The organism is Sphaerisporangium sp. NPDC051011 (assembly GCF_040653595.1).
In the GTDB taxonomy this organism is placed as follows: domain Bacteria; phylum Actinomycetota; class Actinomycetes; order Streptosporangiales; family Streptosporangiaceae; genus Sphaerisporangium.
This window is the reverse complement of sequence record NZ_JBFAGG010000030.1, coordinates 1-55,842: the sequence shown is the minus strand read 5'-3', so window position 1 is coordinate 55,842 and position 55,842 is coordinate 1. Positions and strand designations below refer to the sequence as shown.

General features: G+C 71.0%; 42 protein-coding genes, 1 tRNA gene and 1 pseudogene. 25 read left to right on the top strand and 19 right to left on the bottom strand.

The window, feature by feature from the left end; all coding sequences use genetic code 11:
* Together AB0H21_RS39595 and AB0H21_RS39590 are read left to right on the top strand one after the other, a co-directional pair.
* Positions 1–555, top strand: a pseudogene (locus AB0H21_RS39595) (hypothetical protein); the annotation flags it as partial.
* On the top strand, positions 552–1,886 hold the full coding sequence (locus AB0H21_RS39590) for a GAF domain-containing sensor histidine kinase (RefSeq protein WP_358526992.1): 1,335 nt from the start codon (positions 552–554) through the stop codon (positions 1,884–1,886). The pseudogene AB0H21_RS39595 and the gene AB0H21_RS39590, both read left to right, overlap by 4 nt.
* Here AB0H21_RS39590 and AB0H21_RS39585 read toward each other — a convergent pair.
* The 8 genes from AB0H21_RS39585 to AB0H21_RS39550 form a co-directional block, all read right to left on the bottom strand.
* Entirely contained in the window at positions 1,867–2,802 is a 936-nt protein-coding gene (locus tag AB0H21_RS39585; RefSeq protein ID WP_358526990.1) for a hydroxymethylglutaryl-CoA lyase, read from the bottom strand. The two genes, AB0H21_RS39590 and AB0H21_RS39585, sit on opposite strands and share 20 nt — an antisense overlap.
* On the bottom strand, positions 2,799–3,581 hold the full coding sequence (locus tag AB0H21_RS39580) for an enoyl-CoA hydratase-related protein (protein WP_358526989.1): 783 nt from the start codon (positions 3,579–3,581) through the stop codon (positions 2,799–2,801). The genes AB0H21_RS39585 and AB0H21_RS39580 overlap by 4 nt, the downstream gene beginning before the upstream one ends.
* Complete coding sequence (locus AB0H21_RS39575) at positions 3,582–4,832, bottom strand: CoA transferase (RefSeq protein ID WP_358526987.1); 1,251 nt, start codon at positions 4,830–4,832, stop codon at positions 3,582–3,584.
* Positions 4,829–7,003 (bottom strand): hydantoinase B/oxoprolinase family protein, encoded by a 2,175-nt coding sequence (locus AB0H21_RS39570; protein WP_358526985.1) that lies wholly within the window; start codon positions 7,001–7,003, stop codon positions 4,829–4,831. Before AB0H21_RS39570 ends, AB0H21_RS39575 begins: the two co-directional genes overlap by 4 nt.
* Positions 7,004–7,018: 15 nt before the next feature.
* A complete protein-coding gene (locus tag AB0H21_RS39565) occupies positions 7,019–9,082 on the bottom strand; it encodes a hydantoinase/oxoprolinase family protein (RefSeq protein ID WP_358526984.1) in 2,064 nt (687 codons plus the stop codon).
* Between the two features lie 6 nt (positions 9,083–9,088).
* A complete protein-coding gene (locus AB0H21_RS39560) occupies positions 9,089–10,381 on the bottom strand; it encodes a hydroxymethylglutaryl-CoA reductase, degradative (protein WP_358526983.1) in 1,293 nt (430 codons plus the stop codon).
* Positions 10,382–10,527: 146 nt separating this feature from the next.
* Complete coding sequence (locus tag AB0H21_RS39555; protein ID WP_358526981.1) at positions 10,528–12,447, bottom strand: GAF domain-containing protein; 1,920 nt, start codon at positions 12,445–12,447, stop codon at positions 10,528–10,530.
* Between the two features lie 136 nt (positions 12,448–12,583).
* Positions 12,584–12,991, bottom strand: coding sequence for a RidA family protein (locus tag AB0H21_RS39550; RefSeq protein ID WP_358526979.1), 408 nt, complete (start codon positions 12,989–12,991; stop codon positions 12,584–12,586).
* A 142-nt stretch (positions 12,992–13,133) separates the two neighbouring features.
* On the opposite strand from AB0H21_RS39550, the gene AB0H21_RS39545 reads away from it, so the two are divergent.
* Together AB0H21_RS39545 and AB0H21_RS39540 are read left to right on the top strand one after the other, a co-directional pair.
* Positions 13,134–13,514: a helix-turn-helix domain-containing protein gene (locus tag AB0H21_RS39545; RefSeq protein ID WP_358526978.1), complete on the top strand. Its 381-nt coding sequence runs from the start codon at positions 13,134–13,136 to the stop codon at positions 13,512–13,514.
* A gap of 152 nt (positions 13,515–13,666) precedes the next feature.
* A complete protein-coding gene (locus AB0H21_RS39540; protein WP_358526977.1) occupies positions 13,667–14,629 on the top strand; it encodes a hypothetical protein in 963 nt (320 codons plus the stop codon).
* 1 nt (position 14,630) lies between these two features.
* On the opposite strand, the gene AB0H21_RS39535 is transcribed toward AB0H21_RS39540, so the two are convergent.
* From AB0H21_RS39535 to AB0H21_RS39520, 4 genes are all read right to left on the bottom strand, one after another.
* Positions 14,631–15,806, bottom strand: coding sequence for an endonuclease Q family protein (locus AB0H21_RS39535; protein WP_358526975.1), 1,176 nt, complete (start codon positions 15,804–15,806; stop codon positions 14,631–14,633).
* Between the two features lie 530 nt (positions 15,807–16,336).
* Complete coding sequence (locus AB0H21_RS39530) at positions 16,337–16,954, bottom strand: hypothetical protein (protein ID WP_358526973.1); 618 nt, start codon at positions 16,952–16,954, stop codon at positions 16,337–16,339.
* 923 nt (positions 16,955–17,877) lie between these two features.
* Positions 17,878–19,242, bottom strand: a complete 1,365-nt coding sequence (locus tag AB0H21_RS39525; protein ID WP_358526971.1) for a hypothetical protein — start codon at positions 19,240–19,242, stop codon at positions 17,878–17,880.
* A 153-nt stretch (positions 19,243–19,395) separates the two neighbouring features.
* Positions 19,396–21,006 carry a phospholipid carrier-dependent glycosyltransferase gene (locus tag AB0H21_RS39520; protein WP_358526969.1) on the bottom strand — a complete coding sequence of 537 codons (1,611 nt, stop codon included), beginning with the start codon at positions 21,004–21,006 and terminating at the stop codon, positions 19,396–19,398.
* A 109-nt stretch (positions 21,007–21,115) separates the two neighbouring features.
* Here AB0H21_RS39520 and rsmI point away from each other — a divergent pair, with 109 nt between their 5' ends.
* Positions 21,116–21,970, top strand: coding sequence for a 16S rRNA (cytidine(1402)-2'-O)-methyltransferase (rsmI, locus tag AB0H21_RS39515; RefSeq protein WP_358526999.1), 855 nt, complete (start codon positions 21,116–21,118; stop codon positions 21,968–21,970).
* Between the two features lie 105 nt (positions 21,971–22,075).
* The gene (locus AB0H21_RS39510; protein ID WP_358526967.1) at positions 22,076–23,728 is read left to right on the top strand and encodes a phospholipid carrier-dependent glycosyltransferase; all 1,653 of its coding nucleotides are present in this window, start codon (positions 22,076–22,078) and stop codon (positions 23,726–23,728) included.
* Positions 23,729–23,733: 5 nt separating this feature from the next.
* Here the strand turns inward: AB0H21_RS39510 and AB0H21_RS39505 are convergent, their stop codons facing one another.
* Positions 23,734–25,263 (bottom strand): hypothetical protein, encoded by a 1,530-nt coding sequence (locus AB0H21_RS39505; RefSeq protein WP_358526965.1) that lies wholly within the window; start codon positions 25,261–25,263, stop codon positions 23,734–23,736.
* A 111-nt stretch (positions 25,264–25,374) separates the two neighbouring features.
* On the opposite strand from AB0H21_RS39505, the gene AB0H21_RS39500 reads away from it, so the two are divergent.
* From AB0H21_RS39500 to AB0H21_RS39470, 7 genes are all read left to right on the top strand, one after another.
* Positions 25,375–26,616 (top strand): glycosyltransferase family 2 protein, encoded by a 1,242-nt coding sequence (locus AB0H21_RS39500; RefSeq protein WP_358526963.1) that lies wholly within the window; start codon positions 25,375–25,377, stop codon positions 26,614–26,616.
* Between the two features lie 61 nt (positions 26,617–26,677).
* Positions 26,678–28,459, top strand: coding sequence for a methionine--tRNA ligase (metG, locus tag AB0H21_RS39495; RefSeq protein WP_358526962.1), 1,782 nt, complete (start codon positions 26,678–26,680; stop codon positions 28,457–28,459).
* A 63-nt stretch (positions 28,460–28,522) separates the two neighbouring features.
* The gene (locus AB0H21_RS39490; protein ID WP_358526961.1) at positions 28,523–29,386 is read left to right on the top strand and encodes a TatD family hydrolase; all 864 of its coding nucleotides are present in this window, start codon (positions 28,523–28,525) and stop codon (positions 29,384–29,386) included.
* A gap of 195 nt (positions 29,387–29,581) precedes the next feature.
* Positions 29,582–30,571 carry a ubiquitin-like domain-containing protein gene (locus AB0H21_RS39485; protein ID WP_358526959.1) on the top strand — a complete coding sequence of 330 codons (990 nt, stop codon included), beginning with the start codon at positions 29,582–29,584 and terminating at the stop codon, positions 30,569–30,571.
* Positions 30,572–30,677: 106 nt separating this feature from the next.
* Positions 30,678–31,535, top strand: a complete 858-nt coding sequence (gene rsmA, locus AB0H21_RS39480) for a 16S rRNA (adenine(1518)-N(6)/adenine(1519)-N(6))-dimethyltransferase RsmA (RefSeq protein ID WP_358526957.1) — start codon at positions 30,678–30,680, stop codon at positions 31,533–31,535.
* Between the two features lie 111 nt (positions 31,536–31,646).
* A complete protein-coding gene (locus AB0H21_RS39475; RefSeq protein WP_358526997.1) occupies positions 31,647–32,621 on the top strand; it encodes a 4-(cytidine 5'-diphospho)-2-C-methyl-D-erythritol kinase in 975 nt (324 codons plus the stop codon).
* 63 nt (positions 32,622–32,684) lie between these two features.
* On the top strand, positions 32,685–34,478 hold the full coding sequence (locus AB0H21_RS39470; protein WP_358526955.1) for an ABC-F family ATP-binding cassette domain-containing protein: 1,794 nt from the start codon (positions 32,685–32,687) through the stop codon (positions 34,476–34,478).
* A gap of 36 nt (positions 34,479–34,514) precedes the next feature.
* Here AB0H21_RS39470 and AB0H21_RS39465 read toward each other — a convergent pair whose 3' ends face one another.
* Entirely contained in the window at positions 34,515–35,075 is a 561-nt protein-coding gene (locus tag AB0H21_RS39465; RefSeq protein ID WP_358526996.1) for a MarR family transcriptional regulator, read from the bottom strand.
* Positions 35,076–35,165: 90 nt separating this feature from the next.
* Here AB0H21_RS39465 and AB0H21_RS39460 point away from each other — a divergent pair, with 90 nt between their 5' ends.
* Entirely contained in the window at positions 35,166–35,951 is a 786-nt protein-coding gene (locus AB0H21_RS39460; protein ID WP_358526953.1) for a trans-aconitate 2-methyltransferase, read from the top strand.
* A 168-nt stretch (positions 35,952–36,119) separates the two neighbouring features.
* Entirely contained in the window at positions 36,120–37,610 is a 1,491-nt protein-coding gene (locus AB0H21_RS39455) for a CYTH and CHAD domain-containing protein (RefSeq protein ID WP_358526951.1), read from the top strand.
* Positions 37,611–37,687: 77 nt separating this feature from the next.
* Here the strand turns inward: AB0H21_RS39455 and AB0H21_RS39450 are convergent, their stop codons facing one another.
* The 4 genes from AB0H21_RS39450 to AB0H21_RS39435 form a co-directional block, all read right to left on the bottom strand.
* Complete coding sequence (locus AB0H21_RS39450) at positions 37,688–38,617, bottom strand: NUDIX hydrolase (RefSeq protein WP_358526950.1); 930 nt, start codon at positions 38,615–38,617, stop codon at positions 37,688–37,690.
* Positions 38,610–40,700, bottom strand: a complete 2,091-nt coding sequence (locus AB0H21_RS39445) for an RNA degradosome polyphosphate kinase (protein WP_358526948.1) — start codon at positions 40,698–40,700, stop codon at positions 38,610–38,612. Before AB0H21_RS39445 ends, AB0H21_RS39450 begins: the two co-directional genes overlap by 8 nt.
* A 77-nt stretch (positions 40,701–40,777) precedes the next feature.
* Complete coding sequence (locus AB0H21_RS39440) at positions 40,778–41,911, bottom strand: TetR family transcriptional regulator (RefSeq protein ID WP_358526946.1); 1,134 nt, start codon at positions 41,909–41,911, stop codon at positions 40,778–40,780.
* Positions 41,912–42,050: 139 nt separating this feature from the next.
* The gene (locus tag AB0H21_RS39435) at positions 42,051–42,989 is read right to left on the bottom strand and encodes an acyl-CoA desaturase (RefSeq protein ID WP_358526945.1); all 939 of its coding nucleotides are present in this window, start codon (positions 42,987–42,989) and stop codon (positions 42,051–42,053) included.
* A 377-nt stretch (positions 42,990–43,366) separates the two neighbouring features.
* Here AB0H21_RS39435 and AB0H21_RS39430 point away from each other — a divergent pair.
* The 6 genes from AB0H21_RS39430 to AB0H21_RS39405 all read left to right on the top strand — a co-directional run bounded on the left by AB0H21_RS39430 (position 43,367) and on the right by AB0H21_RS39405 (position 48,603).
* Positions 43,367–43,439, top strand: a tRNA-Gln gene (locus AB0H21_RS39430).
* Positions 43,440–43,642: 203 nt separating this feature from the next.
* Complete coding sequence (gene glmU, locus AB0H21_RS39425) at positions 43,643–45,154, top strand: bifunctional UDP-N-acetylglucosamine diphosphorylase/glucosamine-1-phosphate N-acetyltransferase GlmU (RefSeq protein WP_358526943.1); 1,512 nt, start codon at positions 43,643–43,645, stop codon at positions 45,152–45,154.
* A 79-nt stretch (positions 45,155–45,233) separates the two neighbouring features.
* Positions 45,234–46,226: a ribose-phosphate diphosphokinase gene (locus tag AB0H21_RS39420; protein ID WP_358526942.1), complete on the top strand. Its 993-nt coding sequence runs from the start codon at positions 45,234–45,236 to the stop codon at positions 46,224–46,226.
* A gap of 289 nt (positions 46,227–46,515) precedes the next feature.
* Positions 46,516–47,118 carry a 50S ribosomal protein L25/general stress protein Ctc gene (locus AB0H21_RS39415; protein ID WP_358526940.1) on the top strand — a complete coding sequence of 201 codons (603 nt, stop codon included), beginning with the start codon at positions 46,516–46,518 and terminating at the stop codon, positions 47,116–47,118.
* A gap of 97 nt (positions 47,119–47,215) precedes the next feature.
* Positions 47,216–47,812 carry an aminoacyl-tRNA hydrolase gene (gene pth / locus AB0H21_RS39410; RefSeq protein ID WP_358526938.1) on the top strand — a complete coding sequence of 199 codons (597 nt, stop codon included), beginning with the start codon at positions 47,216–47,218 and terminating at the stop codon, positions 47,810–47,812.
* A 179-nt stretch (positions 47,813–47,991) separates the two neighbouring features.
* Positions 47,992–48,603 (top strand): hypothetical protein, encoded by a 612-nt coding sequence (locus AB0H21_RS39405; protein WP_358526936.1) that lies wholly within the window; start codon positions 47,992–47,994, stop codon positions 48,601–48,603.
* Positions 48,604–48,693: 90 nt separating this feature from the next.
* On the opposite strand, the gene AB0H21_RS39400 is transcribed toward AB0H21_RS39405, so the two are convergent.
* Positions 48,694–50,805, bottom strand: a complete 2,112-nt coding sequence (locus AB0H21_RS39400; RefSeq protein WP_358526935.1) for a BTAD domain-containing putative transcriptional regulator — start codon at positions 50,803–50,805, stop codon at positions 48,694–48,696.
* A gap of 375 nt (positions 50,806–51,180) precedes the next feature.
* On the opposite strand from AB0H21_RS39400, the gene AB0H21_RS39395 reads away from it, so the two are divergent.
* From AB0H21_RS39395 to cysN, 4 genes are all read left to right on the top strand, one after another.
* A complete protein-coding gene (locus AB0H21_RS39395) occupies positions 51,181–52,533 on the top strand; it encodes a sugar transferase (protein ID WP_358526994.1) in 1,353 nt (450 codons plus the stop codon).
* Between the two features lie 79 nt (positions 52,534–52,612).
* The gene (locus AB0H21_RS39390; RefSeq protein ID WP_358526933.1) at positions 52,613–53,410 is read left to right on the top strand and encodes a 3'(2'),5'-bisphosphate nucleotidase CysQ; all 798 of its coding nucleotides are present in this window, start codon (positions 52,613–52,615) and stop codon (positions 53,408–53,410) included.
* 18 nt (positions 53,411–53,428) lie between these two features.
* Entirely contained in the window at positions 53,429–54,343 is a 915-nt protein-coding gene (cysD, locus tag AB0H21_RS39385; protein WP_358526931.1) for a sulfate adenylyltransferase subunit CysD, read from the top strand.
* Between the two features lie 151 nt (positions 54,344–54,494).
* Complete coding sequence (gene cysN, locus AB0H21_RS39380; RefSeq protein WP_358526930.1) at positions 54,495–55,757, top strand: sulfate adenylyltransferase subunit CysN; 1,263 nt, start codon at positions 54,495–54,497, stop codon at positions 55,755–55,757.
* Positions 55,758–55,842: the final 85 nt, after the last annotated feature.

Below are 55,842 nucleotides of genomic sequence, written 5' to 3'. Positions count from 1 at the left end.
CCCGGGTTCCGTTACGCCGAGGCGGACATGGGCACCAACGCCTTCGGCTCGGCGCTGGTGGAACGGCGGATCTGCCAGGTCACCGGCAATGAGCATTTCGCGGAGGAACTGCGCGGCCTCACCGGCGTGGGCGCGCCGATACGCCACCCGCTCAGCGGGCGGGTGGACGGGGTGATCAGCGTCGTGGGCCCGAACGACACGGCGAACGCGGAGATGATGGTCCTGGCCCGGCGATCGGCCGCCGCGGTCGAGCGGCGATTGTTCGAGATGGCGGCCGAACGCGAGCGGGCCCTGATGGAGGAGTTCCTCCGGGCGCCGGATGGTGGCGCCGCGACGGGTTCCGCGCCTCTGGATTTGTGCCGCCGTGATCGGCTCGCCTTGGAGGACGCCGCGGTGAGGCTGGTGGCGCAGGGCCGGGCGGCGGTGGTGAGGATGGCCCTCACGGACGGCCGCACGGCCACGCTGGTGGCGCAGCCGATCATCGGTTCCACCGCCATCGCGGTGAAGGCGTGGCTCACCGACGGCCAGGAGGCTCGGCTGAACGGGAGAAGATGAACGGAACCGAGGGGTGGCTGCTCGCCGTGAGCGAGCCGGGCATCGGCCGGCTCGCTCTGCGGGCGCGCGAGCGACTCAGCCTGCTGTGCGACGCGGGCTCTCGCATCGGCACCACCCTGGAGGTCACCCAGACCGCCGAGGAACTGACCCAGGTCGCCGTCCCCCGGTTCGCGGACTACGCCGCCGTCGACCTGACCGACCCCGTCCTGCGGGGGGACGAGCCCGGCAGCACGGACGCGGGGCTGCGCCGGGTAGCCTTCGCGGGCATCAAGGAGGGGGCCGCTCTGTACCAGCTCGGCGCGCTCATTCACCCGCTCCCGTTCACGCCGGTGGGGCGCAGCCTCGCCACCGAGCAGCCGGTGCTCGGCCCGGTGTTGTCCAGCACCTTCGGGTGGCTGGGACAGGATCCCGAGCGCGGCCAGAGAATCTGTGAGCAGGGCATCCACTCGCTCATCACGGTGCCGATGCGGGCCCGGGGCGTCATGCTCGGGGTGGTGAGCTTCTATCGCGCCACGGGCAAGGACGCGTTCGAGGAGGACGACCTCGCCCTGGCCGAGGAACTGGTCGGCCGCGCCGCGGTATGCGTCGACAACGCCCGCCGCTACACCCGCGAGCACACGATATCCGAGGAACTGGAGCGCGTCACCGCGTCGTTGCAGCTGGCGCTCGACCGCCAGCGGCGCTTCACCACCGACGCCTCGCACGAACTGCGCACCCCGCTGGCCGGGCTACGGGCCACGTTGGAGGAGGCGCAACTTCACCCCGGCGAGACCGACCTCGCCGAGCTGCTGGAACACACCCTGGGCGACGTGGACCGGCTGCAGGCCATCATCAGCGACCTCCTCTTGCTGACCCGGATCGGAGCGACACCGCCCGCCGCCCTGGAGCCCGTGGACCTGGCCGCACTGGCCGAGGCCGAAACCGCGCGCCGCACCGGTGATCCGCACCCGGTACGGCTCGACCTCACCACCGGCGTGACGACCGACGCCGTCCCGGAACAGATCCGCCGGGTGCTGGACAACCTGCTGGACAACGCGCAACGGCACGCGGCGCGCGACGTGGTGGTCACGGTGCGCCGCGCCGGGGACATGGCCGAGCTCAGCGTCACCGACGACGGCCCGGGTGTGCCCGCGGCGGAGCGCGAGCACATCTTCCAGCGCTTCACCCGGTTGGACACCGCCCGCAGCCGCGACCGCGGCGGCACCGGGCTCGGCCTGGCCATCGCCCGTGACATCGCCCACGCGCACCACGGCACCCTCCACGCCGAGGACGCGTCCTCGGGCGGAGCACGCTTCGTCCTCCGTCTCCCGCTCAACCCGCGGACGGCGTGAGGGCCTGGACCGTACGCGAAGGGCTCGGACGGTTCAGACGCGCGGCGAGCCAGGCGCTTGTCTCGACTAGTTTGCCCAGGTCCACGCCGGTGTCGATGCCGAGTCCGGCCAGTTGCCAGAGCAGGTCCTCGGTGGCGAGGTTGCCGGTGGCGCTCTTGGCGTAGGGGCAGCCGCCGAGGCCGCCGGCGGACGCGTCGACCGTGGTGACCCCGCGGCCGAGCGCGACGAGGGTGTTCGCCAGGGCCTGGCCGTAGGTGTCGTGGAAGTGCACGCCGATCCGTCCGACCGGCACCCCGGCGCCCACCAGGGCGTCGAGCAGCGCCGCGACCCGGCCGGGGGTCGCGACGCCGATCGTGTCGCCGAGGCCGAGCTCGGTGCAGCCGAGCGCGAGTAGCCGCGTCGCGACCGCGACGACCTGGGGGAGCGGCACCTCGCCCTCCCACGGGTCGCCGAAGCACATCGACAGGTAGCCGCGTACGCCAAGGCCCGCCTCGCGGGCGCGGGCGACCACGGGGGCGAACATCTCCAGCGACTGGGCGACGGTCCGGTTCAGGTTGGCCCTGGCGAAGGACTCGGTGGCGCTGGCGAAGACGGCGATGTCGGTGAGTCCGAGGCCGATCGCCCGGTCCAGGCCGCGTTCGTTCGGGACGAGCACCGGGTAGCGCACGCCGTCGCGCCGTTTCAGCCGTCGCAGCACCTCTTCGGCGTCGGCGAGCTGCGGCACCCATTTCGGGTGCACCAGCGAGGTGGTCTCCACGACGGTGTGCCCGGCGTCGGCGAGCCGCTCGACGAGCTCGACCTTCACCTCGACGGGCAGGATCGCGGCCTCGTTCTGCAGGCCGTCCCGTGGCCCTACCTCCCAGATCGTTATCCGGCCGGGCAGGCTGGGCAACGGGTCGACTCCGTAGCGGTTCACCCTTGCCCCTTGCGTGAGGGGAACTCGGGTGGTCGGCGGGCGGCGAAGGCCGCCAGGCCTTCCCGGGCGTCGGGTGAGGTGAACGCCCGCTGCCCGTAGAGCGCCTCGGCGTGGAACGCCTGGTGGAGCGGGAGGTCGCCCAGGCGCAGGACGGCCTGCTTGATCGTCGCGACCGCGGTGCCGGACAGCCCGCCGATCCGGCGGGCCCACGCGAGCGCCGTCGGCATCACCTCCTGCGCCGGGACGACGGCGTTGAGCAGGCCCATTCGCAGCGCTTCGGCGGCCGGGACGCGCTCGCCGAGCAGCAGCAGCCGCATGGCCCAGGCGTACGGGATCTGCCGGGTCAGCCGGGCGAGTGTGCCCCCGGCCGGTACCACTCCGACGCCCGGCTCGGGAAGGCCGAACTCGGCGTCCTCGCTCGCGACCCGCAGGTCGGTGGAGAGCATGATCTCGAACCCGCCGCCCAGGCACAGGCCGTTGACCGCGGCGATCACCGGCTTGAACAGGCTGGTGTGCTTCTGGTGCGCGCCGTCCCAGCGGGAGATGTCGAACCGCCCCTCGGCCAGCGCGGGGATCGACTCGCCCAGGTCCGCGCCGACGCAGAACGCGCGTTCTCCCTCGCCGGTGAGGACGGCCGCGGCGATCGTGTCGTCGTCCCGCACCCGGGCGAAGGCGTCGGCGAGCTCGTCGTACATGGCCAGGGTCAGCGCGTTGAGCTTGGCGGGACGGGCGAAGGAGATGATGGCCGTGGACCCGTCCCGCTCGAAGCCGATGGTCAATCAGATCACCCCCGCGGCGCGGAGCTCGGCGATCCGCTGCGGGGAGAGGTCCAGCAGGCCCCGCAGTACGGCGTCGGTGTGCTCGCCGGGGCGCGGGGCGAGCGTACGCGGGCGGGCGGGGGTGACGTCGAGCTTGATCGGCTGGCCGAACATCCGCAACGGCCCGAAGTCCGGGTACTCGACGTCGACGATCATGTCGCGCGCGGCGATCTGTGGATCGTCCACCACTTCCGCGATGGTCTTGACCGCGCTCAGCGGCACCTGGTCGCCGGCCAGTTCTTCGAGTTCGGCGCGGGTGCGTGACGCGAACCAGTCGAGCAGAAGCGGACGAACCCGGTTGGAGTAGACATCGGGGTCGAACCGCTTGGCCATGGTGTCGATCTCCGGGTCACCGGCGAGCTCGGGACGGTCGAACATCGCGCACGTCAGCCGCCAGAACTTGTCGGTGTAGCCACCGAAGAAGACGTACCCGTCCCTGCACGGGTACAGCTCGTACGGGCGGACGAACGGGTGCTGGTTGCCCAGCGGCCTGGGCACCTCGCCGTTCACCGTGTACGACACGACCGCGTTCTCGGTCAGCGACAGCACCGAGTCCTGTTGCGACACGTCGACGAGCTGGCCCTCGCCGGTGCGTTCGGCGTGCCGCAGGGCGGCCAGGGTGCCGATGACGGCGTACAGGGTGGCCGACAGGTCGCCGATGATCGTGCCGACCCGGACGGGGGGCCGGTCGGCGTAGCCGTTCATCGACCACAGGCCGCCGGTGGCCTGCGCGGAGTTGTCGTAGGCCGGCCTGCTCCGGTACGGCCCGGTCTGGCCGAAGCCGGAGATGGCGGTGTAGACCAGGCGGGGGTTCTCCGCGCGCAGGACGGCGGGCCCGGCGCCGAGCTTGTCCATGGTGCCCGGCCGGAAGTTCTCCACCAGCACGTCGGCCCGGCGCACGAGCTGCTTGAGCAGGTCTCGCCCGTCCGGCGTCGCCAGGTCGAGGGTGAGCCCGAGCTTGCCGCGGTTGTACTGCGCGAAGAACGCGCTGAACGTGCTCCCGTCGGCGGCCGGCAGATGAGGGGGGAAGTCGCGGGCGTAGTCCGGGTCGGTCGGCCGCTCGACCTTGATCACCGTCGCGCCGAGATCGGCGAGGATCATCGAGCAGAACGGGCCCGCGACCACCCGGGTGATGTCCAGCACCACGACTCCGGCGAGGGGCCCGCGCTCCGCCGGGGCGGGGTCGTCGCCGTCCCAGGTCTCGGCGATCATCGGGCGCCCACCTCCTCCGGCGCGGCCACGCGTACTCTGGTCTCCAGCAGGGTGCCGCAGGCCGGGCTGACGAACTCGTCCAGCAGGACGGCGGGCTCTCCGGACCGGGGCCGGATCCGCACGCCGAGTTCGGCGAGGCGTTCGGCGGCGGGACGGGTCCGGATCACGGCGTCGTCGTGCCAGTCGTCGGCGGTGCCGATCAGGGCCCCGCTGGCCGGGCAGTACCAGTGGCCGTCCCGCCCCCGGCGCGGGACGGAGGCTCCGGCGACGCCGATCATCGTGTCCGGGACCGCCGCCGCGGGGGATGTGCCGCCCAGCCGTTCCGCGCGGAGCGCGGCCCTGCGCGCGGAAGTGGCGGCAAGGTCGGCTTGGTCGGCATGGTCGCCGTCGAGCACCACGCCGTAAACGTGCTCGGCCACGGCCGCGGTCACGTAGCCGTCGACGACGTCCTGTGCGACCCGCGCCGGGTCGCGCAGCAGGGGGTCGCCGTAACCGCCTCCACCGGCGATCCACTGGACGAAGACGTCGCCGCGCCGGACGGTGAGGTCGTACTGGTTGATGTCCAGCAACTGCCTGCTGGCCGCGGAGAGGTTCTCCTCGGTGGGGACGGCGCCGCCGGACATGAGCCGCCACACGTCGGTGTCGCGGCACAGAAGGTGGCCGCTGCCGCCGCCGGGCAGGCCGCCCCCGTAGCCGTCGGCGGGCACCTGGGCGCTGGGCGCGAACACGGTCTGCGTCACCTCGCTCGCGCCGTGCAGTGTCCAGGCGAATTCGTGGCCGAGGCCGCCCCGGTGCGCGCCGTGGCCCGCGCTGGCGGGGGAGAGCCGCTTCCACAGGTAGAGCACCGGGTAGAGCATCTCGTTCATCTCCACGTCCGGCAGCATGTTGTTCATCTGCGTCATCATTCCGGCGCAGTCCAGGCCGTCGGCCTCGGGCTGGGCGCCGGCCCCCATGCCGCCGCCGTCCATGTTGAACAGCACGAAGTACTCGCCGTCGTCACGGGTTCCGGCCGAGATCCCGCCCGTCCAGGAGTCGGCCCAGACGCCCTGCGTACGCTCCCGGAGCACGGGGTCGTCACTGGCCCGGCACGGCTCGTTGAACAGCTTGGTGATCAGTCTGCTCACGCGGGCCCCGGTGGTGAGGTGGCCGTTGCTGATCGGCGCCGGCGGGCGCGGGTTGACGATGCTCCCCGGCTCGGCGACCACCTCGAAGGCCGTCATGACGCCCTCGTTGAACGGCACGTCCCACGCCAGGATCGGCACGAGGGCGGTGGCGACGCTGCCCACCAGGGCGCCGTAGCTGCAGTTGACGAACCCGTCGGTCTGCGGGCTGGACCCCGTGAAGTCCAGCGTGGCCTGGCCGCCGCGCTTGGTCAGCGTGCACCGGACCCGGTAGAGATCGTCGGTGTGCCCGTTGTGCTCGGTCCACTCCTCCGCCTCCCACACGCCGTCGGGCAGCCGGGCCAGCCGGTCGCGCACGACCTGCTCGGCGATCTCGAAGTTGCGCCGCGTGTACGCCCGGAAGCGGTCGAGCCCGAACTCGGCGATCGTGGCGAGCAACCGGCGGATGCCGGTGTTGTTGCTCGCGACGAGGCTGCGCACGTCGTTCCAGTACGGCACGGGGACACGGACGTTGTTGAGCAGGATCCGCCGGACCCACTCGACCGGCTCGCCCCGCTCGAAGACCTTGACTCCGGGCGGCAGCCGCAGGGCCTCGCTGTAGCAGTCGTACGCGCCGGGCGCGAAGCCGCCGGGGGTCATGCCCCCGACGTCGAGCAGATGCGCCTGCGACTGCGCCCAGCCGATCAGCTCCGCGCCCTGGAAGATCGGGGAGATCACGTTGGTGTCGGGCGGGTGGCTCGCCCCCGCGGTGTGCGGGTCGTTGCAGATGAACGCGTCGCCCGGATACAACGGCTCGCCCCGGATGACCTCGACGAGGTTACGGACGGCGACGCTGCCCGACCCGATGTGGAACTGCACGTAGTCCGAGTACGCGTAGATGCGTCCCTCGGGATCGAACAGCGCGGTGTTGAAGTCACCGGCCTCGGTGATGACGGGCGATCCGGAGGACCGGATCATCGCGATGCCCATCTCCTCGACGATCGAGTCGAGGCGCATCCGGATCACTTCCAGCGTGACCGGGTCGAAGTCGTCGGACGTCGGTGAGCTCACGGGGGTCTCCTTCGATCAGGCGGCGTCGCCGCCGTGGTTCAGGCGGATGAGGAAGTGCCCGCCGTCGATGACCTCGACCGCCGCGGCCGGCGGCACGTAGACGGTGGTGTCGGGCTCCTCGATCAGGCACGGGCCCTCGGCCTTGCCGAGCGCGCCGAACCCCCGGTGCACCTCGACGTGGCGGCGGTGGCCGGTCAGCGGCTCGACGACCTCCCGCGTGGTGACGGTGTGCCGCTCCTGGCCGGGGGTCTCGGTCACGGCCTGCGTCTCGGTGCGGCCGACCGCCCGTACCCGCGAGTTGACCAGCAGCACCTCGGCCTCGGTCCACGCGGTGCCGGTGCCGAACTCGGCCTCGTAGTCCGCCACGAACCGGCGGCGCAGCGTCTCCTTGTCGCTCTCCCGGAACGGCTCCTCGGGCAGGCGCGTGGTCACCTCGAAGATCTGGCCGACGAACTTCATGTCGGCCTCACGGAAGACCGCGCGGCGGTCCTGGGGGATGCCCTCGGCGTCGAACCAGTCGCGCGCCCGCTGTTCCAGGGCGGCGAACTCCCTCTCCAGCGCCTCGGCCGGCTGGTCCATCGTCCACGGGCTGGTCTGGACCGCGGAGAAGACCGAATCGGCGTGCATGAGCCCGTACGCCGAGAACACGGCGGCGTTGCGCGGGATGATCACCTCGCCCACTCCCGTCTCGGCGGCGATCGCGGCGGCGAACAGTCCGCAGGCGCCGCCGAAGCCGACGAGGGCGAACTCACGGGGATCGTGCCCGCGGTTGACGGTGATCTTGCGGAGCGCGTTGGCCATCTGCGAGGTCGCCAGCCGGTACATGCCGTGCGCGGCGGCGTCCTCGGACAGCCCGAGCGGGTCGGCGAGGTGCCGCCGGATCGCCTCGCGCGCCTTGCCCGGCGACAGGGTGACCGTCCCGCCCAGGTAGTACTCGGGGTTGATCAGCCCCATGACCAGCGCGGCGTCGGTCACCGCCGGACGCTCGCCGCCCTTGCCGTAGCAGGCGGGCCCGGGCACGGAACCCGCGCTGTGCGGGCCGACGCGCAGCACCCCACGGCCGTCGATCCAGCCCAGGCTGCCGCCCCCGGCGCCGATGGTCTCGATGTCCACCGCGGTGAGGCTGGTGGGCAGCCCGCCGATCTCGGCTCGCGGCAGCACCCGCAGCTCGTCGTCGATGATCGCGGCGGCGTCCAGGCTGGTACCGCCCATGTCGGCGGTGAGCACCCGGCGCCGGCCCAGCCGCATGCCGAGCAGGCGCGCGCCGGTCACCCCGCCGACCGGGCCGGAGTTGAACATCGAGATCGGCGCCCGCGCGGTCTCCTCGACCGAGAGGAACCCGCCGTGGACCTGCATGATCTGCACCCTGGTGCGCAGCCCCCTGGCGGCCAGGGCGTCGGCGAGCTGCTGGAAGTGGGTCGCGACGATCGGCTTGACCGCCGCGTCCAGCGCCGTCGTCACCATGCGCTCGTACTCCCGGTACACCGGCGTCAGCGCGCTGGACAGCGAGTAGGGCACGTCCGGGTGGTGCTCGCGCAGATGATCGGCGATCGCCCGCTCGTGCGCGTCGTTGCGGAAGGACCACAGCAGGCACACCGCGATCGACTCGGCGCCGGCCGCCAGCACCTGCTCCACGCTCGTACGCACGGCGCCGGGCGACAGCGGCACCAGCACGGTGCCGTGCGCGTCGACGCGTTCGGGCACCTCGACGATCAGACGCCGGTCCACGATGTCCGGCGGCGGCGCCAGCTTGTGCGAGTCGCGCTCGTCGGTACGCGCGGAGCGGGCGATCCGCAGCGTGTCCCGGAAGCCCTGGGTGGTCAGCAGCCCCACCCGGGCGTACTTCTGCTCGTCCACCGCGTTGGTGACGATGGTGTTGCCGAGCACGAACCGGTCGATCGCCGGGTAGAACTCCGCCTCGCTCAGCCCGACCTGCTCGCGCAGGATGCTCAGCGCGGCGAGGATGCCGGTGGTCACGTCCGGCGTCGAGAACGCCTTGCCGCGCACGGCGCGGCCGTCGGCGATGGCGACGGCGTCGGTGAAAGTGCCCCCGACGTCGATGCCCACGTCCAAAACCATGGCTGCTCAGTCTCCTTCGGCTGCACCGGCTCCGGCGCGGAGCTCGGCCAGGATCTGCTCGGCACGGTCGGCGCGTACCGCCTTGGCGGCGAGCATGCGCGCGACCACCGTGGGAATCTCCTCGGGGCTCGCGCCCGCGGTCACCGCCACGTTGCGCGCGTGCAGTGACATGTGTCCTCGCTGGATGCCCTCGGTGGCCAGGGCCCGCAGCGCGGCGAGGTTCTGCGCGAGCCCGACCGCGGCGACGATGCCGGCCAGCTCGCTCGCGGTTCGCACCCCCAGCAGCCGCACCGCCGCGCGCGCCACCGGGTGCACCTTCGTGGCCCCGCCGACCAGGCCGACCGGCATGGGCAGTTCCAGGGAGCCGGACAGGTTGCCCTCGGCGTCACGCTCGAAGTGGGACAGGGAGGTGTAGCGGCCGTCCGGGGCGACCGCGTGGGAGTGCGCGCCCGCCTCGACCGCGCGGGTGTCGTTGCCCGTCGCCAGCACCACGGCGGTGACGCCGTTCATGATGCCCTTGTTGTGTGTCGCCGCCCGGTACGGATCGGCCTCGGCCAGCGCCGCCGCGTGCACGATGTCCCGCACCACCTGCGAGCCCCCGAGGGCCTCGGCGTCGAAGACGGCGCGTGCCCTGGCCAGGCGCAGGTCCGCCTTGTTGGTCAGGATCCGCAGCAGGGTGCGGCCCCCGGCGATCTCACCCACCCTGGTCGCCACGGCCTCCGCCATCGTGTTCACCGCGTTGGCGCCCATCGCGTCCCGCACGTCGACCACCAGGTGGAGCACGACGTAGACGTCCTCACCCGACGGCACGAGCCGTACGGTGATGTCCCGTACGCCGCCGCCGAACTCCACCAGGCGCGGGTCCTGCGCGTTCGCCAGCTCGGCGAGCTCGCCACGCGCCTCCAGCAGCCGCAGCCGCGCCCCGTGGGGATCGGCCGCGCCCAGCACCTGCACCTGCGCCTGCATGATCGGCGCCGAGCACGTCGTGGCGAAGCCACCGTGTACGCGGGCGATGCGCGCGGCGTTGCTCGCCGCGGCGACCACCGACGGCTCCTCCGTCGCCATCGGCACCAGGACGTCGGATCCGTTGACTCTGAAGTTCGTGGCCACGCCCACCGGCACCCCGAGGACCCCGACGACGTTCTCGATCATGTGGTCGGCCTGGTCCAGGGTGAGCCCGGCGGCCGGATCGAGTACGTCGAGCGCGCCGGGATCGAGCCCCGCGCTCTTCGCGGCGAGGGCCCGCCGCGCCCCGGGCGACAGGTCACGCAACCCCGTCAGCCGGCTGTGAACACCCACGATGCCTCCCGCATACCGCCGAAACAGGCTGATGATCGAGCCGAAACGCAATCGGCTTGTGCGGAAGGTTAGGTCCGACCGGAACGCCGGGCCCATGGGTGAACCACACGCCGTTGAAGCCATTGCCATGTGTGAATCGACGTAGATCACAGACCGGTCGCGAGGGCGTGCATACGTACGGCGACGGTGACGCGAAAGAACGGCTCCGGCTCGCGCCACGCGGGGCCGAGCAGCAGGGTGATCCTGTCCAGCCGCTGGTTGACCGTGTTGATGTGCACGTTCAGCGCTCGCGCCGCCCGCGCCGGGCTACAGTGCGAGTCGACGTAGGTGCGCAACGTCTTCACCAGGTCGGTCGAATGATCACGGTCCCAGCGCAGCACCGGCCCGAGCACCGCCTCGGTGAACGCGACGATCCCGTCGCGCCCGGCGCCGAACAGGGCCAGATACGGCTGGTAGGCCGCCGCGTTGACGGCCGTGTCCTGGATGCCCATGCCGTGCAGCAGCTCGGCGCACTGGCGCAGCGGCTCGAACCGGGCGCCCAGCTCGCCCCAAGTGGCGACGGGCGCGTCGGCCAGCACGAGCACCGGCGCCCCCGTCAGCGGCCGCACACACTCACGGACCTCGGTCGCCGCGCTGTCGGGGTCGGCCGCGTCCGTCAACACGACCACACAGCCCGCGTGCTCACCGGCCAGCAGCCCGGGGCGCCAGGTGCCGAGCGTCTGCACGGCCGCTCTGCGCCGGTCACGCGGCACCAGCACCGCGACGACCATGCGCAGCGACTCCAGACGGACCCCGCGGGCGCGGGCCCGCAACATCAGCTCCTCGCAGTGCGCGCCGTCGCCCAGCAGGATGTCGGAGATCAGCTCTCCCCGCACCCGCTCCTCGGCCTCGGCGACGGCCTCCCGCTTCAGCGCCAGCAGGGCCACGATCTGCGCCGCGCGCTCGATCGTGCGCCGCTCGACCGAGCCCAGCGCGAGATCGCCGTGGCCGACGAGGATCGCGCCGAGCAGCGTCTCGGCGGCCACCACGGCGACCACGACAGACGCCCCGTCATCCAACGGGTCCAGGAACACGCACCGCCCCGTGGTGCGGCTGCGCTCGACCGCGGCGCGTACGTGCGCGGTCACGGGCGAGGACTCCCGCGAGGCATCGGTCCGCGCCGAGGCGAGCGGGGCCAGGTCGCGGTCGAAGATCTCCACCGACCGCCCCAGCGAGGCGGCCAGCGTCCGGGCCACCTCGTGCCCGGTGCCCCCGCGCAGCACCGCATTGGTGAGGTCCTGATGCACCGCACTGGCGCGTTCCCTCGCCGCCATGGTGCGCGCGAGATCCTCGTTGGCCGCCCGCGCCGCCTCGGCCGACGCGCGGGCCTGCGCCAGCAGGTGCACCGTCTGCAACACCACGGCCGCGTGGTCGGCGAACGCCGACAGCAGCGCGATCTCCTCGGGAGTGAACGCGTGCTCGTCGCGGTTGGCCGCGAACAGCACTCCCAGCACGCGGTCTCCCGCCACCAGCGGCACACCGAGCAGTGACACCAGCCCCTCGGCCTGCACGGCCTCGTCGATCTCCGCGTCATGCGGGACGTCGAGATAGTGGTCGTAGTTCGTCGTCCACTGCGGGCTGCGCGTAGACACGACCTTGCCGGCCAGGCCCTTCCCCGGAGGCACCCGAAGCCGGCGGAACTCGGGCGCGAACGTGCCCAGCGTCGAGCGCACCCGCAACTCATCGGTCTCCTGGTCGAACTCCGACAGATACGTCACGTCAGTGCCCACCAGGTCATGCGCCCGGGCCACCAAGCGGTCCAGCAGCGCGTCAAGATCGCGCAGCTCGGCCAGCTCACGCGCGCTGGACAGCAGCGCGGACAGCTCCTGATCGCGCCGACGCCACCGCGCCAGCGTCGCCCGCACCCGCCGCGTCCGCCGCAGCACGCCGGTCAGCTCGGCGCCGTCGAGCGACTCGGCGAGCGGTGCGACGGCGCTCTGCTCGTCGGCCGTCTCATCGAGCAGCAGGTCCAGCAGTCCGAGCACCGACTCCAGAGGGACCAGCGCCCGCTGCGCGGGCAATACCATGTTTCCGAGCATATGGGTCCCGTCCCACCTGCCGGTATGGACATGGCCGCTACCCGGGCGCCGTCATCGCGGCCTCCGGCAGAGTCATTCCGATGTGTGCCTGAGCACGCTGGTCGGAGTGGCCGAGAGCATCTGTTCAGTCGAGGATTGCGGTGGCCTCGATCTCGACCAGATGGTCGGGGACGTCCAGTGCCGCAACGCCCAGCAGCGTGGCCGGTGGGACCGGAGTGACCCCCAGCCTCGCGGCCGCCCGGGAGATCCCCTCCAGGAGCAAGGGCATCTTGTCGGGGGTCCAGTCGACGACGTAGACGGTCAGTTTCGCCACGTCGTCGAAGGAACCGCCGACCTCGGCCAGGGCGGTGCCGATGTTGAGGTAGCACTGCTCGACCTGCGCGGCGAGGTCGCCTTCGCCGACGGTGACCCCCTCCGCGTCCCAGGCGACCTGACCGGCGATGAAGACGAGCCTCGCCCCTGATGCGATCGACACCTGCCGGTAGACCTCGATTTCGGGCAACTTCTTGGGGTTCACCAGGGTGATGGCCATGCTGCCTGCCTCCTTGTCCGGGCCCGCCTGTGGGCCCGCGTCCGCCGATCCGGACACTCGTGGTCTCTTGTGGTTACTCGGGAACTGTAAGAGAGTGTTCGCTGACATGGAAGAACGCACTTTTCAGTGACTGGGGAACCTGATGGTGACCAAACAGTTCAGGGGCTCACCCGAGGAAGCGGACCTGAGACGCGCGGACTCCTTGGCGCGGGAGATCTTCTCGGACGTCGCCAACAAGTGGGCGCTCCTGATCATCGAGGCTCTCAGTGAGCGCACCCTGCGCTTCAGCGAGGTGCGGGAAGAGGTCGAGGGCATCAGTCACAAGATGCTCACCCAGAACCTGCGCATGCTGGAGCGCAACGGCCTGGTCGCGAGGACGGTGCACCCCACCGTGCCGCCGCGGGTCGAGTACACCCTCACCGAGCCGGGCCAAGCCCTGCGGGCAACGGTCGATGGAATGTGCGGCTGGACCCAGCGGTACCTCGGTCACATCGACACCGCCCGCCGGCGCTTCGACGCCTGAAGGCCGGAGGTCACAGAACGATCTTGGGGACCACGTTTCCAGACGCACCGTCAGCATTCGGATGGAATTGGACCGGTCCTCGATCAAGGTTCGTTAGGATCGCCTGCGCTGCCCCCTAGCGCCCGAGGAGTGCGATGAGCCGGCGATGGATCGTGTCACCCCTGATTGTGGCCGCGGTTGTGGCCTCCGGCCTGGCGACGGTCACGGCGCCCGCGAAGGCCGCCGCGGACGACCCTGCCTCCGTCAAGGTCTCGCTGGTGAACGTCACGTCCGTGCGGAAGACCGTGCAGGGCTGGACGCCGGCGCGGTTCAAGGCCGCCAAGGTGGCGGTGGCCGTGCCGGTCAAGAAGGTCAGGAACCCGGGGCTGCCGACCGGGGATGCGAGCGGCATCGGGAAGGTCAAGGGGAAGGCTCCTGCGGTCGCGGGCATGCCGAAGACGATCGGCCGGATCTTCTTCACGCGCGGCGGCAAGGACTACACCTGCGCGGCGACGTCGGTGATGGGTCCCGAGCGCGATCTGGTCATGACCGCGGGGCACTGCGTGTACGACGTCGTCGGCAGGGCGGCCGTGAAGTCGCTCGTGTTCGTCCCCGGGTACAACCGCGGCCAGGCGCCGTACGGGGTGTACGCCGGGAAGGCCGGGTACGTCTGGAACCGCTTCTCGAAGAACGGTGACTTCGACTTCGACGTCGCCTTCGTGTCCGTGTACGACGGGCTGAAGCGCGACGGGGACGACTGGACGGACGCGGGCAGGCTCGGCGACGCGGTCGGCGGTCAGGGCTTCACCTGGGACCAGAAGGCGGCGCAGGTCTACACGGCGTTCGGCTACGGGTCCCGGCAGGCGCCCGGGTACTGCGCCGGGCCGTCGACGGCCACCAAGCCGCTGCCCCGGTACGGCGTGAACTTCCAGATCGGCTTCCCCTGCAAGCTGTCCGACGGGGCGATCGGCGGCCCGCTCATCATCAAGTACAACGCCACCAGGAGGCTGGGCTACGTCGACGGCGTTGTCAGCCTGGTGGTGGCCGCCGACGGCAAGCGGTACATCTCATCCCCCTATTTTGGATATTGGGCGTACGTCCTCTACACCAACGCCGGTGGGGAGGTCGCCGAGTAGCTCAGAAGAGGGTCGCCGCGGCGTCGGGTTCGGGGAGCTTCGGGTCGGTGGGGGCGAGGACGTGGATCACGCCGTACTCGCCGTCGTAGCCGGGCTGCTTGGTGACCTGGCCCTGGCGCAGGCGGCTGACGGCCTCGGCGAGGCGCGGAGAGTGGACGGCTATGTCGCCCACTGGCACCTCTTCGAGGATGGCCAGCTCGGGGCCCATGGCGGAGACCAGCCGGTCGACCTCCGTCCGGACCTTCTTGCTCTTCGGGCCCACGCCGAACAGTTCGCTCACGACCTCCGGCAGCGGGACGAGGTTCTGGAAGCCCGCCGCGCCGGTGGGGCGGGACCCTGGGGGCCGGTCGGCCAGGTCGTCGACGCGGCTGAGGACGCCGACCGTGAGCTTTCTTCCGCACACGGGGCAGACGCCGCCGTGGCGGCGCGTCTCGCGCGGGTCCATCCGGATGCCGCACTTGCGGTGGCCGTCGAGGTGGTACTTGCCTTCCTCCGGATAGAACTCGATCGTCCCGGCGTGGCCGTCGCCGGTGCGCAGCGCGTTCAGGATCGCGTAGTAGTCCAGCTCGGTGTCGAAGACGGTGGTCTCACGGCCGACGATGGGCGGTGAGTGCGCGTCCGAGTAGCTGACCAGCCGATAGCGGTCGAGGGCGGAGACCCGCCAGTTCATGCCCGGGTCGCTGGACAGGCCGGTCTCCAGGGCGAAGATGTGGTCGGTGAGGTCGGCGTAGGCCTCTTCGAGCGTGTCGAAGCCGGACTTGGAGCCGAACACCCCGAACCAGGGCGTCCAGACGTGGGCGGGCACCAGGTAGGCGCCCTCGCGGCTGCCCAGAGTCGCCTCCAGCAGCTCGCGTGAGGTCAGGGCGACGATGGGTCGGCCGTCGGAGCTCAGGTCGGCGCCTCGGCCGAGCCGGCGGTTGAACGCCTCGGCGGCCTCGAAGTCCGGCATGTACACCAAGTGGTGGATCTTGCGGGAGCGGTCGCCCTGGGCGTAGATCGTGGAGACCTCCACGGAGAGCATGAACCGGACGGGCGCGCCGGACACCGCGGCGGGGAGGGTCTCGGAGACCGCGCGGTCCAGGTCATCGCGCAGCCGGAACAGGCCGGGCTCGGCGGGGACGAGTTTCTCGCGCAGTTCGCCGAACCAGGCCGGATGCGTGAAGTCACCCGTGCCCAATAACGTGACGCCTTTTCGCCGGGCCCACCAGGTCAAATGCTCCAGGTCGCTGTCCTTGCTGCAGGCCCGGGAATGCTTTGAATGCATATGGAGGTCGGCGTGGAAACGCATCGCGACATTCTTCCACAGGGGTGGGGTCGGAACTTCGCGATGCGCTCCGCGGCTGTACGCGGGGCGGGTGTGCGCTGGGTGGCTTTTCTGGTGATTTGTCAAGAAAAGGGGAAAAAGTCTGGATTGTCGAGCTATGGGATGTAATGTCCTGGCCGTCGCCGCGGGTCGTCCTCGGGCGTCCGGTGGCGGGCTCTCGGCGCGGACGGGCGTGCCGGAAAGGCCTGCCGGGCGGGCGCGACGGGGCCTCGCATCCCTCCCCGGATGCAGAGGCCCCGCGCCGTCGGACAGTTGGGACCACGACCGGGGTGTGGAAGTCCGACGTCATCAGGACGTTCCAAACCGCGGTTCGGATTACCCGCCGGGCGAAATCGCGCGCGAAATCGCGAATTCTTTTCCGCGGGAGGAGTCGGGAGGACCGGTCAGGAGTCGCAGGTCTCGCAGGCGCAGCAGCAGTCGTCCTCGTCGGGGGTGGTGTCCCTGGATGTGGATTTCTTCTCGGTGTGTTTCTTGGCCTTTTCGGGTGCCACCATGATGACTTTCAGGGTGATGTTGCAGACCTTGACCTGCCGGCAGAGGGCGTTCAGGACGGCGGTGGAGCCGTTGACGCTGTCGGCCTGGGTGTGCTGGATGCCCTTGTTGCTGGTGGGGCTTTTGACGGAGACGATGCTGTTGTTCCGTGACCCGTTGCCGATCTTGGTCAGACGTCCGGACTTGCCTTTCTGCTCCCCGTCGTCCCCGCCCTCTCCGTCGGAGTCGCTATCGGGCTGCAAGCGGACGACGCGGTGGACGGCCCGGTTATGACGGTCGCCGTCGCGGGCGTGGGACGGGCGTTCGGGGCGGGGGCGTTCGGCGGCCGCGTGCGCCGGTGGGGAGGCGACGGCGCAGAGCAGCAGGACGGCCAGGGGCAGCCCGGCGAGCAGCGTGCCGGTGGTGAGGGCGGCGAGTCTGGTGAGCGTGGTTGCCGAAGGGGTGGCGGCGAGGACGCGGGCGGGAAGCCGCATCCGCCCGCCCGCCCCGGTGGGATGGTGACATTTCATTCTTCGTCGCCTTTGCCGTATCGGACGCGACCAACCACGACGCCCTTCGATTCGATTCCCGTATCGACAGCGTAGCGTCATGAAGGAAGTTGATCACGTTTCCGGTCATCCCGGCGCAGGGTGTTTTCTTCAGGCCATCCCGTGGTGGTGGTTGATTCCCGGTTATAGCGCGAAACCGTTGTCTATCTCACTGATACGCGGAGCCTGTGGCGTATCTTGCAGATACGCTGACGTTTCTTGCATATCGACGCCTGCATGGTGTTCGTACTGCTCACGCTGGAGTTGACCATCTGCTGCACGCCCCGGGTATTGGTAGGGCTGTATATCGCGCCGTAGGTCCGGTTGTTCCGGCCGTTTCCGCTGTGCAGTGTGATGGACCCGTGGTCGTCGCCTCGCGGCCGCAGGGGGATCGCCGCCGCGCCCGTCGCGGGCCAGGCCGCCGTCGCGACCACCGTGGCGATCAGCACCTGCGTCAGCCGCCTCAGGGTGCTGATCGTTCCAGGCCGCGGGGACTCTGTGGGGTGACCGTTCATACCGTTGCGCACCTGCACCTTCAGGCGATGGGCAGCCGATTACATTTTTGCCGACATATCCGACTGTCAATCTGCATACCCGCGATCCGATAAGAACTCCGCCGTGGTGGACTCTGTTCCATGGTGATTACCCATTTTTTGTCCGCACCCGCATTCGCCACCCCGGCCGGACAGAGGGCGTGTCCCGCGTGGCCGGAGCTCCTCGCCCCGCGCGCGGTGCATACATAGTCACTTTTTCCCGAAAAATCGGGTACACCGCGTTGCCGTGCCGTCGCTACGGCGGTTACGTCCCCACCGGGATCTAAGGGCCAAGGCCGGCCGTGCGCCCGGAGGCACGCGACCGGCCGCGACGGTCGTTGAGAGACGATCCGGGACACGCCGGGACGCGGCTCAGGCCGGGGTGCCCCGGCTCAGGCTGACGTACTGACGGGGGCGCAGGGCCTGGGCGCGGAGGGCGGTGAGGGCGGCGGCACGGCCGGTGGGGGTCAGCGCCGCGGGGGTCTGGTAGGCGGACGCGCGCTCGGGGGCGACAGGCGCGGGGGACTGCCAGGTCAAGGGGGAGACGCACAGGTCGAACGCCTCCAGGCGGTGGCGCAGCTCGACCAGGGGCCTGGCCACGTCGGCCGGGGTGGCCGTGCGCCAGCCCTCGCCCACCACGACCTCGGTGACCCGCTCGGTGAGCGTGACGCAGGGCAGGGCCTTGCCCTCGCTGAGGAGCATCAGCCCGACCTCGCGCACCGAGACCTCCATCTCGCGCTGGCCCGACACAGGGGTCAGCAGGGAGGCGGTCGCGGCCTGCCACATGGCGGTGGGGTCGACGAGGAGCCCGCGGCCCTTGGTGGTGATCACCAGACGCCTGCCGGCGCGGCGGACGGCCTGCATCTCGTGCTCGGCGATGTGGCGCAGGGTGCGTAAGGCGGTGACGTGGTTCTCGCTGCGCGTGGCCGCCATGGGCCAGCCGAACCGCTCGGCGGCCTCGACGACGTACGCGCGGGCGATGTTGTGCCGCTGGGTGAGCGGCACGCCGCCCGGTCGGTCGGCGGCCTCCAGGAGCCAGCGCAGCGCCTGGAGGTGGGGGCCGTCGGGGGCGGGGATCGGCGCGTGCAGGCGTACCTCGAAGGGCTGCGCCAGCTCGCGGCGGGCGGCTCCGCGGCCGAGCACCCACCGGTTGAGCCGCTCGCCGTGCACGCGGTTGAGCCAGTTGTCGTCGCCGAGCTCGGCGCGGGGTTCGGTCAGCCAGCGGCGGGTGAGCGCCTCGGCCTCGGCCTTGGCGGTGCTCGCGTGCAGGTCGAGCCGGCCGCAGACGATGGCGAGCTCGAGCGCGGCCGAGCAGGCGAGGTGGGCGCCCAGTTCCTCGGGGCCCATGAGAGAGCTCCAGCGCAGCTCGGGGACGTCGGGAGGCAGGACGCCGCCGGCGTTCAGGGCACGCTGGTAGGCGGCCGTCCCGGCCTCGTCGCCCTCGCGGGCGTAGGTGCGCAGGATCTGGGCCGTGGTGGACGAGGCGCACAGGGCGGCGTAGCGGTCCATGCCGCCGAGGCGTAGCAGGCGTCCGAGGGCGCGCGCGATGGCGGCGCGGTCGCCGCTGAGCTCCAGGGGCAGCGTGTACCAGAGGAACTCGCACACGTTCAGTTGGGTGATGGTTTCCAGGGGCTCCCCGCCGGTCAGCCACTCGACGGCGACCCTGGCGTCGTCGGCGATGTCCGGGTCCGAGCGCTCCAGCTCTGAGAGGAGGGCGGCGACATCGGGTGCAGGCATGCTTCGCAGTCTGCCGTATATGCCTGGACCCTGACGACGACCACCGCCGCGGACGATTTCCACGTCACCTACCTGTAAGACCGGAACGAGCAGAAGGGCTGGGCTTTGGGGGTTCTGGCGCTCATGGCCACGTCATGTCGGGTCACATCATGATCAGATCCAACGGTCGAACAGCATGCGCCGGTGCCAATCGTCGTAGGGAATGATCTCGGCGGAGATAACGGGGTACAGCCACCAGAAGTTAATCAGGGCCACGAGCACGAAGGCACCCGATATCGCGGCTCCGGCGAGACGGCGGCCGGGACGGGCGTCGGCCGGGCCGATGAGCAGTCCGGCTGCCAGGGCGATGGCGATGGCCATGAAGGGCAGCATGGGGGCGGTGTAGAACAGGAACATCGTGCGGTGGTCCGATACGGCGTAGTAGAACCACGGCAGCCAGCCGGCTCCGTAGGCCAGCAGGACGGCCCCGGCCCGCCAGTCACGGGTGGCGACGTACCAGGCGATCAACGCGATGAGCGCGATCAGCGCGCCGTACCAGATGACCGGGGTGCCCACCCCCAGCACGGCCTGCGAGCACTTGGACGGCCCGCAGCCGTTCGGGCTCTCGTAGAAGAACGCGACCGGGCGCAGCAGTAGCGGCCACTGCCAGGGCTGGGACTGGTACGGGTGGGAGGAGTCGAGGCCGGTGTGGAAGCCGAGCACCATCGACTGGTAGTTCCACAAGGAGCGCACCGAGTCCAGGACGAAGAACACCGGCCCGTTGCCGGTGGCCTGGGCCCAGTTGCGTCCGTACCCGGAGGGGCTGGCGAACCAGCCGGTCCAGCTCGCCAGGTACACCACCACCGGGACCAGCCCCAGCCCGGCCAAAGCGGCCGGTACATCACGGCGCACAGCCCCCGAGAACGGGCGGCGCAACCCGATCGCCCGGCGCGCCCCCGCGTCCCAGACCAGGCTCATCACCGCGAACGCGGCCAGGAAGAACAGCCCGCTCCACTTGGTCGCGATCGCCGCCCCCAGGCACACCCCCGCCGCGATCCGCCACGGACGCACCCCAAGCCACGGACCCGTCCCGGACAGACGCGACCCCTCATACCAGGACGCCAGCCGCTCCCGCGCCCGGTCACGATCCACCACCAGGCACCCGAAACCCGCAAGCACCCAGAACATCAGGAACACATCCAGCAGCGCCGTACGCGACAACACGAAATGCAGCCCGTCCACCGCCAGCAGCAACCCCGCCAGACACCCCAACAGCGTCGAACGGGTCATCCGCCGCGCCACCCGCGCCACCATCAACACCGACAACGCCCCCACCAGCGCCGCCACGAACCGCCACCCGAACGGATTCGCACCGAACACCCACTCACCCAGCCCGATCATCCACTTCCCCAGCGGAGGATGGACGACGTAGGAGGCGCACTTGTCGAGCTCGGTGGCGGCGCAGTTCTGCCAGATGTTCGTATTGCCGGAGAGCAGGAGCTTGTCGGCGTCCTTGACCGCGACGCGCTCGACGCCGAAGTTGATCAGGGACAGCGCGTCCTTGGCGTAGTACGTCTCGTCGAACACCACGGCCTTGGGGACGCCGAGGCGGTCGAAGCGCAGGAAGGCCCCGAAGGCGGCCACGAGCAGCGGGCCGAGCCACCCCCACAGCGGGCTTCCCCGGAACGGCGGAACCAGCCGGTCGCGCATGGAACCCGGTGGTTCGGGCACGTCACGCGGCTCCGGCTTCTCGAAGTCCTGGTTAGGGAAGTCCGTCAGGGCCATCCGGACATCGTACGGGGCGGCTATTACGTCCAACCTAAGAAACACTCCTTGTGTACCCAATTGGGGCGGTCCTGCCTGAAGGTGCAGCCCGCCGATGACCACCGCGTGCATGGGAGAGGATGGACGTGTGAACGACACGGGCACGCTGGTCCTCGCGGGAGCTCCCATCGGCCGCGCCGAGGACGCCTCCCCCCGCCTGCGGGACGCACTGTCGGCCGCCGACATCGTCGCCGCCGAGGACACCCGCCGGCTGCGCAGGCTCGCCTCCGACCTCGGGGTCACGCTCGCCGGGCGGGTGGTGTCCTACTACGACGGCAACGAGGCGGCGCGGGCCGCCGAACTGCTGGAGGCCCTGCGCGACGGCGACACCGTGCTGGTGATCACGGACGCCGGCATGCCCGGGGTGTCCGATCCCGGCTACCGGCTGACCCACCTCGCCGTGGAGGCGGGCATCCCGGTGACGGCGCTGCCGGGGCCGTCCGCGGTCACCACGGCGCTGGCGATCTCCGGGCTGCCGAGCGACCGCTTCTGTTTCGAGGGCTTCCCTCCGCGCAAGCCGGGCGAGCGCGCCCGCCGGCTCGCCGCCCTGGCCGCCGAGGAGCGCACGATGGTGTTCTTCGAGGCGCCTCACCGCGTCCGGGCGAGCCTTGTCGCGATGGCCGAGGCGTTCGGGGCCGACCGCCGGGCCGCGCTGTGCCGCGAGCTGACCAAGACCTACGAGGAGGTCCGGCGCGGGGGGCTCGGCGAGCTGGCCGAGTGGGCGGCCGGTGAGGTCCGGGGCGAGATCACGCTGGTCGTCGCCGGTCACGCGCCGGGCGACGTCGCGCCCGAGGTCGGCGATCTGGTGGAGGAGGTCGCCCGCATGGAGGCGGCCGGGGTGCCGCGCAAGCAGGCCATCGTGGACGTCGCCAGGGCCGCGGGGGTGCCGAAACGGGAGCTGTACGACGCCGTCCACCGCGGGTGAGATCCCGGTGCTGCGGATGTGCCGTCGATGTCACAGAGTGCGATGAATGATTCCCGGTTCTTGATCCTCTGGATACGAGCAGTCCACGCCCCATAAAGTGCCCGCGTGGCTGTGCGCGCCTTCCCCCTGAGATTCTTCGGAAAAACACGCTTTTTCGGCAGAAATCCGGTTCCGTCGGCCGAGCAGCCGGACGCGGCGTCATCGGTCCGTAACCGTCTGGTTCCGCCGTTCCACGGAAGCCCGCTGTGGGGGTGGCTGGCCCCGCTGCTCGTCGCGATCTTCGGCGCGCTCCTGCGCTTCGACCGGCTCGCCCTCCCCAAAGCGGTCATGTTCGACGAGACGTACTACGCCAAGGACGCGCTGTCCCTGCTCAGATACGGCGTCGAACGCACCTTCCTCGGTACGAACGAGAACCCGATCGCCGACCCCCGACTGCTCGCCGGACGTGAGGACCTCTGGGTCACCTGCACACAGGACGACCTCGGCCCCTGCGCCTTGTATGTGGCCCATCCTCCGCTGGGGAAGTGGATGATCGGGCTGGGTGAGTGGGTGTTCGGTGCGAATCCGTTCGGGTGGCGGTTCGTGGCGGCGCTGGTGGGGGCGTTGTCGGTGTTGATGGTGGCGCGGGTGGCGCGGCGGATGACCCGTTCGACGCTTCTGGGGTGTCTGGCGGGGTTGCTGCTGGCGGTGGACGGGCTGCATTTCGTGTTGTCGCGCACGGCGCTGCTGGATGTGTTCCTGATGTTCTGGGTGCTGGCGGGTTTCGGGTGCCTGGTGGTGGATCGTGACCGGGCGCGGGAGCGGCTGGCGTCCTGGTATGAGGGGTCGCCTCTGTCCGGGACGGGTCCGTGGCTCGGGGTGCGTCCGTGGCGGATCGCGGCGGGGGTGTGCCTGGGGGCGGCGATCGCGACCAAGTGGAGCGGGCTGTTCTTCCTGGCCGCGTTCGCGGTGATGAGCCTGGTGTGGGACGCCGGGGCGCGCCGGGCGATCGGGTTGCGCCGCCCGTTCTCGGGGGCTGTGCGCCGTGATGTGCCGGCCGCTTTGGCCGGGCTGGGGCTGGTCCCGGTGGTGGTGTACCTGGCGAGCTGGACCGGCTGGTTCGCCTCCCCGTACGGATGGGGGCGCAACTGGGAGCAGGCGACGAGCAGCGGGTGGGCGTACTGGGTGTTCAGCTCGTTCCGCTCGTGGGTCGGCTACCAGACCGAGGTGCTCGGCTTCCACACCGGTCTGACCACGCCCCACTCCTACCAGTCCTGGCCCTGGCAGTGGCCGCTGCTGATCCGCCCGGTCGCGTTCTACTACCCCGGCGACGTGCGGGGATGCGGTGCCTCGAGCTGCTCGCAGGCCGTGCTCGGAGTCGGCACCCCCGTGGTCTGGTACGGCGCGCTGATCGCGCTCATCGCGCTGATCGCCTGGTACGTCGCCACCCGCGACTGGCGCGCCGGGGCGGTCCTGCTGGCCTACGGCGTCGGCTGGCTGCCGTGGTTCTACTACGCGATATCCGACAAGCGCACGATGTTCCTGTTCTACATGGCCCCCTTGCTGCCCTTCATGGCCATCGCCATCGCCCTTGCAGCCGGACTGCTCATCGGCCCCGTCAGCGCCGGGACGAACCGCAGAGCCGTCGGCGCGGCCGTCGTCGGCGCGTTCACGCTGCTGGCGCTGATCAACTTCTGGTGGCTGCACCCCATCCTCACCGCCGAGACCATCACCCAAGATGACTGGTACCGGCGCATGCTCTTCCCGAGCTGGATCTAGGCCACCTAGGACACAGGTTCGGACACAGGTTCGGACGCGGGCCCGGCCGCCGCGCGCCGCGGCCACCGCACCCCCTGGTGGAGGGCGGTGGCGGCCGACAGGAACGCGAGCGGCAGCGCGGGCAGCAGGTAGCGGTAGTCGAACTCGGCCGTGGCCGCCGGCGCGACCACCAGGGCGGCCGACGCCACCCAGGGCAGCAGCTCGGGCCCGCCGAGCTTGCGCCACCGCGCGATCGCCCCGGCCGCGCCCACGAGCAGCGCCAGGCCCAGCACCAGCCCCGGCATGTAGACCACCCGCTGGTAGCGTTCCATGATCGTCGCCCAGGGCCAGTACGCGTGCGTGCTCGCCCGTCCCTGCTCGTACGCCACCATCTCGCGGTCGACCGTCCTCCCCCGGTAGCTGACCCACGTCGGCGGCGACTTCTGCAGAAGGTCCGGGTCCTTGGCGCTGACGCCCTTGCTGTCGAACTGGTACTGCGCGTAGGTGAGGGCGTCGGGGAACACCGGGCGGTCCCACCGGAAGCTGCGCAGCAGGTCGCCCGCGACGGCGGCGAGGTAGTCGCCCGGCTGGGCGAGGATGGCCCGCCTGGCGAACGCGCCCGCCGCGTCGTTCAGCGCGCGGTCGAACTTGTCGCCGCCCCAGCGGTGCAGCACCTCGCCCTCGCCGCTGTACCAGAGGTAGAGCTGCGAGAACTGGCTGCGGGCGATGGCCGGGTTGATGCACAGCGGGATCAGCTCCTGCTCGCGCCGCAGGTCCGGCTTGATCTTCTTGCAGTCGGCGAACTTGGCCGTGCGCATGTAGAGGATGAGCCCGTCGCTCTGGGTCAGCGCGAACTGCCCCTGCGCGGAGGCGAACCAGCCCATGTACGCGACCACCGGCACCGCGCAGGCCGTGACCATCGCCAGGATCGTCCGCCAGCCGGTGCGTTTGATCAGCAGGAACACCACCACGACGGCCAGGATGGGCAGGCCGATGCTGCGCGTCAGCGCGGTGAGCGCGAGCAGCAGGCCCACCGCGACGCCCACCCGCCACGACATGCGGCGATGCCACAGGACCAGCGTCACCAGGCCCACGATCAGCAGCGTGAACATGGTGTCGGACATGATCAGCGATTCGAGCTGGATCTGGTACGCGTCGAACAGCACCGGCACGCCGGCGAGCGTCGCGCCCCAGTCGGGCAGGCCAAATTTGCGTCTGAGAAGCACATAGATCAGCACCGCCGTGGCCAGGCCCATGAGGTGCTGGGTAAAGACCACCAGCGCGAAGCTGTGGAAAGGCTTGAGCGCCAGCAGCCAGAACCCGTACCCGTCGGGACGGATCGGATGCGGGCGGGGGTGCAGCGCGACCGAGACGTACTCGTAGGAGTCGTTGAACCACATCGCCGGTCGGTAGCCCAGCATGGCGATGATCCGCAGCGCCGCGCCCAGCGTGAAGGCGATCACGAAAAGGCGGCGCGACCTGAGGAACGCGACCAGGCGCGCGCGCTTGCTCCGCGACGGCGCTTCGGCCTGCGCCGGTTCGGCAACGGTCACCATGGTTTACAGGATGCCAGCCCTTTCGCCGAGTTGACCCGAGCACCTGGGGGCAGAGGGCATCATGGTGGAACTACGCACGGATGATCGAGGCGCGGAACGAGGGGTTTCGACGTGGAACTGACCGTGGTCATGCCATGCCTGAACGAGGCGGAGACCGTCGAAACGTGTGTGCGCAAGGCACTGGCGTGCATGGCCGAGCACGGCATCGAGGGCGAGGTCGTGATCGCCGACAACGGCAGCACCGACGGGTCCCAGCAGCTCGCCCGTGACGCCGGCGCCCGGGTCGTGCACGTCGACGAGAAGGGGTACGGCAACGCCCTGATGGGCGGCATCCGCGCCGCGCGCGGCCGCTACGTGATCATGGGCGACGCCGACGACTCCTACGACTTCACCGCGCTGATGCCCTTCGTCGAAGAGCTGCGCGGCGGCGCCGACCTGGTCATGGGCAACCGTTTCCGCGGCGGCATCGCCCCCGGCGCCATGCCCCCGCTGCACCGCTACCTCGGCAACCCCGTGCTGTCGTTCATCGGACGGCTGTTCTTCCCGAGCGCCATCCGCGACTTCCACTGCGGCCTGCGCGGGTTCCGCCGTGACAGCATCCTCACCCTCGGCCTCCAGACCGGCGGCATGGAGTTCGCCAGCGAGATGGTCGTCAAGGCGACGATCCAGGGCCTGGACGTCCGCGAGGTCCCCACCACCCTCAAGCCCGACGGCCGGTCCCGTCCGCCCCACCTGCGCTCCTGGCGGGACGGCTGGCGCCACCTGCGGTTCCTGCTGCTCTACAGCCCCCGCTGGCTGTTCCTGATCCCCGGCATGGCGCTGATGGTCCTCGGCCTCGCCGCGGGCACGGCGCTGACCTTCGGCACGGTGCGCATCGGCAAGCTCGCCTTCGACGTCGACACCCTGGTCGGCGCCTCGGCGATGGTCGTGATCGGTTTCCAGGCGGTGCTGTTCGCCCTGTTCACCAAGGTGTACGCCGCCGAGGAGGGCTTCCTGCCGGAGGACCGCCGCATCCGGCGCCTGGTCGACGTCGTCACCCTCGAACGGGGCCTGATCGCCGGCGGCCTGCTGGCCCTCGCCGGCCTCGCGGGCATGGTCGCCTCGCTCGCCCACTGGCAGACGCGCGACTTCGGCGCGCTGATCCCGGCCGTGTCGCTGCGCCTGGTCGTCCCGTCCGCGACCGCCCTCGTGATCAGCTTCCAGACGATCTTCGCGGCGCTGTTCATCAGCATCCTGGGCATCCGCCGCACCAAGGAGACCCCGGTCGACGTCGCCGCCTCAGCCGCCGAGGAAGCGGCGGAGGCCGTGCGCATGGCGCCGCCCGCGGACGCGGAGCGCGAGAACGCCCTCTGAACGGCGTTCCGGTGGCGGCGGAGCGCGATGAGCATCCCCCGGGACCTTTAGGCTTGGGGGCATGTCCCAGCACATCTTGACCGCCGTCGCCTGGCCCTACGCCAACGGTCCTCGGCACATCGGGCACGTCTCCGGGTTCGGCGTGCCGTCCGACGTCTTCAGCCGCTACCAGCGGATGGCGGGCAACAAGGTGCTGATGGTCAGCGGCACCGACGAGCACGGCACGCCCATCCAGGTGCAGGCCGACCGCGAGGGCGTCACCGCCCGCGAGCTCGCCGACCGCTACAACCGGGTGATCGCCGAGGACCTGACCGCCCTCGGCCTGTCGTACGACCTGTTCACCCGCACCACGACGGCCAACCACTACGCCGTCGCGCAGGAGATCTTCAAGGGCCTGTACGAGAACGGCTACATCTTCCCGAAGACCACGATGGGCGCGGTCTCGCCGTCCACGGGCCGCACGCTGCCCGACCGCTACATCGAGGGCACCTGCCCCATCTGCGGGTACGACGGCGCGCGCGGCGACCAGTGCGACAACTGCGGCAACCAGCTCGACCCGATCGACCTGATCAACCCCAAGAGCCGCATCAACGGCGAGACGCCCAAGTTCATCGAGACCGAGCACTTCATGCTCGACCTCCCGGCGTTCGCCGAGACGCTCGGCACCTGGCTGCAGTCCAAGCAGGGCGAGTGGCGGCCGAACGTCCTGAAGTTCTCGCTCAACCTGCTCGGTGACCTGCAGCCGCGCGCGATCAGCCGCGACCTCGACTGGGGCGTGCCGATCCCGCTGGACGGCTGGCGCGACCGCGAGGACAAGCGGCTGTACGTCTGGTTCGACGCGGTCATCGGCTACCTCAGCGCCTCGATCGAGTGGGCCCGCCGGTCGGGCGACCCGGACGCCTGGCGGCAGTGGTGGCAGAACCCGGACGCCCGCGGCTACTACTTCATGGGCAAGGACAACATCGTCTTCCACTCCGAGATCTGGCCCGCGATGCTGCTCGGCTACAACGGCGAGGGCGCCCGCGGCGGCTCGGCCGGGTCGCTGGGCAAGCTCGCGCTGCCGTCGGAGGTCGTGTCCAGCGAGTTCCTGACCATGGAGGGCCGCAAGTTCTCCTCCAGCCGCCAGGTCGTCATCTACGTCCGCGACTTCCTGTCCCGGTACGACGCCGACGCCCTGCGCTACTACATCGCGGTCGCCGGCCCAGAGAACCAGGACACCGACTTCACCTGGTCGGAGTTCGTCAACCGCAACAACGGCGAGCTGGTCGCCGCCTGGGGCAACCTGGTGAACCGGTCGATCTCCATGGCGGCCAAGAACTTCGGCCAGGTCCCCGAGGCCGGTGACCTCACCGACGCCGACCACGCGCTGCTGGAGCGCAGTCGCGCGGCGTTCCCGGCGGTCGGGGCGGAGCTCGGCAGGTCCCGGTTCAAGAACGCGGTCACCGAGGCGTTCGACGTCGTCCGCGACGCCAACCGCTACCTCGCCGAGCAGGAGCCCTGGAAGCTCAAGGACGACCCGGAGCGCGTGAAGTCGATCCTGCACGTCGCGCTCCAGGTCGTCGACGACGCCAAGACGCTGCTCACCCCCTTCCTGCCGGGGTCGTCCAACAAGGTGTTCTCCATGCTGGGCGGCGAGGGCGTCTGGTCGGGGATGCCCCAGATGCAGGAGGTCGACGAGGGCGGCCGGGGCTCGTACCCGGTGATCACCGGTCAGTACGACGGCCAGGCCACGTGGGAGTCCACGCCGATCCGGCCGGGCACGCCGCTGGCCCCGCCGACCCCGCTGTTCGTCAAGCTCGACCCCAAGGTGGTCGACGAGGAACTCGCCCGCCTCGGCGAGTGACCGCCCCGGCTCACAGAACCTCGCACGCACCTCGCACGCACCTCGCACGATGGAGGCCATGACGTGACGACCTCTCCCTCCCTCCCGGCGGCTCCCGAGCCGCTGGGAACGGAGGTCTTCGACAGCCACTGCCACCTGGACATCATGGTGGGCGAGCGCAAGGCGTCCTCCGGCGACCAGGTCGCGCTCGCGGCGCAGGCGTCGGGGACGGGCGTCGGGAAGATCCTCGCCGAGGCGCGCGCGGTGGGCGTCACCCGGCTCGTCACCATCGGGTACGACCTGCGCTCCTCCCAGTGGGGCGCGCGGGTCGCGCGCGAGCACGACGACGTGTACGCGGGCGTGGCGATCCACCCCAACGAGGCGCACGCGGCCACGCCCGAGACGCTGGCCGAGATCGAGCGCCTCGCGGGCGAGCCGCGGGTGCGGGCCGTGGGCGAGACCGGGCTGGACCACTTCCGCGACTGGGCCTCGCACGAGGACCAGGAGGCCTCGTTCCGGGCGCACATCGAGATCGCCAAGCGGACGGGCAAGGCGCTGGTCATCCACGACCGCGACGCGCACGACGAGGTGCTGCGCGTCCTCGCCGACGCGAGCGCGCCGGACGTCGTGGTGTTCCACAGCTACTCGGGGGACGCGGACATGGCCCGGCGGTGCATCGATGCCGGATATTTCATGTCATTCTCCGGCCCGGTCACCTACAAGAACGCCGGTTACCTGCGCGAGGCCGCCCAGGTCGCCCCGCCGGAGCTCATGCTCGTCGAGACGGACGCGCCCTACCTGCCGCCCACCCCGCACCGCGGCAAGCCCAACGCCCCCTACCTCATCCCGCTGACGCTGCGCTGCCTCGCCGAGGTCAAGGGCATGGACGCCGACGAGCTGGCCCGCGTCATCAACGAGAACGGGGAGCGCGTCTTCGGCGCCTGGTGAGGGCCGCGGGCCCTGTCGCCGGGGCCCTGGAACGGGTCCTGGGCACCCGCGCGCGGGCCGGATCGGTGACTCCAAGCGACGACAATGTCACGGACCGGTTTCGTTGATCCGGTTGAGGGCCCCCGAGGGCGGCGCTAGCGTCGGCAGCCGGTCTACTCGCCGGTCTACACGCCCGGTCTATACGAAGGACGCGCTGTGCAACCACCACCGGCCCCGGCGCCGGCCACTCGGCGTGCGGGGTCACGCCGCGCGCCGCGCCGCCCCTCACGCCTGCGGCGCCGCCTCACCGCGGCCGTCCGCTCGCCATGGACGGCACTGCTCTGCGCCACGGCGGCGGGCGTCTCGGCCGGCGTGCTCACCGGCGAGGTGCTCGCCAAGGAGATCCGGCTCGCGGTCGACGGTGGTGAGACCACGATCCTCAGCTTCGGCGGCACCGTCGGCGAGGTCCTCGGCGGCCTGAAGATCCGGATCGGCCCGCACGACCGCGTCGAGCCCGCGCCCGGGCACGAGGTCCGCGACGGCACGTCCATCCTCGTGCGGCACGCCCGTCCGCTGGTGCTCACCGTGGACGGCCGCAGGAGCAAGCACACGGTCACCGCGCTCAACGTGGGTGAGGTACTGGAGCAGCTCGATCTGGACGGCCGCCCGGCGACGCTCTCGGCGTCCCGCATGCGGCAGATCCCGGTGTCCGGCTTCGCGCTGAGCGTCCGCACCCAGCGCCGGGTCACCGTCGTGCGCGGCGGGGTACGGCTGGACACGATCACGACCGGGCGCACGGTGCGCGCCGTGCTGGCCCAGCACAAGATCACCCTGGCGAAGGGCGAGCGGGTGCGCCCGCCGCTGGGCACGTTCCCCGAGGACAGCCAGGTGATCCGCATCATCCCGGCCCCACCGCCGCCCCCCGTCCGCGCCTCGCCGGTCAACCCGTCGGTGACCGCGCTGAACTGGACGGCGCTGGCGCGCTGCGAGACGTACGCCAACCCGAAGTCGTTCAACCCCCGCGGGCCGTACTACGGCATGTACCAGTTCAGCCTGCCGATGTGGCGGGCCGTCGGCGGCACGCGGACGCCGCTGGACTGGCCGGCGGGCGAGCAGACCTACCGCGCCCAGCTCCTCTACCAGCGGGTGGCCGGCCGGTGGCACGGCCAGTGGCCCAACTGCGGGGCGCGCCTGTTCAACCGCTGATCCCAGTGGTACCCGCCCCCGGCGCGGGCCACGAGGCCGCGTTCCTCCCGGCAGGGGATCGCACGAGGCCCCTCTGCGCACTTCTCCGGTGCGGGACACTGGGGGGATGGGGAGCTCGATTGTGGACCTGCTCGGCCCGGCGGAGATTCGTAACTTGGCGGACAAGCTCGATCTGCGTCCGACGAAACGGCTGGGGCAGAACTTCGTCATCGACGGCGGCACGGTCCGGCGCATCGCCCGGGTGGCCGAGCTGTCGTCCGGCGACGTCGTGATCGAGGTGGGGCCCGGCCTCGGCTCGCTCACCCTCGCGCTGCTCCCGGAGGCGTCGCGGCTGGTGGCGGTCGAGATCGACCCGGTGCTCGCCGGGCAGCTCCCGCTGACGGTCGCCGAGCGGGCCCCGTCCCTGGCCGGCCGGCTCACGGTCGTCCAGGCCGACGCGATGCGCGTGCGCCCCGAGCAGCTCGGCGGCGAGCCCACGGCGCTGGTGGCGAACCTTCCGTACAACGTGGCGGTCCCGGTCGTGCTCCACCTGCTGGAGGTGCTGCCCTCGCTGCGCCGCGGGCTGGTCATGGTGCAGTCCGAGGTGGCCGACCGCATGGCGGCGGGTCCGGGGTCCAAGGTGTACGGCGTGCCGTCCGTCAAGGCCGCCTGGTACGCGGACGTGCGCCGTGCCGGGCCGGTGGGGCGCACGGTGTTCTGGCCGGTGCCGAACGTCGATTCCGGGCTGGTCGCGCTGACCCGCCGCGAGCCGCCGCCCACCACCGCCTCCCGCGAGGAGGTCTTCGCGGTCGTGGACGCGGCGTTCGCCCAGCGCCGCAAGACGCTCAGGGCCGCGCTGGCGTCCTGGGCGGGCGCGCCGGCCGCCGCGGAGACGGCGCTGCGCGCCGCGGGCGTCGACCCGTCGCTGCGGGGCGAGCAGCTCGCCGTCGAGGACTTCGCGAGGATCGCCGAGCACCGCCCCTGACCTCCGACGCCGGCACCCTGACGTCCGGACATCCCGCCCCTGGCGCCCGTGGCGGGGTTCGGTCGTTTGCGGGGTGGCGACGGAGCGTTACGATCGTGTTCCGTGACTTCCGTGACCGTCCGCGTGCCCGCCAAGGTGAACCTGCAGCTCTCCGTGGGCCCGAGGCGCGACGACGGCTACCACGACCTGGTCAACGTCTTCCACGCCGTGTCCCTCTTCGACGAGGTCACCGCCTGGCGGAACCCAGGGCCCGCCGCCACCGGGTCCGGGGGCGCGGCGATCGAGCCCGGGAGCGCGGCGTCCGGGGGGGACGACCCGCCGGGCGCCTCCGTGACGGTCACCGTCGAGGGCGAGTCCGCCGACCTGGTGCCCCTCGACGGCACCAACCTCGCGGTGAAGGCCGCTCTGGCCCTCGCCGAGCGCGCCGGGCGGCGGCCGGACGTCCGGCTGCGCATCCGCAAGGCGATCCCCGTCGCGGGCGGCATGGCCGGCGGCAGCGCCGACGCCGCCGCGACGCTGGTGGCCTGCGACGCGCTGTGGGGGCTCGGCCTGCCCCGTGAGGAGCTCATGGAGATCGCCGGTGATCTCGGCAGCGACGTCCCCTTCGCCCTCTTCGGCGGCACGGCCGTCGGCACCGGGCGCGGCGAGAAGCTGACCCGCGTCCCCGTCGCCGGCCGCTTCCACTGGGTCTTCGCGCTCGCCGAGGGTGGCCTGTCCACCGCCGAGGTCTACGGGGAGTGCGACCGGCTGCGCGAGGCGACCGGCGAGCAGGTCGCGTGGCCCAGCGCGTCCGACGAGCTCCTGGCGGCGCTCGCGGTCGGGGACGCGAAGGCGCTCGGCGCCGTCCTGTCCAACGACCTGCAGCCCGCGGCGCTGCTCCTGTGCCGTCCCCTGGCCCGCACGCTCGCGGCCGGCCGCGAGCACGGCGCCCTCGGCGCCCTCGTCTCCGGCTCCGGCCCCACGTGCGCCTTCCTCGCCGAGTCCGGGGACCACGCCACGACCTTGGCGACCGCCCTGGAGGCCGCCGGTGTATGCCGCACGGCCGTCACCGCCTCCGGCCCCGTCCCGGGCGCCGAGATCGTCTAGGGCCTGGGGAAAGACGCCCACGAATCCGGAATTCCCTCCTCCTCCCTATAGGCTGTCCACGCGATGAATCTGGTCAACCTCGAATCGGTGTCCCATGCCTACGGGCCCAAGCCGCTGCTCGACAAGGTGTCCCTCGGTGTCGAGGCCGGTGATCGCATCGGTGTCGTGGGGCGTAACGGCGACGGCAAGACGACGCTCATCTCGGTGATCGCCGGCACGCTGAAACCCGACGGCGGCCGGGTGACGCACAACCGCGGCCTGCGCATCGGCGTCCTGTCCCAGCGCGACGATCTCGACCCCGCGCTGGAGGTGCGGCGGGTCGTGCTCGGCGACCGTGCCGAGCACGAATGGGCGGCCGACCAGACGGTCAGAGAGATCCTGGCCAACCTTCTCGGCGACATCGAGCTCACCGCCAAGGTGGGAGAGCTGTCCGGTGGCGAGCGGCGGCGCACGGCCCTCGCCCGCCTGCTGATCGACGAGCACGACTTGGTGCTCCTGGACGAGCCGACGAACCACCTCGACATCGAGGCCATCGCCTGGCTGGCCGGCCACCTGTCGGCGCGCCGGTCCGCCCTGCTCGTGGTCACCCACGACCGGTGGTTCCTGGACGCGGTCTCCACCCGCACGTGGGAGGTCGTGGACGGCACCGTCCAGCGGTACGAGGGCGGGTACGCCGCGTACGTCCTGGCCAAGGCCGAGCGGGCGCGCATCGCGCAGGCGGCCGAGGAGCGCCGGCAGAACCTGATGCGCAAAGAGATCGCGTGGCTGCGCCGCGGCCCGCCCGCGCGCACGTCCAAGCCGAAGTTCCGCATCGAGGCGGCGCAGGCGCTGATCGCCGACGAGCCGCCCGCGCGTAACACCGTCGAGCTGGTGAAGTTCGCCTCGGCGCGGCTCGGCAGGACCGTCTACGACCTGGAGGACGTCACCCTGCACGCCGGCGGCCCCGGCGAGGGCCCGCTGGTGCTGGAGCGCTGCACTTGGCAGTTCGGCCCCGGCGACCGCATCGGGCTGATCGGCGTGAACGGCTCGGGCAAGTCGTCGGTGCTGCGGCTGCTCGCGGGCACCGTGCGCCTGGATTCGGGCGGGGTCGTCCAAGGCAAGACGGTGCGCCTGGCGTACCTCTCGCAGGAGATCGCCGAGCTGGACCCGGCGCGGCGCGTGCTGGAGACGGTCGAGGAGATCCGCAAGTTCGTGCAGGTCGGCAAGCGCGAGTGGACGGCCTCCCAGTTGCTGGAGCGCCTCGGGTTCCGGGGCGAGGCGCAGTGGAAGGTGGTCGGCGACCTGTCGGGCGGCGAGCGGCGGCGGCTCCAGCTGCTGCGCCTGCTGATGGACGACCCGAACGTCCTGCTGCTGGACGAGCCGACCAACGACCTGGACATCGAGACGCTGAACGAGCTGGAGGACCTGCTCGACGGCTGGCCGGGCACGCTGATCCTCGTCAGCCACGACCGCTACTTCCTGGAGCGGGTGACCGACCGTTCGGTCGCCCTGCTGGGGGACGGGCGGCTGTCGCTGCTGCCCGGCGGCGTCGACGAGTACCTCCAGCGCCGGTCCTCGGGCGCGGCCGTGACCGCGCGGGCGGCGTCCGCGCCGGAGGACGTCCGGAGCGAGCAGCCGGCGGCGCCCGCGGGGCTCTCGGCCAAGGAGGAGCGGGAGCTGAGCAAGGAGCTGTCCCGGCTGGAGCGCCAGCTCGACAAGCTGGGTGAGCGCGAGGCCACGCTGCACGCCGAGATGGCCGACGCCGCCGCCGACTATGGCCGTCTGGCCACCCTCGACGCCGAGCTCAAGGACCTGCGGGGACGCAAGGAGTCGGTCGAGCTCGAATGGCTGGAGGTCGCCGACAAGCTGGGCGAGTGACCGGGCCCGCCCGGGGTCACACGAGCGGCCGGGACGTCAGGAGGCGTTCTCGCCGGCGTCGAACGGGACGAGGATCGTCCGCAGCAGCCCGGCCAGGGCGTGCTGGGCGTCGGGGTCGAGGCCCGCGAGCAGGACGCGTTCGCGGCGCAGCAGGTCGGCGAAGGCCTCGTCCACCCGCTCGCGGCCCTGGTCGGTGAGGGAGACGAGGACGCCGCGCCGGTCCTCGGGGTCGGGGCGCCGGCGCACCAGGCGGGCGGCGGCCAGGCGGTCGATGCGGTTGGTCATCGTGCCGGACGTGACGAGCGTGGCGCGCAGCAGCGCCCCGGGGCTGAGCTCGTACGGCTCGCCGGCCCGGCGCAGGGTGGTGAGGACGTCGAACTCCCAGGACTCCAGGCCGTGCTCGGCGAAGGACGCCCGGCGGGCGCGGTCGAGGTGGCGGGCGAGCCGGGAGACGCGGCTGAGCACCTGCAGCGGGGAGACGTCGAGATCGGGACGTTCCTTGTGCCAGGACGCGACAAGCTGATCGACCTCGTCCCGGGCGGTGTCCTGGGAGGCGTCCCGGAGGGACTCCACGACATCCTTCGTGCCTTCGGGCATATCGGCGACCCCGTCGCTGTGGCGCGTCGTCATGCGCCCGAGTCTATCTCTCTTGACGTCGAGACATCTCTGCCGATATGAACTATCTTGATGTCAAGAGATATGTGGGACCCTGCCGTGTACGGCAGGCACGCCGACGAGCGTGCCCGCCCGTTCTTCGAGCTGCTCTCCCGCGTCCGCGCCGAGCGCCCGGACTTCGTCGTCGACCTCGGCTGCGGGCCCGGCGAGCTGACCGTCGAGCTCGGCCGCCGCTGGCCCGAGGCCGCCGTCCACGGGATCGACTCCTCGCCCGCGATGATAGCCAAGGCGCCGCCGGGGCCGTCCTTCAGCGTGGCGGACGTCCGCGACTGGCGCCCGGACCGCCCGGTGGACGTGATCTTCTCCAACGCACTCCTCCAGTGGGTGCCCGAGCACCGCGAACTGCTCGCGCGCTGGGTGGACGACCTCGCGCCGGGCGGATGGCTGGCGTTCCAGGTGCCGGGCAATTTCGGCGCGCCGAGCCACGCGGCCGTCCGGCGGATCTGCGCGTCGCCCGCGTGGAGCGACCGCCTCGGCGACCTGGTCCGCCCCGACCCGGTGGACGGCCCCGAGGGCTACCTGGCGCTGCTCGCCGGCCTGGGCTGCGAGGTCGACGCCTGGGAGACGACCTACGTCCACGTGCTCCCCGGCGAGGACGCCGTGCTCTCGTGGATCTCCGGGACGGCCCTGCGCCCGATGCTCGACCGGCTCGCGGGCGACGAGCCGGCGCGCGAGGCGTTCCTCGCCGACTGCGCGCGCGAGCTGGACAAGGCCTACCCGCCGCGCCCATACGGCACGCCCTTCCCCTTCCGCCGCGTCTTCGCCGTCGCCCACACGCCCGCCGGGACGTCGGCGTGAGCGGGAATCGCCTCGAGTTCCTGGAGTCGGAGGGGTCGCCGGACGAGGCTGTATGAGGGCTTCGTAGGCGAACTCTTTCGATGGTTGAAGTATGGGTCGCCTACTGATCGCTGATTGTTAACCTAAAGGTGGCATTATGGCCGGGATTCGGCTACTTAGGGGTGGGTCATGGCGATCGAGATCGAGGACAAGTTCGACGTGCCGGTGGACTTCGCGATGCCCGACTTCGCCGGGGTCCCGGGGTGCGAGGAGGCCGTCGACACGGTGAGCCACCGCCTGGTGGCCGTCTACTTCGACACGCCGGACCTGCGCCTGGCCGCCCGCGGCATCACCCTGCGGCGGCGGCGCGGAGGCGACGACGCCGGCTGGCACCTGAAGTTGCCGAAGGCCAAGGGGGTGCGCAACGAGATCACCCGGCCGCTCACCCGCAGCGCCAAGATCGTGCCCCCTGAGCTGGCCGAGCTGGTGATGGCGCAGACCCGGGGCGAGAAGCTCGTCCAGGTCGCCGAGCTGGAGACGCTGCGCAAGGTCACCAGCCTGTGCGGCGCCGACGGCACGCGGCTGGTGGAGATCGCCGACGACCACGTCAAGGGCACCGTGTTCGGCGAGGACCAGCACGTCGAGCGCTGGCGCGAGGTCGAGGCCGAGCTGATCGACGGCGACGAGGGCGTGCTGAAGAAGGTCGGCAAGCGCCTGCGCAAGGCCGGCGCCACCCCGGCGGGCACCGAGAGCAAGCTGGCCCGCCTCCTCGGCGACCGTGTCCCCGTCGGCCCCGTCCAGGCGACCACCGCCCCGGACCCGGACTCGGCGGGCGGCGTGGTCGTCGCCTACGTGGCCTCGCAGGTGGCGGCCCTGACGGCCCAGGACCCGCGGGTCCGCAGGTCGGAGGAGGACGCCGTCCACCAGATGCGGGTGGCCGGCCGCCGCCTGCGCAGCGCGCTGAAGTCGTTCTCCGCCGTGATCGCCGAGACCACCGGAATCCAGGACGAGCTGCGGTGGATCTCCAACGTGCTGGGGGAGGCCCGCGACCTGGAGGTGATCCGCGAGCGCTTCGCCGCCCACCTGGACGAGCTGGAGCCCGAGGTCGTGTCCGGCCCGGTCCGCACCCGGCTCGGCGACGACCTCGCCGAGCGCGAGCGGGAGGCGCTGGGACGCGCGGTCGAGGCGATGAGCGGGGAGCGGTACTTCGCCCTGCTCGACCGGCTGGACGCGCTGGTCGTGAACCCCCCGCTCACCCCGCTCGCCGTCAAGAGCGCCGACGTCACGCTGTCGCGGGTCGCGGACAAGAGCTGGAGGCGCGTCGTGAAGCGGTACGAGACGGCGCAGGCCATCGAGGACGCCGAGCAGCGCGAGATCGCCATGCACGACGTGCGCAAGGCGGCCAAGCGCGCCCGGTACACCGCCGAGGCGCTGCGCCCCCTGCTCGGCGACGAGGCGGACGCGCTGGCCAAGCGCGCCAAGGCCGTGCAGACGGTCCTCGGGCTGCACCAGGACGGCGTGGTCGCCCAGAAGATCCTTCTGGAGGAGGCCGAGCGGGCGCGTCAGGCCGGCGAGGACACCTTCACCTACGGCCTGCTCGCCGGGATCGAGCGCGCCACCGCCGAGCGCTCGTACGAGCAGTTCCCCGCCGTGTGGGCCGAGGTGACGGGCGCGTCCTGACCCGCGCGAGGGCCGGAGGCCTGCGTGACGGGCCCGGGCCCGGGCGTGTTCGGGTGTCCGGTGGGACCTGGACGGGCTCAGGTGCGGTAGCGCTCCGCCGCCACGATCCGCCCGTCCGTGTGGTGCAGCACCGCGAGGCCGCCCTTGCCCAGGTGCGTGTCGTCCAGGTGCGGGCCCGAGCGTTGTCCGAGCAGTCCCTCGATCAGCTCGGGCAGCACCTTGCCGTGGCTGCACACCAGCGCGGGCTCGCCCGCGTCGACCAGCTTGGACGTGAGGGCGAGCGTCGCGGGCGCGTCGTAGTCGGTCTCGGTCAGCAGGTGGTCGGTGTCGATCCGCCGCAGTTCCCTGGCCGCGTACGGCACCAGTGTCTGCACGCACCGCTTGCTCGGCGAGCTGAGCAGCGTGGCGGGACGGTAGCCGTACAGCACCTCGGCCAGGCAGCGGGACTGCTCCTCGCCCTCCTTGTCGATCGGCCGCAGGTCGTCGTCGCCGGCCCATTCCTCGCGCTCGCCGGCGCTGGCGTGCCTGACCAGTACCAGCGGCGTCGTCTCCAGCGGCGCGTCCAGCAGGCCCGCCAGCATCCCGGCGTCCACCTCGTACGACATGCGGGCCCGCGCCTGGTCCAGCGGCAGCCATTCCAGGCCGTCCACCTCGTCGGAGGGCAACTCGGCGACCTGCGCGACGGCGCGCGCCGTCCAGTAGTCCACGCGCTTGGGCCGCCCGTCCTTCAGGTAGTTGACGGTCGGCAGGCGGCGGCCGAGGACGATGCCGAGGCCCGTCTCCTCGGCCACCTCGCGCAGCGCCCCCGCGATCATGTGCTCGCCGGGCAGCAGCTTGCCCTTGGGCAGCGACCAGTCGTCGCGCCGCGGCCTGTGGATGACGGCGATCTCGGGATCGTCGCTCGCCCCGCGCCACACCACCGCCCCGGCGGCCCGGATCAGCGTGTCAGTACCCATGGAGCCCATGGCCTCGCTTCGCTCGGCGTGTTCGGGGGGCGCGTCAGTCATCGATGCTCCTCCACCGCCTGCTTCCTATCAGGTGAGACTGCAGATCAAGGAGAGGCTCGCCGTTCTCGCCCGTGTGGTGGCGAACCCAGGTGCCGTCGCCGTCGAGCCACCAGCTGCTCGTGGTGTCGGTCATGGCGAGGTCGAGCATCTCCGACAGGTACGCGCGCTGCCGGGCGCTGCTCACCTTGACCAGCGCTTCCACCCGGCGCTCGAAGTTGCGGCGCATCAGGTCGGCGCTGCCGATCCAGATCTCGGGCCTGCGTCCGCCGCCGAACTCGTAGATGCGCGAGTGCTCCAGGAACCGCCCGAGGATGCTGCGCACGCGGATGGTCTCCGACAGGCCGGGGATGCCGGGCCGCAGCGTGCACACGCCCCGGACGATGAGGTCCACGGGGACGCCTGCGTTGGACGCCTTGTACAGCGCGTCGATCAGCGGCTCGTCCACCAGCGAGTTGGCCTTGATCCGGATCCGCGCGGGGCGGCCGGCGCGGTGGTGGGCGATCTCGCGGTCGATGCGGGTCAGCAGGCCGTCGCGCAGGGCGTGCGGGGCGACCAGCAGCCGCCGGTAGGCCGAGTGCAGGCTGTAGCCGGTGAGGTGGATGAACAGGTCGGTGAGGTCCTCGCCGAGCAGCGGGTCGGCCGTGAGCAGGCCGAAGTCCTCGTACTGGCGCGCGGTCTTGGGGTTGTAGTTGCCCGTGCCGATGTGGCAGTACTGGCGCAGCTCGCCGGAGGCCTCCTGCCGGACGACCAGCGCGATCTTGGCGTGCGTCTTCAGCCCGAGCACGCCGTAGACCACGTGGCAGCCGGCCTTCTCCAGCTTGCGCGCCCACTTGATGTTGGCGTGCTCGTCGAACCGCGCCTTGATCTCCACGACGACCACGACCTGCTTGCCGGCCTCGGCGGCGTCGATCAGCGCGTCCACGATCGGCGATTCGCCGCTGGTGCGGTACAGCGTCTGCTTGATGGCGATGACGTTCGGGTCGGCCGCCGCGTCCTCGATGAACCGCTGGACGCTGGTGGCGAACGAGTCGTAGGGGTGGTGCAGCAGGATGTCGCGTTCGCGCAGCGTCGTGAACAGGTCGTCGTCGGCGTGCACGGTCTCGGCGGGGACGAACGGCGGGAAGCTCAGCTCGCCGCGCTCCAGGTCGGCGATGGCGTGCAGGCCGGACAGGTCGAGCGGGCCGGGGAGCCGGTAGATCTCGTAGTCGTTGACGTCGAGCTCGTCGACCAGGAGCTCCAGCACCTCGGGGGTGATCGTGTCCTCGACCTCCAGGCGGACGGGGAGGCCGAAGCGGCGCATGAGCAGCTCCTTCTCCAGCGCCTTCATGAGGTTCTCGGTGACGTCCTCGTCGACTTCCAGGTCCTCGTTGCGGGTCACCCGGAAGACGTGGTGCTCGACGATCTCCATGCCCTTGAAGAGCTGGCCGAGGTGGGCCGCGATCACGTCCTCCATCGGGACGAAGCGGTCCTTGGCGACGGCGACGAAGCGGGGGAGCTGCGAGGGGACCTTGACCCGGGCGAACACGGTGTTGCCCGTGCTCGGGTTGCGCACGGTGACGGCGAGGTTGAGCGAGAGGCCCGAGATGTACGGGAACGGGTGGGCGGGGTCGACCGCGAGGGGGGTGAGCACGGGCCGGATGCGCTCGCGGAAGAGCTTGCGCATCGCGGTGCGCTCGTCCCGGCTGAGGTCGTCCCAGCGCACGATGTCGATGCCCACGCCGGTGAGCTGCGGGCAGATCTGCTTGTGGTAGACCGCCGCGTGGCGCCGCGCGAGGTCGTCCGCGATCTTGGCGATCTTGACGAGCTCCTCGCGGGGCTTCATCCCGCTCTTCGTGCGCAGCAGCAGGCCGGTGGCCATGCGGCGTTTGAGCCCCGCCACGCGCACCCGGAAGAATTCGTCCAGGTTGCTGGCGAAAATGGCGAGGAAACGGACCCGTTCCAGCAGGGGAACATCAGGATCTTCGGCCAGCTCCAGCACTCGCTCGTTGAAGTGGAGCCAGCTCTCCTCGCGGTTGAGGAACCGGTCCTGAGGGAGGGGCAGGTCGTGTCCTGCAGGGGTGGGCGGCACGATCTCGACGGACATATGTCCAAAATGCCCTATATAATTGAACGACACGTTAACTTTTCAGCAACGACGGTTTTACTTGCCGGGGGATTTGATCACGGTTGGCCGTCCTCGCCGTGCTCACCCGCCGGGCCGAGCTCCGGGCGCCGGGGTATCTGCACCCGTTCGACCAGGTCTACCCTCTCGACGAGTTCCACACGCTCGCCGTGCCCGGCGGCGTGGGGGCTCCGGGTGGTGTCCCGATCGGACTGCTTGGCCTCCTGGGCGCGCTGCTTCTCACGCTCGCGCAGCAGTTTCTCGCGCTCGCGCTCCTCGCGGGCCCGTAGCCGCTCCTGCTCGCGCCGCTCCCGGGCGAGCGCCTTCTCCTGCTCGCGCGCCAGCTTCTCCTGCTCGCGCTGCTCGCGCGCGCGGACCTTCTCCTGCTCCTTGGCCTCGCGCTCGCGTGCGCGCTCCTGCTCCTTGAGGTCCTTCTCGCGCGCGCGCTCGAGCTCTTTGAGGTCCTTCTCGCGGGCCTTCTCCAGGCCCTTGAGCTCCTTGCCGGTGAGCGCGGAGGCGCCGTTGAACTCGATGGCGGGCTGCGGGACGGGCCTGGCGCGCGTGGAGGCGGCGGTCAGCCGGGGCTGCGACTCCAGCCGGGTGAGGCCGTTCCACGCGAGGTTGACCAGGTGCGCGGCCACCTCCTCGCGGTCGGGCCTGCGGGCGTCCAGCCACCACTGGCCGGTGAGCGCCACCATGCCGACGAGCATCTGCGCGTACATCGGGGCGAGGGTGGGCAGGTATCCGCGGTTGGCGAACTCGTCGGCGAGGACGTCCTCGACCTGGCCGGCGATGTCGCTGATGAGGCTCGCGAACGTGCCGGTCCCGGAGGCGGCGTGGGAGTCGCGCACGAGGATGCGGAAGCCCTCGCTGGACTCCTCGACGTACTGCAGAAGCGCGAGCGCGGCACGTTCCAGCCGGATCCTCGGGTGGCCCGCCTGCAGCGCCACGGCCGTGAGGCTGAGAAGCCGCTGCATCTCGCGGTCCACCACGACGGCGTAGATGCCCTCTTTGCCGCCGAAGTGCTCGTAGACGACCGGCTTGGACACCTGGGCGCTGGCCGCGATCTCTTCGATGGACGTGCCGTCGAAGCCCTTCTCGGCGAAGAGGGTGCGGCTGACCCGGATCAGTTGCTCCCTGCGCTCCTTACCCGTCATACGGACGCGTCCGCGGGGGGTGGAGGACTCGGTCATGGGTCTAATAATGCTGGGCCCTGCGGGTGAGGCAACCGCAATAGTGGTGGTTTGAGGGGTTATACCCGGATCTGGGAGGCGGGCCGGGAAATTGCCGGACGTTCGGGCCGCCAGGGGGCGGCCCGACCGAGAGGGCAGGTCAGACACGCCGTTTGGCCGCCAGACGCTCGGGAGTGGGCCACCGGACGTCGGTCGCCCAGCCTGCCTGCTCGAACCAGCGGATCACGCGGGCGCTCGAGTCGATCTGCCCCTTGAGCGCGCCGTGACGGGCCGAGGTCGGGTCGCAGTGGTGCAGGTTGTGCCAGGACTCGCCGAAGGACGGGATCGCGAGCCACCAGACGTTGCGGGACTTGTCACGCACCTCGAACGCCTCGTCGCCGAACACGTGGCAGACCGAGTTGATCGACCAGGTGACGTGGTGGAGCAGGCCGATGCGCACCAGGCTGCCCCAGAAGAACGCGGTCACCGCGCCCGTGAACGACCAGGTCACCAGGCCGCCGATGACCCCGGGCAGGATCAGCGAGGCGGCGACGAGCCAGGGGAACGCGTTGTGGATGCGGTTGACGTCCTTGTCGTTGATCAGGTCCTTGGCGAAGCGCTCGCGGTTGGTGCGCTCGGAGGAGAACATCCAGCCGATGTGGGCGAACAGCAGCCCCTTGGTCAGGGCCTTCCAGTCGCTGCCGAAGCGCCACGGCGAGTGCGGGTCGCCCTCCTTGTCGGAGTACTTGTGGTGGCGGCGGTGGGTGGCCACCCAGTCGATGACGCCCATCTCCAGCGAGAGGCTGCCCGCGATGGCGAGGACGATCTTCAGGGGCCGGTTGGCCTTGAACGAGCCGTGGGTGAAGTAGCGGTGGAATCCGACGGTGACGCCGAGCCCGCTGATCAGGTAGAACACCGCGGTGATCGCGACGTCCGTCCAGCTCAGGAAGCTTCCCCACGCCAGCGGGATGGCCGCCAGCAGCGCGAGGAAGGGCGCCGCGACGAAGACGACGAGCAGGACGCGCTCGAAGTTCGACTTCGGCTCCGGTTCGAGATCGGGACGCGGCGCGGGGGTCGCGCGGTCTGCGACAACGGTCATGGGCTACCTCACGTGTTCGGTAGAGCGGACGATCTGGAGCTACGTAACCGTAACCTACGGCATCGTAAGTTAGGAATCCCTAAGCCTGGAATGTGGGGAAGATGAAGGTTCGCGCGCCATCCGGTGGCGGATCCACGTCTTGCGCATTCATCCCCAAACCTGGTAAAGGGACCCATCCCCATATGCCAATGACCTGGTCCGCGTTCCCGCGTGCCCGGCGCGAAGGCGGCGGATCCCACGACTTTCGCTCCCTTGCCGCCCGCGCGGTATCCACGCCGCAGAGCCCCCCTGCCCCGGAGCCGGGCGGCAATGCGTTGGGCGGCAAGGGCGTTGGATGGGTATCCTTGTCACCGCGGTTTGGGAAGGTCGCGAATCGGTCCGGCGTAGGGTAATTGGCAGCCCACCTGCCTTTGGAGCAGGGTTGTCCTGGTTCGAGTCCAGGCGCCGGAACTTTTCTTCTCCTCATCCGTCGCGGGCGGCACGCGGCGATGTCCTGGCAGGGCCGGGCCCTTCACGGAGGGGCCCGCGACCCGCCAGGCGGGCGGCGGGTAAGCTCGCGGTGTCGGGTGGGTGGCGGTGCGGTGCCCAGGGGGTTACCGCGCGTCGTCCCGCTCTGTCATGTCTCAGCCGCGACGCCGAGGGAGCCTCGTTCCGTGAGTGTGCCGCGCCCGGCAGCCGTCATCGTCCTCGCCGCGGGCGAGGGCACCCGCATGAAGTCCTCCACCCCCAAGGTCCTGCATGAGCTGTGTGGTCGTCCCCTGGTCGACCACGTGCTGGCCGCCGCGCGAGGCCTAGCCCCCGAGCGCCTCATCGTCGTGGTCGGCCACGCCCGCGAGCAGGTCCAGGCCCATCTCGCCGCCTCCGGCCCGGACGCCCGCGCCGTCGTCCAGGCCGAGCAGAACGGCACCGGTCACGCCGTGCGCACCGTCCTGGAGGCGGTCGGCACCATCAACGGAACGGTCCTGGTCACCTACGGCGACACGCCCTTGCTGCGCACCGAGACCATGGCCGAACTCCTCGTCACCCACGCCGCCGACGGCAACGCCGTCACCGTCCTGACCGCCGAGGTCCCCGACCCCACCGGCTACGGGCGCATCATCCGCGACGCGACCGGCGCCGTGCTGGAGATCGTCGAGGAGCGCGACGCCACCCCCGAGCAGCGGGTCATCCGCGAGATGAACTCCGGCGTGTACGCCTTCGACGGGCTGCTGCTCGCCGACGCCGTCAAACGCGTCTCCACGGCCAACTCCCAGGGAGAGGAGTACCTCACCGACGTGCTGTCGATCCTCCGCGAGGACGGGCACCGCGTCGGCGCGTACGTCGCGGCCGACCACATCGAGGTCGAGGGCGTCAACGACCGCGTCCAGCTCTCCTTCGCCCGCGGGGTGCTCAACACCCGCATCATCCACGCCCACATGCGCGCTGGCGTCACCATCGTCGACCCCGCCTCCACCTGGGTGGACGTGGACGTCGCGATCGACCGGGACGTCGTCGTCCACCCCGGCACCCAGCTCCACGGCCGCACGGCCGTCGCCTCCGGCGCCGAGGTCGGGCCCGCCACCACCCTCACCGACACCACCGTCGGCGAGGGCGCCGTCGTGCGCAACGCCGTCTGCGAGGGCGCCGAGATCGGCCCCGGCGCGTCGGTCGGCCCGTACGCCTACCTGCGGCCCGGAACGATCCTCGGCCCGGGCTCCAAGGCCGGCACCTACGTCGAGATGAAGAACGCCCGCGTCGGCGCGGGGTCCAAGGTCCCGCACCTCACCTACGTCGGCGACGCCACCATCGGCGAGGGTTCCAACATCGGCGCGTCCAGCGTCTTCGTGAACTACGACGGCGTGCGGAAGCATCACACGACCGTCGGCGACCACGTCCGGGTCGGCAGCGACAACATGCTCGTCGCCCCGGTCACCATCGGCGACGGCTCCTACACCGCGGCCGGCTCCGTCATCACCAACGACGTTCCGCCGGGGGCGATGGCGGTGGGCCGCGCGCGTCAGCGCACCATCGAAGGGTGGGTCGCGCGCAGGCGCGCCGGCACGGCTTCGGCCGAGGCGGCGCAGCGCGCCCTGGACGGCTCGGCCACGCAACCGGCCGAAGCCGCCGGACCGGCGGGTGATCAAGATGGGCCCGCCGGGGAACAACATCGGGAGAGCACCAAATGAAACAACGCGGCGAGCGAGCCGATAACTGCGGCGTCGCGTCGCGGAGACGTCCGGCGGGCCGTAAGGAGAGGAGGGCAGCGTGAGCGACAAGAAGACGACCGGCAAGAAGACGACCGGTGAGAAGCACTTGATGTTCTTCTCCGGCCGGGCCTACCCGGAGCTGGCCGAGGAAGTGGCCAAGGACCTCGGCATCGACGTCACCCCGACCAGGCTCCACGACTTCGCCAACGGCGAGATCTACGCCCGCTACCTCGAATCCGTGCGGGGCAGCGACGCGTTCGTCATCCAGAGCCACACCGAGCCCATCAACAAGTGGGTCATGGAGCAGCTGATCATGGTGGACGCCCTCAAGCGGGCGTCGGCCAAGCGCATCACCGTGGTCCTGCCCTTCTTCGGCTACTCCCGGCAGGACAAGAAGGGCCGCGGCCGCGAGCCGATCACGGCCCGGCTCATGGCCGACCTGTTCAGGACCGCGGGCGCCGACCGGCTCATGTCGGTCGATCTGCACACCCCGCAGATCCAGGGCTTCTTCGACGGCCCGGTGGACCACCTGTTCGCCATGCCCGTGCTGCACCGCTACCTCAGCGACAAGCTCGACCCGGCGACCACGACCATCGTCTCGCCCGACACCGGCCGCGTCCGCCTCGCCGAGCGCTGGGCCGACCAGCTCGGCACCGCCGTCGCGTTCATCCACAAGCGGCGCGATCTGGACGTCGCCAACGAGGTGAAGGTCCACGAGGTCGTCGGCCAGGTCAGAGACCGCACCTGTGTGCTGATCGACGACATGATCGACACCGGCGGTTCGATCACCAAGGCGGCCGACGCGCTGTACGAGCAGGGCGCCACCAACGTCATCGTCGCCGCCACCCACGCGATCTTCTCCAACCCCGCCGTGGACCGGCTGAAGAACTCGCGCATCTCCGAGGTCGTCGTCACCAACACACTGCCCATCCCCGAAGAGAAGCGCTTCGACAAGCTCACCGTCCTGTCGATCGCCCCGCTGATCGCCCGCGCCATCAGCGAGGTCTTCAACGACGGCTCGGTGACCAGCCTCTTCGAGGGCGACGCCTGACCCCGTTCGGGGCGCCGACCCCAAAGCGCCCCGAACCCGCCGTGCCGGAGGCACGGCATAGGCCCGTTCGGGGCGCGGCGGTGTTCTGGAGTCCTCACGCACAAGGGTGAGGGACGATCCCTTGTGCGTGAGGGCGGAAGAACATCGCCTAAAGGGGCGCCCCGAACCGCCGTGCCGAAGGCACGGCCATAAACACGGTAGTCTTAGAGGGTTGTCCGCGCTCGTAACGCCTACCGCTAGGGCGGGTGAGGGTGAGCGCTTGGAATCCCAGACTCCCTAGGAGATCACCGTGTCCGAGGTACGTATCGCCGCCGAGCCGCGCACCGAGTTCGGCAAGGGCGCCGCGCGCAAGATCCGCCGCTCCGACAAGGTCCCCGCCGTTCTCTACGGACACGGCATCGAGCCCAAGCACCTCACGCTGCCCGGCCACGAGCTGCTGCTCGCCCTGCGCACGCCGAACGTGCTCATCCGCCTCCAGGGCGACGGCGTCAACGAGATCGCGCTGCCCAAGGGCGTCCAGCGCGACCCGATCAAGGGCTTCCTGGAGCACGTCGACCTGCTGCTCGTGAAGCGCGGCGAGAAGGTCACCGTCGAGATCCCGGTCACCACCATCGGCGACATCGCTCCGGGCGGCCTGCTCGACCACCAGACCCTCACCGTCGCCGTCGAGGCCGAGGCCACCCACATCCCGACCGGTGTCGAGGTCGACATCGAGGGCCTGGAGGTCGGCGCCGTCATCACCGCCGGCGACCTGAAGCTCCCGCAGGGCTCCAGCCTCGCCGCCGACGCCGAGACCGTCGTGCTGCAGGTCGCCGTCCTCCCGACGGCCGCGACCGAGGAGGCCGCGGAAGGCGAGGCCGAGGCCGCGTCCGACGAGGCCGCCGCGGAGTAATCTCCCGTATCGTCGTCAGGGCAGCCACGCGCCGCGGGCTGCCCTGTTCGATGTCCGCGGCCATCCGCCGGGCGCCGAGTGAACGGAGAGACATGTCGTGGACCGCTGGTTGATCGTCGGCCTGGGCAATCCCGGCCCCGAGTACGCCGGTAACCGGCACAACGCCGGGTTCATGGTGCTGGACGAGCTCGCCGCGCGCGTCGGCGGCCGCTTCAAGACGCACAAGGCGCACGCCGAGGTCGTCGAGGGGCGTCTCGCGGGCGCCTCCGTCGTGCTGGCCAAGCCGCGGTCGTACATGAACCTCTCGGGCGGGCCGGTCAAGTCGCTGGCCGACTTCTTCAAGGTCGTCCCGGCGAACATCATCGTCGTCCACGACGAGCTGGACATCCCGTACGGCGCGCTGCGCATCAAGATCGGCGGCGGCGACAACGGGCACAACGGCCTGCGTTCGATCACCAAGTCCCTCGCCACCAAGGACTACCTGCGCGTCCGCTTCGGCGTGGGCCGCCCGCCGGGCCGCATGGACGCCGCCGACTTCGTTCTGCGTGACTTCGCCACCGCCGAGCGTAAGGACCTTCCCTTCCTGGTCGACCGCGCCGCCGACGTCGCCGAATCGCTGATCACCAGCGGCCTGGAGGCCACGCAGAACACCTTCCACCCGAGCGACCTGAAGCCGGCGAAGCCGCCACGCTGACGTGGCGGGCCCGCGGGCGCCTCCTCCAGCCCGCGCGGAGCCGTGGCAATGCCGCCACAACGCCGCCACAACGCCGCCACAAGGTCGGCGGGGTAAACCGGTGCTGCTCCGGTAGCGGCCGTCGGCCGCGGCCCGGCGCGCGTGATGACAGCGCACCCGGCACCCCCCAAGGAGGATCAGTGAAACGCAGCCGATGGGCGGCCGCTCTGCTCGCTCTTCTCGTCTCGGTGCTACTAGGACAGGTGGCGGTGAGCACACCGGCCTCGGCCGACGGGTACTCGAACTGCATCCCGATCTGGAGGAACGGAAGGATCGTCGACTGCATCCCGATTCCGATCCTGGTGGAGACCGTGTGCCCGACGTGCCCGCCCCCGTTCGCGCTCGACTTCCGTGAATACACGGTGCTTCCCGAGACGATCAAGATCCAGTACGTCACGGCGCTGACCAGGGGGCTGAGGTCGCTCGACCAGGCGGCGCTGACCACCAACCCCACGGTTCGGCAGCAGCTTCGCGGAGAGGCGCTGAATTCGTTCACCTCCGCCGCGCAGACGCTGGGGAGGAACACGACCGTGAGCGTGGCGCAGGTCGGGTACATCGACATTTACGCCGGTGTCCTCAGGCCCGCCGCCATTCCGTGGCTGAGCGCCGCCGGTGTCGACATCGCCGACGGGCTGACCGCGCTGCAGAAGGCCAACGGCGGCCCCTTGCCGGATCCCTGGCGGGACGTGGCGGTGGCGGAGTTCGACGAGGCGTACCAGGAACTCAAGCACCAGGTCGTCATCGGCCCCTGAGACCCGCGGGGTGGGCCCCGGCGACGTCGATGCCGTTGTGGCGGCGGGCGTCGCGACGCCGGGGCCCACCTCCGGCGCCCGGCGGACCGCTCAGGCGCCGCGCGACCCCTGATGGTGGTCGCGCTGATCGAAGTACCTCCGCAGAGCGAGGACGAACCTCGGATCGGTGTCGCCGGACGGCCGCGCGGACACCCACGACATCGCCGCCCGCAGGTTGTCGTGTTCGCCGGCGAACCGGTCGAACCGGTCCTGATCTTCGGGCCCGTCCTCATGCCGATCCCCCGCCCGCACGAGACGGAGGAAGTATTCGGCATGGGCGTCGCGGGCCTGGGCCTCCTCTTCTGGGACGGTGCGGGCGAGCCGCTCCGCGGCATAGGCCCGTACCGTCTCCAGAAGGCGGTAGCGCGAGCCGGCGCCGTACTGCTCGGTCATGACCACCGATTTGTCCACCAGGGCCCCGAGCACCGTGAGCGTCTCCTCCGGCCACAGCGCCTGGGCGGCGTCGAGGGTGAAGCCCCCGGCGAAGACGGCCAGGCGACGGAACAGCGCCTGTTCGGAGGCGCTGAGCAGTTCGTAGCTCCAATCCAATGTCGCGTTCAAGCTGCGGTGACTGGGCATGGTGGCGCTGTCGCTGAACACGTGCAGGCGGTCGCCCAGCCGGTCGGCGATCTCCGACATGGTCAGCATGGGTTTGCGCGCGGCGGCCAGTTCGAGGGCGAGGGGTAGGCCGTCCAGCTCGACACAGACGCGCGCCAGCGCGTGGGCGTCGGCTTCGGCGATCCGTGTTCCGGTCCGCTCCCACACGCGGGCCTGGAACAGTTGGGCGGACGGGAAGGCCATCACCTCCGCCAGGGTGCCGTGCCGGGAGGGGTCGGGAACCGGCAACGGCGGGATGTGCCGCACGAGCTCGCCGGGGACGGCGAGCCGGATACGCGTAGTGGCGAGCACACGGGCCTTCGGACACGCGCCCAGCAGCCGTCTCACCAGTGAGCGGCACCCTTCCCTCACGTGTTCGCAGTTGTCCAGGACCAGCAGCAGCTCGCGGTCTCGTAGACCGGCGGTGAGCGTCCGCTCGGGATCCGATCCCGGCCGCTCCCGCAGCCCCAGCGAGGCGGCGACCGTGGCGGCGACCATGTGCGGTTCCTTGACGGGAGAAAGGTCGACGAAACAGGCGCCATCGGCGAGGTCGCCGGCCACGTGGGAGGCGACGGCGATGCCCAGGCGGGTCTTTCCGCATCCGCCCGCACCGGTCAGGGTGATCAGCCGGTGCGAACCGATGAGGTCGATGATGGCGTCGAGCTCCGGATCCCGGCCGATCAACTCGGTGAGCGGCACGGGCAGGCCGGACGCCATAGGGGGGCGGCGCAGAACGTCCAGAGCGACAGGGGGTGCTACCTCCCTGGCGTTGTCGGCGAGGATTCCGGCGTGCAGGCTGCGCATCGCCGTCCCCGGCTCGACCCCCAGGTCGGCCGCGAGCACGGCCCGCGCCCGCTGGTAGACGGCGAGCGCCTCGCCCAGCCGTCCGGCCAGGCGCAGCGCCTCCAGCAGCAGTTCCCACAGCCGCTCCCGCAGGGGATGGGCACCGACCAGACGCTCCAGTTCGCCGATCGCCTCCACCGGGTCGGCCGAACGAAGACCCGCCGCCCAGCGATCCTCGGTCGCCGACAGGCGCAGCTCGCGCAGCCGCGCGGCCTCCCCGTCCGCCCACCCCCACACCTGACAGTCCACAAGTACGTCGGCCCGCCACAGGTCCAGCCCTCGGCTCAGCTCCTCGGCCACGCGCGTGGGCTCCTCGCGGGCCGGCACACGCCTCGCCACGCTGACATGCCACGCGAAACGCCAGGCGTCCACGGACCTCGGGTCGAGGCCGAGCGAATATCCCCGGCCTCTGGTGGCGAGCACGTCCGGCAGGTCGGCGTCGGCCAGGGCCCGTCGCACGCGGGCGACGTGGCTGCGAAGGCTGGCCAGCGCCGTCACGGGCGGATCTTCCCCCCACAGGCCGTCCACCAGCCGCTCGTAGGTCACGATCTCGCCGACCCGCAACGCCAGCAGCGCGATCAGCGTGCGCTGCCGCACGCCGACCAGTTGGACCCGGCCCGCGGGGCCGAGCACCTCCAGCGGGCCGAGAAGACGCACCACGGCCTTCGGCGGGCGGGTGGCCGACGATCCCGGACGAACAGAGCCCGACGTCGAATCGGTCATCTGGTGACCTCCCCGGTAAATGACTGGATTCCTGACATGTTGGTATGTGTGATTGTTTGACGGCTCCTTACGGGTCACTTGCAAAGTGAGAGAGGTCCGGCCGGACGGCGGTTGGACCGCCGTCGGCGGGCCAGGAGTCCACGCCGGCGGTCAGGAGAGTTCCATGAATCGGTCAAGATTGTCGGACCGGCCCGCTAGCATCCTCACGGAAAGTGTCCGGACGGTAGCGGGGAGGCATAGGTGGGCGTGGCCGAGAGGCCTGAGGTCTCGGTGCGGAAGCCGCCGCGCGGGCCCGCGGCGCCGTTCGAGGGCTTCGCGGGGCCGTACGGGCGGCCGTGGCTGCCGCGATGGGTCCGGCGCTACCGCGTCCGCGCCGTGGCGATCGACCTCGTCTGCGGGCTCCTCGCCGGGGCGGCCGCCGTCAACGTCCGGTTCGGCCAGGTCACGCCGTACGTCACGCCTTACCTTGTGCTCAGCCTCGTGCTGCCCGTCCTGTGGGTGTGCCTGCTCGGCCTCAACCGGGCGTACGAGTCGCGGCTGGTCGGGGTCGGGTCCGAGGAGTTCCGGCGCATCTCGCAGTGCGGGTTCCTCCTCACCGCCGGCGTCGCGATCTCCGCCTACGTCACCAAGACCGACCTGGCCCGGGGGTACGTCGTCCTGGCACTCCCGCTCATGACATTGCTCACACTGTGCTGCCGCTACGGGCTGCGCCGCAGGCTCCACGCCATGCGGGCCCGGGGGCGGTGCATGCGCCGCGTGATCGCCGCCGGCCACCGCGCCGCGCTCGCCGACCTGATCCGCCGCTTCCGCGCCGAGCCGTACCACGGCATGGACGTCGTCGGCGTGTGTCTCCCGCGTGAGGACTCCCTCGGCGAGGTCGAGGGCGTGCCGGTCCTCGGCGACTTCACCGACGTCCCCCTGGCGGTCTGCCAGGCCGAGGCCGACACCGTCGCCGTCCTCGCCTGTCCCGAGCTCGACGGCACCGCCCTGCGCCGCCTGGCCTGGCGGCTGGAGAAGACCCGCACCGACCTCGTCGTCGCCCCGGCGCTCATGGAGGTCGCCGGGCCGCGCACGACGATCCGGCCGGTCGCCGGGCTGCCGCTTCTGCACGTCGAGCACCCCGAGCTGGCCGGCACCCGCAGGCTCCTGAAGAACCTCTTCGACCGCACGGTCGCCGCCGTCGCCCTCGCCGTCCTGTTCCCCCTCCTGGCCGCCCTCGCGCTCGCCGTGCGCGCCACCAGCCCCGGCCCGGCCCTGTTCCGCCAGACGCGGGTGGGCAGGGACGGAGCCGAGTTCACCATCCTCAAGCTGCGCACGATGGGCACGGACGCCGAGCACCGCAAGATCGACCTCGTCAGCGACGGCGACGGCCTGCTGTTCAAGATCAGGGACGACCCGAGGGTCACCCCGATCGGCGCCTGGTTACGCCGCCACTCGCTGGACGAGCTGCCGCAGCTCGTCAACGTGCTGGTCGGCCACATGTCGCTGGTCGGGCCCCGGCCGCCGCTGCCCGAGGAGGTCGCGGGGTACGGGGACGACGTGCGGCGGCGGCTGGTCGTCCGCCCCGGCATGACCGGTCTGTGGCAGGTGAACGGCAGGTCCGACCTCTCGTGGGAGGAATCGGTACGGTTGGACCTGCGTTATGTCGAGAACTGGTCTCTCACTTTGGATCTTCAGATCCTGTGGAAGACGTGGTCCGCCGTGGCGCGCGGCTCGGGCGCGTACTAGCCCGAGGCGGCAAGCGGCCCGGGTGCGCACCGCCCCCGTGGCCTCGGAACTCGGGGCGGCATGCATGAGGAAGGGCACCGTGACGATACGCGACGACCACGCGCTCGCGAGAGATCTCGCCGCCGAGGCGGGTGAGAGGCTCCTGGCGCTGCGCGCCGGCCAGGGCTTCGGCGACCCCGCCGCGCTGCGCCAGGCGGGCGACCGTGAGTCCCATGTCCACCTCAACGAAGCGCTGTCGCGGTTGCGGCCGAGCGACTACGTCCTGTCCGAGGAGGGCACCCGCGAAGAGCGGCTGCACCCGCGCCGCCGGGTCGCCGACCGCGTGTGGATCATCGACCCGCTCGACGGCACGCGCGAGTTCGGCGAGTCGGGGCGCGCCGACTGGGCCGTCCACGTCGCCCTGTGGCAGCGCGGAGCCGCCCAGAGCGCGGGGGCCCAGGGCGAGCTGGTGGCGGGGGCCGTCGCGCTGCCCGCCCAGGGCGTGACGCTCAGCACAGCCGAGCCGTCCGAGCTGCCCAGGTCCCGCCCGGGCAGAATCCGCATCGCCGTCAGCCGCACGCGGCCGCCCGAGTTCGTCAAGAAGCTGGCCTATCTCGTGGGTGCCGATCTCGTACCCATGGGCTCGGCCGGCGCGAAGATCGTCGCGGTGGTCACCGGCGAGGTGGAGGCGTACGTCCACGCGGGTGGCCAGTACGAATGGGACTCGGCCGCCCCCGTGGCGGTCGCCCGCGCCGCGGGAGCCCACACGAGCCGCATCGACGGGAGTCCCTTGGTCTACAACCAAGAGAACCCCTCGCTGCCGGATATTCTGGTCTCCCTACCGGATCTGGCGCCAACGTTGCTCGCCGGCATCCGCGACGCGCACCGTCAGGGCTAGCTCCCGGAGGAAGAGCAGATGCTTGCAAGGGACTACACGACATCACAGCTCGACGTCCTCGAGGCTGAGGCGATCCACATCATGCGTGAGGTCGCGGCCGAGTTCGAGCGTCCGTGTCTCCTCTTCTCCGGCGGCAAAGACTCCATCGTCATGCTGCGGATCGCGGAGAAGGCGTTCTGGCCCGCCCCCATCCCGTTCCCGCTCATGCACGTCGACACCGGGCACAACTTCTCCGAGGTGATCGAGTTCCGCGACCGGCGGGTCGCCGAGCTGGGCGCCCGCCTCGTCGTCGCGTCCGTCCAGGCGTCCATCGACGCCGGGCGGGTCGTCGAGGAGACCGGGCGGCGGGCCAGCCGCAACCGGCTGCAGACCACGACGCTGCTAGACGCGATCGAGGAGCACGAGTTCGACGCCGTCTTCGGCGGGGCCCGCCGCGACGAAGAGAAGGCCCGCGCCAAGGAGCGCGTGTTCTCCTTCCGCGACGACTTCGGCCAGTGGGACCCGAAGAACCAGCGGCCCGAGCTGTGGAACCTCTACAACGCGCGCATCCGCAAGGGCGAGCACATCCGCGTCTTCCCCTTGTCCAACTGGACAGAGCTCGACATCTGGGACTACATCCGGCGCGAGGGCATCGAGATCCCGTCCATCTACTTCTCGCACACCCGCACGGTCTTCGAGCGCGACGGCATGCTGCTCGCCGACTCCGACGTCGTCAACCGAGGCGAGGACGAGCCGACCTTCGAGGCCGTCGTGCGCTACCGGACGGTCGGCGACATGACCTGCACCGGAGCCGTCCAGTCCGCCGCCGCCACGGTCGAGCAGATCATCGCCGAGATCGCCGCCACCCGCATCACCGAGCGCGGCGCGACGCGTGCCGACGACCGCGCGTCCGAGGCCGCCATGGAGGACCGCAAGAAGGAGGGCTACTTCTGATGCGTTCCCCCTCCCTGGCCCATCCCGGCGGCGCGCTTCGATCCGAGGCGCGCGTCGCGCACCCGGCCGCTGGTTCCCTCCGGTCCCATGCCCTTGCCGCCTCTCGCCCCGCGCTTCCTCGCCTCGCCGCTACCGATGGAGATCAGCTCTGATGGACATCCTTCGTTTCGCCACGGCGGGTTCCGTCGACGACGGCAAGTCCACGCTCATCGGGCGCCTGCTCTTCGACTCCAAGGCGATCTTCGAGGACCAGCTCGAGGCCGTCGAGCGCACGAGCCGCGACCGGGGCACCGAGTACACCGACCTGTCCCTGCTCACCGACGGCCTGCGGGCCGAGCGCGAGCAGGGCATCACCATCGACGTGGCCTACCGCTACTTCGCCACGCCGAAGCGGAAGTTCATCATCGCCGACACCCCCGGCCACATCCAGTACACGCGCAACATGGTCACCGGGGCGTCCACCGCCGACCTGGCGATCGTGCTGATCGACGCGCGCAAGGGCGTGATCGAGCAGTCCCGCCGCCACGCGTTCCTCACCACTCTGCTGCGGGTGCCCCACCTCGTGCTCGCCGTCAACAAGATGGACCTGGTCGACTACTCGCGCGACCGCTTCGAGGAGATCCGCGAGGAGTTCACGGCGTTCGCGGCGAAGCTCAACGTCGGAGACCTGACCTTCATCCCGATCTCGGCGCTGCACGGCGACAACGTGGTGTCCCGGTCCGAGAACATGCCGTGGTACCAGGGCACCTCCCTGCTCCACCACCTGGAGAACCTGCACATCGCCTCCGACCGCAACCTGGTCGACGTGCGGTTCCCCGTCCAGTACGTGATCCGTCCCCAGCGGGCCAACGACCACGACTTCCACGACTACCGCGGGTACGCCGGGCAGGTCGCGGGCGGCGTGCTCAAGCCCGGCGACGAGGTCATGCACCTCCCGTCTGGCCTGACCACCCGCGTGGCGGCCATCGAGACCTTCGACGGGCCCGTGGACGAGGCGTTCCCGCCGATGTCGGTCACCCTCCGCCTGGAGGACGACATCGACATCTCGCGCGGCGACATGATCTGCCGTCCCAACAACCGGCCGCACGTCGCCCAGGACATCCAGGCCATGGTCTGCTGGATGACCGACGGGCTCAAGCTCGGCCCGCGCTCCAAGCTCGTCATCAAGCACACCACCCGCACGGCCCGCGCGATGGTCCGCGACCTGCACTACCGCCTGGACGTCAACACCTTGCACCGCGACGAGTCCGCGACGTCCCTCGGCCTCAACGAGATCGGCCGCGTCTCCCTGCGCGTCACCCAACCGCTGTTCGTCGACGACTACGCCAGAAACCGCCTGACCGGCGGTTTCATCCTGATCGACGAATCCACCAACGGCACCGTAGGCGCCGGCATGATCGTCGACGCCCGCTAATGGGAGCTACCGGGTCGGCTGATCGGGCAGACTCGGTGCCTGGTAGCCGCTGGTGAGCGAGCACTTTCGTCCGCTGGACCATCGT

Excerpts from the sequence above, each read along its gene's own strand:
- AB0H21_RS39450 (WP_358526950.1), bottom strand. The coding sequence starts at position 38,617 with ATGACTGACGCGCCCCCCGAACACGCCGAGCGAAGCGAGGCCATGGGC.
- AB0H21_RS39555 (WP_358526981.1), bottom strand. The coding sequence starts at position 12,447 with ATGGTATTGCCCGCGCAGCGGGCGCTGGTCCCTCTGGAGTCGGTGCTC.
- AB0H21_RS39445 (WP_358526948.1), bottom strand. The coding sequence starts at position 40,700 with ATGTCCGTCGAGATCGTGCCGCCCACCCCTGCAGGACACGACCTGCCC.
- AB0H21_RS39470 (WP_358526955.1), top strand. The coding sequence starts at position 32,685 with ATGAATCTGGTCAACCTCGAATCGGTGTCCCATGCCTACGGGCCCAAG.
- metG (WP_358526962.1), top strand. The coding sequence starts at position 26,678 with ATGTCCCAGCACATCTTGACCGCCGTCGCCTGGCCCTACGCCAACGGT.
- AB0H21_RS39590 (WP_358526992.1), top strand. The coding sequence starts at position 552 with ATGAACGGAACCGAGGGGTGGCTGCTCGCCGTGAGCGAGCCGGGCATC.
- AB0H21_RS39440 (WP_358526946.1), bottom strand. The coding sequence starts at position 41,911 with ATGACCGAGTCCTCCACCCCCCGCGGACGCGTCCGTATGACGGGTAAG.
- AB0H21_RS39575 (WP_358526987.1), bottom strand. The coding sequence starts at position 4,832 with ATGATCGCCGAGACCTGGGACGGCGACGACCCCGCCCCGGCGGAGCGC.
- cysD (WP_358526931.1), top strand. The coding sequence starts at position 53,429 with ATGCTTGCAAGGGACTACACGACATCACAGCTCGACGTCCTCGAGGCT.
- AB0H21_RS39505 (WP_358526965.1), bottom strand. The coding sequence starts at position 25,263 with ATGGTGACCGTTGCCGAACCGGCGCAGGCCGAAGCGCCGTCGCGGAGC.
- rsmI (WP_358526999.1), top strand. The coding sequence starts at position 21,116 with ATGGGAGAGGATGGACGTGTGAACGACACGGGCACGCTGGTCCTCGCG.
- rsmA (WP_358526957.1), top strand. The coding sequence starts at position 30,678 with ATGGGGAGCTCGATTGTGGACCTGCTCGGCCCGGCGGAGATTCGTAAC.
- AB0H21_RS39530 (WP_358526973.1), bottom strand. The coding sequence starts at position 16,954 with ATGAAATGTCACCATCCCACCGGGGCGGGCGGGCGGATGCGGCTTCCC.
- AB0H21_RS39455 (WP_358526951.1), top strand. The coding sequence starts at position 36,120 with ATGGCGATCGAGATCGAGGACAAGTTCGACGTGCCGGTGGACTTCGCG.
- AB0H21_RS39525 (WP_358526971.1), bottom strand. The coding sequence starts at position 19,242 with ATGCCTGCACCCGATGTCGCCGCCCTCCTCTCAGAGCTGGAGCGCTCG.
- AB0H21_RS39550 (WP_358526979.1), bottom strand. The coding sequence starts at position 12,991 with ATGGCCATCACCCTGGTGAACCCCAAGAAGTTGCCCGAAATCGAGGTC.
- AB0H21_RS39460 (WP_358526953.1), top strand. The coding sequence starts at position 35,166 with ATGTCAAGAGATATGTGGGACCCTGCCGTGTACGGCAGGCACGCCGAC.
- AB0H21_RS39465 (WP_358526996.1), bottom strand. The coding sequence starts at position 35,075 with ATGCCCGAAGGCACGAAGGATGTCGTGGAGTCCCTCCGGGACGCCTCC.
- AB0H21_RS39400 (WP_358526935.1), bottom strand. The coding sequence starts at position 50,805 with ATGACCGATTCGACGTCGGGCTCTGTTCGTCCGGGATCGTCGGCCACC.
- AB0H21_RS39565 (WP_358526984.1), bottom strand. The coding sequence starts at position 9,082 with ATGGTTTTGGACGTGGGCATCGACGTCGGGGGCACTTTCACCGACGCC.
- AB0H21_RS39435 (WP_358526945.1), bottom strand. The coding sequence starts at position 42,989 with ATGACCGTTGTCGCAGACCGCGCGACCCCCGCGCCGCGTCCCGATCTC.
- AB0H21_RS39520 (WP_358526969.1), bottom strand. The coding sequence starts at position 21,006 with ATGGCCCTGACGGACTTCCCTAACCAGGACTTCGAGAAGCCGGAGCCG.
- AB0H21_RS39545 (WP_358526978.1), top strand. The coding sequence starts at position 13,134 with ATGGTGACCAAACAGTTCAGGGGCTCACCCGAGGAAGCGGACCTGAGA.
- cysN (WP_358526930.1), top strand. The coding sequence starts at position 54,495 with ATGGACATCCTTCGTTTCGCCACGGCGGGTTCCGTCGACGACGGCAAG.